Source organism: Streptomyces sp. NPDC001292 (assembly GCF_042896465.1).
In the GTDB taxonomy this organism is placed as follows: Bacteria; Actinomycetota; Actinomycetes; order Streptomycetales; family Streptomycetaceae; genus Streptomyces.
In genome coordinates this window covers 1-55,391 of sequence record NZ_JBIAXG010000052.1, presented here as the reverse complement: position 1 = coordinate 55,391, position 55,391 = coordinate 1, and the positions used below count along the sequence as shown (strand labels likewise).

Annotated in this window: 48 protein-coding genes; 26 read left to right on the top strand and 22 right to left on the bottom strand. The window is 71.7% G+C overall.

Going from position 1 to position 55,391, the window contains the following annotated elements:
* Window positions 1-172: 172 nt before the first annotated feature.
* Window positions 173-1,015, bottom strand: a complete 843-nt coding sequence (locus tag ACFY4A_RS36105; protein WP_390833541.1) for a L,D-transpeptidase family protein — start codon at window positions 1,013-1,015, stop codon at window positions 173-175.
* Between the two features lie 263 nt (window positions 1,016-1,278).
* On the opposite strand from ACFY4A_RS36105, the gene ACFY4A_RS36100 reads away from it, so the two are divergent.
* Together ACFY4A_RS36100 and leuE are read left to right on the top strand one after the other, a co-directional pair.
* Window positions 1,279-2,835, top strand: coding sequence for a methylmalonyl-CoA mutase (locus tag ACFY4A_RS36100; protein ID WP_390833545.1), 1,557 nt, complete (start codon window positions 1,279-1,281; stop codon window positions 2,833-2,835).
* 98 nt (window positions 2,836-2,933) lie between these two features.
* Complete coding sequence (leuE, locus tag ACFY4A_RS36095; RefSeq protein ID WP_390833540.1) at window positions 2,934-3,587, top strand: leucine efflux protein LeuE; 654 nt, start codon at window positions 2,934-2,936, stop codon at window positions 3,585-3,587.
* On the opposite strand, the gene ACFY4A_RS36090 is transcribed toward leuE, so the two are convergent.
* Window positions 3,588-4,757, bottom strand: coding sequence for an acyltransferase family protein (locus ACFY4A_RS36090; protein ID WP_390833539.1), 1,170 nt, complete (start codon window positions 4,755-4,757; stop codon window positions 3,588-3,590).
* Between the two features lie 254 nt (window positions 4,758-5,011).
* Between ACFY4A_RS36090 and ACFY4A_RS36085 the strand changes: the two genes are divergently transcribed.
* From ACFY4A_RS36085 to ACFY4A_RS36075, 3 genes are read left to right on the top strand one after another with little or no spacing between them, the layout of a single operon-like run.
* Window positions 5,012-6,511, top strand: a complete 1,500-nt coding sequence (locus ACFY4A_RS36085) for a glycosyltransferase family 29 protein (RefSeq protein ID WP_390833538.1) — start codon at window positions 5,012-5,014, stop codon at window positions 6,509-6,511.
* The gene (locus ACFY4A_RS36080) at window positions 6,508-8,868 is read left to right on the top strand and encodes a glycosyltransferase (protein WP_390833537.1); all 2,361 of its coding nucleotides are present in this window, start codon (window positions 6,508-6,510) and stop codon (window positions 8,866-8,868) included. Before ACFY4A_RS36085 ends, ACFY4A_RS36080 begins: the two co-directional genes overlap by 4 nt.
* Window positions 8,869-8,871: 3 nt before the next feature.
* A complete protein-coding gene (locus ACFY4A_RS36075) occupies window positions 8,872-10,635 on the top strand; it encodes a hypothetical protein (RefSeq protein ID WP_390833536.1) in 1,764 nt (587 codons plus the stop codon).
* A gap of 94 nt (window positions 10,636-10,729) precedes the next feature.
* Here ACFY4A_RS36075 and ACFY4A_RS36070 read toward each other — a convergent pair whose 3' ends face one another.
* The 5 genes from ACFY4A_RS36070 to ACFY4A_RS36050 all read right to left on the bottom strand — a co-directional run bounded on the left by ACFY4A_RS36070 (window position 10,730) and on the right by ACFY4A_RS36050 (window position 15,975).
* Window positions 10,730-11,998, bottom strand: a complete 1,269-nt coding sequence (locus ACFY4A_RS36070; protein WP_390833535.1) for an NAD(P)/FAD-dependent oxidoreductase — start codon at window positions 11,996-11,998, stop codon at window positions 10,730-10,732.
* A complete protein-coding gene (locus ACFY4A_RS36065) occupies window positions 11,995-12,441 on the bottom strand; it encodes a GtrA family protein (protein WP_390833534.1) in 447 nt (148 codons plus the stop codon). Before ACFY4A_RS36065 ends, ACFY4A_RS36070 begins: the two co-directional genes overlap by 4 nt.
* Window positions 12,431-13,474, bottom strand: coding sequence for a glycosyltransferase family 2 protein (locus tag ACFY4A_RS36060; RefSeq protein WP_390833533.1), 1,044 nt, complete (start codon window positions 13,472-13,474; stop codon window positions 12,431-12,433). The genes ACFY4A_RS36065 and ACFY4A_RS36060 overlap by 11 nt, the downstream gene beginning before the upstream one ends.
* A gap of 198 nt (window positions 13,475-13,672) precedes the next feature.
* Entirely contained in the window at window positions 13,673-14,998 is a 1,326-nt protein-coding gene (locus tag ACFY4A_RS36055; RefSeq protein WP_390833532.1) for an alpha-2,8-polysialyltransferase family protein, read from the bottom strand.
* The gene (locus ACFY4A_RS36050) at window positions 14,998-15,975 is read right to left on the bottom strand and encodes a glycosyltransferase family 2 protein (protein WP_390833531.1); all 978 of its coding nucleotides are present in this window, start codon (window positions 15,973-15,975) and stop codon (window positions 14,998-15,000) included. Before ACFY4A_RS36050 ends, ACFY4A_RS36055 begins: the two co-directional genes overlap by 1 nt.
* A gap of 199 nt (window positions 15,976-16,174) precedes the next feature.
* Between ACFY4A_RS36050 and ACFY4A_RS36045 the strand changes: the two genes are divergently transcribed.
* From ACFY4A_RS36045 to ACFY4A_RS35980, 14 genes are all read left to right on the top strand, one after another.
* Window positions 16,175-17,515 (top strand): DUF6716 putative glycosyltransferase, encoded by a 1,341-nt coding sequence (locus ACFY4A_RS36045; RefSeq protein ID WP_390833530.1) that lies wholly within the window; start codon window positions 16,175-16,177, stop codon window positions 17,513-17,515.
* A 32-nt stretch (window positions 17,516-17,547) separates the two neighbouring features.
* Complete coding sequence (locus ACFY4A_RS36040) at window positions 17,548-18,834, top strand: cytidylyltransferase domain-containing protein (protein ID WP_390833529.1); 1,287 nt, start codon at window positions 17,548-17,550, stop codon at window positions 18,832-18,834.
* A gap of 14 nt (window positions 18,835-18,848) precedes the next feature.
* Window positions 18,849-19,787 (top strand): N-acetylneuraminate synthase family protein, encoded by a 939-nt coding sequence (locus tag ACFY4A_RS36035; protein ID WP_390833528.1) that lies wholly within the window; start codon window positions 18,849-18,851, stop codon window positions 19,785-19,787.
* A gap of 34 nt (window positions 19,788-19,821) precedes the next feature.
* Window positions 19,822-20,919: a hypothetical protein gene (locus ACFY4A_RS36030; RefSeq protein ID WP_390833527.1), complete on the top strand. Its 1,098-nt coding sequence runs from the start codon at window positions 19,822-19,824 to the stop codon at window positions 20,917-20,919.
* A gap of 343 nt (window positions 20,920-21,262) precedes the next feature.
* Window positions 21,263-22,498, top strand: coding sequence for an amidohydrolase (locus tag ACFY4A_RS36025; protein WP_390833544.1), 1,236 nt, complete (start codon window positions 21,263-21,265; stop codon window positions 22,496-22,498).
* A gap of 427 nt (window positions 22,499-22,925) precedes the next feature.
* Window positions 22,926-23,957, top strand: a complete 1,032-nt coding sequence (locus ACFY4A_RS36020) for a BMP family protein (RefSeq protein ID WP_390833526.1) — start codon at window positions 22,926-22,928, stop codon at window positions 23,955-23,957.
* A gap of 352 nt (window positions 23,958-24,309) precedes the next feature.
* Window positions 24,310-25,359 (top strand): BMP family protein, encoded by a 1,050-nt coding sequence (locus tag ACFY4A_RS36015; protein WP_390833525.1) that lies wholly within the window; start codon window positions 24,310-24,312, stop codon window positions 25,357-25,359.
* Window positions 25,360-25,584: 225 nt separating this feature from the next.
* Window positions 25,585-27,180, top strand: coding sequence for an ABC transporter ATP-binding protein (locus ACFY4A_RS36010; RefSeq protein ID WP_390833543.1), 1,596 nt, complete (start codon window positions 25,585-25,587; stop codon window positions 27,178-27,180).
* Window positions 27,177-28,304, top strand: coding sequence for an ABC transporter permease (locus ACFY4A_RS36005; RefSeq protein ID WP_390833524.1), 1,128 nt, complete (start codon window positions 27,177-27,179; stop codon window positions 28,302-28,304). Before ACFY4A_RS36010 ends, ACFY4A_RS36005 begins: the two co-directional genes overlap by 4 nt.
* A complete protein-coding gene (locus tag ACFY4A_RS36000) occupies window positions 28,304-29,566 on the top strand; it encodes an ABC transporter permease (RefSeq protein WP_390833523.1) in 1,263 nt (420 codons plus the stop codon). Before ACFY4A_RS36005 ends, ACFY4A_RS36000 begins: the two co-directional genes overlap by 1 nt.
* A complete protein-coding gene (locus tag ACFY4A_RS35995) occupies window positions 29,563-29,964 on the top strand; it encodes a cytidine deaminase (RefSeq protein ID WP_390833522.1) in 402 nt (133 codons plus the stop codon). Before ACFY4A_RS36000 ends, ACFY4A_RS35995 begins: the two co-directional genes overlap by 4 nt.
* Window positions 29,965-30,040: 76 nt before the next feature.
* Window positions 30,041-31,324, top strand: a complete 1,284-nt coding sequence (locus ACFY4A_RS35990; protein ID WP_390833521.1) for a thymidine phosphorylase — start codon at window positions 30,041-30,043, stop codon at window positions 31,322-31,324.
* Between the two features lie 95 nt (window positions 31,325-31,419).
* On the top strand, window positions 31,420-32,004 hold the full coding sequence (locus ACFY4A_RS35985) for a Uma2 family endonuclease (RefSeq protein WP_390833520.1): 585 nt from the start codon (window positions 31,420-31,422) through the stop codon (window positions 32,002-32,004).
* 77 nt (window positions 32,005-32,081) lie between these two features.
* Window positions 32,082-32,468, top strand: coding sequence for an STAS domain-containing protein (locus tag ACFY4A_RS35980; protein ID WP_390833519.1), 387 nt, complete (start codon window positions 32,082-32,084; stop codon window positions 32,466-32,468).
* Here ACFY4A_RS35980 and ACFY4A_RS35975 read toward each other — a convergent pair.
* Both ACFY4A_RS35975 and ACFY4A_RS35970 read right to left on the bottom strand, forming a co-directional pair.
* Window positions 32,352-33,368 (bottom strand): sigma-70 family RNA polymerase sigma factor, encoded by a 1,017-nt coding sequence (locus ACFY4A_RS35975; protein ID WP_390833518.1) that lies wholly within the window; start codon window positions 33,366-33,368, stop codon window positions 32,352-32,354. The two genes, ACFY4A_RS35980 and ACFY4A_RS35975, sit on opposite strands and share 117 nt — an antisense overlap.
* A gap of 180 nt (window positions 33,369-33,548) precedes the next feature.
* Window positions 33,549-34,823 (bottom strand): MFS transporter, encoded by a 1,275-nt coding sequence (locus ACFY4A_RS35970; protein WP_390833517.1) that lies wholly within the window; start codon window positions 34,821-34,823, stop codon window positions 33,549-33,551.
* A 63-nt stretch (window positions 34,824-34,886) separates the two neighbouring features.
* Here ACFY4A_RS35970 and ACFY4A_RS35965 point away from each other — a divergent pair, with 63 nt between their 5' ends.
* Entirely contained in the window at window positions 34,887-35,840 is a 954-nt protein-coding gene (locus ACFY4A_RS35965; RefSeq protein ID WP_390833516.1) for a LysR substrate-binding domain-containing protein, read from the top strand.
* Between the two features lie 10 nt (window positions 35,841-35,850).
* On the opposite strand, the gene ACFY4A_RS35960 is transcribed toward ACFY4A_RS35965, so the two are convergent.
* A complete protein-coding gene (locus ACFY4A_RS35960; RefSeq protein ID WP_390833515.1) occupies window positions 35,851-36,612 on the bottom strand; it encodes an alpha/beta hydrolase family protein in 762 nt (253 codons plus the stop codon).
* Between the two features lie 113 nt (window positions 36,613-36,725).
* Here ACFY4A_RS35960 and ACFY4A_RS35955 point away from each other — a divergent pair, with 113 nt between their 5' ends.
* Together ACFY4A_RS35955 and ACFY4A_RS35950 are read left to right on the top strand one after the other, a co-directional pair.
* A complete protein-coding gene (locus ACFY4A_RS35955) occupies window positions 36,726-37,889 on the top strand; it encodes an adenosine deaminase (protein ID WP_390833514.1) in 1,164 nt (387 codons plus the stop codon).
* Window positions 37,890-38,017: 128 nt separating this feature from the next.
* On the top strand, window positions 38,018-38,386 hold the full coding sequence (locus ACFY4A_RS35950; protein ID WP_390833513.1) for an ATP-binding protein: 369 nt from the start codon (window positions 38,018-38,020) through the stop codon (window positions 38,384-38,386).
* A gap of 95 nt (window positions 38,387-38,481) precedes the next feature.
* On the opposite strand, the gene ACFY4A_RS35945 is transcribed toward ACFY4A_RS35950, so the two are convergent.
* The 5 genes from ACFY4A_RS35945 to afsQ1 all read right to left on the bottom strand — a co-directional run bounded on the left by ACFY4A_RS35945 (window position 38,482) and on the right by afsQ1 (window position 42,324).
* The gene (locus ACFY4A_RS35945; RefSeq protein ID WP_390833512.1) at window positions 38,482-38,682 is read right to left on the bottom strand and encodes a PspC domain-containing protein; all 201 of its coding nucleotides are present in this window, start codon (window positions 38,680-38,682) and stop codon (window positions 38,482-38,484) included.
* A 63-nt stretch (window positions 38,683-38,745) separates the two neighbouring features.
* A complete protein-coding gene (locus ACFY4A_RS35940; RefSeq protein WP_390833511.1) occupies window positions 38,746-39,327 on the bottom strand; it encodes a VanZ family protein in 582 nt (193 codons plus the stop codon).
* Between the two features lie 119 nt (window positions 39,328-39,446).
* Window positions 39,447-40,055: a hypothetical protein gene (locus ACFY4A_RS35935; protein WP_390833510.1), complete on the bottom strand. Its 609-nt coding sequence runs from the start codon at window positions 40,053-40,055 to the stop codon at window positions 39,447-39,449.
* Window positions 40,052-41,650, bottom strand: coding sequence for an ATP-binding protein (locus ACFY4A_RS35930; RefSeq protein ID WP_390833509.1), 1,599 nt, complete (start codon window positions 41,648-41,650; stop codon window positions 40,052-40,054). Before ACFY4A_RS35930 ends, ACFY4A_RS35935 begins: the two co-directional genes overlap by 4 nt.
* Entirely contained in the window at window positions 41,647-42,324 is a 678-nt protein-coding gene (afsQ1, locus tag ACFY4A_RS35925) for a two-component system response regulator AfsQ1 (RefSeq protein WP_037868090.1), read from the bottom strand. Before afsQ1 ends, ACFY4A_RS35930 begins: the two co-directional genes overlap by 4 nt.
* A 194-nt stretch (window positions 42,325-42,518) precedes the next feature.
* On the opposite strand from afsQ1, the gene ACFY4A_RS35920 reads away from it, so the two are divergent.
* On the top strand, window positions 42,519-43,280 hold the full coding sequence (locus tag ACFY4A_RS35920) for a SigE family RNA polymerase sigma factor (RefSeq protein WP_390833508.1): 762 nt from the start codon (window positions 42,519-42,521) through the stop codon (window positions 43,278-43,280).
* Between the two features lie 298 nt (window positions 43,281-43,578).
* Here ACFY4A_RS35920 and ACFY4A_RS35915 read toward each other — a convergent pair whose 3' ends face one another.
* From ACFY4A_RS35915 to deoC, 4 genes are all read right to left on the bottom strand, one after another.
* Complete coding sequence (locus ACFY4A_RS35915) at window positions 43,579-44,214, bottom strand: uridine kinase (RefSeq protein ID WP_390833507.1); 636 nt, start codon at window positions 44,212-44,214, stop codon at window positions 43,579-43,581.
* A gap of 609 nt (window positions 44,215-44,823) precedes the next feature.
* Window positions 44,824-45,741 (bottom strand): aldehyde dehydrogenase family protein, encoded by a 918-nt coding sequence (locus tag ACFY4A_RS35910; protein WP_390833506.1) that lies wholly within the window; start codon window positions 45,739-45,741, stop codon window positions 44,824-44,826.
* Window positions 45,734-47,185, bottom strand: a complete 1,452-nt coding sequence (locus ACFY4A_RS35905) for an aldehyde dehydrogenase family protein (RefSeq protein ID WP_390833505.1) — start codon at window positions 47,183-47,185, stop codon at window positions 45,734-45,736. The genes ACFY4A_RS35910 and ACFY4A_RS35905 overlap by 8 nt, the downstream gene beginning before the upstream one ends.
* 6 nt (window positions 47,186-47,191) lie before the next feature.
* Window positions 47,192-48,142 carry a deoxyribose-phosphate aldolase gene (deoC, locus tag ACFY4A_RS35900; protein WP_390833542.1) on the bottom strand — a complete coding sequence of 317 codons (951 nt, stop codon included), beginning with the start codon at window positions 48,140-48,142 and terminating at the stop codon, window positions 47,192-47,194.
* A gap of 145 nt (window positions 48,143-48,287) precedes the next feature.
* Between deoC and ACFY4A_RS35895 the strand changes: the two genes are divergently transcribed.
* Window positions 48,288-48,992, top strand: a complete 705-nt coding sequence (locus tag ACFY4A_RS35895; RefSeq protein WP_390833504.1) for a PH domain-containing protein — start codon at window positions 48,288-48,290, stop codon at window positions 48,990-48,992.
* A gap of 120 nt (window positions 48,993-49,112) precedes the next feature.
* Here the strand turns inward: ACFY4A_RS35895 and ACFY4A_RS35890 are convergent, their stop codons facing one another.
* From ACFY4A_RS35890 to ACFY4A_RS35880, 3 genes are all read right to left on the bottom strand, one after another.
* Window positions 49,113-50,759: a phospho-sugar mutase gene (locus ACFY4A_RS35890; protein WP_390833503.1), complete on the bottom strand. Its 1,647-nt coding sequence runs from the start codon at window positions 50,757-50,759 to the stop codon at window positions 49,113-49,115.
* Between the two features lie 291 nt (window positions 50,760-51,050).
* On the bottom strand, window positions 51,051-51,875 hold the full coding sequence (locus tag ACFY4A_RS35885) for a purine-nucleoside phosphorylase (protein WP_390833502.1): 825 nt from the start codon (window positions 51,873-51,875) through the stop codon (window positions 51,051-51,053).
* 138 nt (window positions 51,876-52,013) lie between these two features.
* A complete protein-coding gene (locus tag ACFY4A_RS35880; RefSeq protein ID WP_390833501.1) occupies window positions 52,014-52,451 on the bottom strand; it encodes a gamma-glutamylcyclotransferase in 438 nt (145 codons plus the stop codon).
* Window positions 52,452-52,556: 105 nt separating this feature from the next.
* Here ACFY4A_RS35880 and ACFY4A_RS35875 point away from each other — a divergent pair, with 105 nt between their 5' ends.
* Window positions 52,557-54,020: an NAD(P)H-quinone dehydrogenase gene (locus ACFY4A_RS35875; protein WP_390833500.1), complete on the top strand. Its 1,464-nt coding sequence runs from the start codon at window positions 52,557-52,559 to the stop codon at window positions 54,018-54,020.
* Window positions 54,021-54,197: 177 nt separating this feature from the next.
* Window positions 54,198-55,157, top strand: coding sequence for a DeoR/GlpR family DNA-binding transcription regulator (locus ACFY4A_RS35870; RefSeq protein WP_390833499.1), 960 nt, complete (start codon window positions 54,198-54,200; stop codon window positions 55,155-55,157).
* The last annotated feature ends 234 nt before the right edge of the window (window positions 55,158-55,391 follow it).

Sequence of the window (55,391 nt, the reverse complement as noted above, 5' to 3'; positions counted from 1 at the left end):
TTGCGGGGGGGGGGGGTTTTTTTTGTTTGCGCCCTGTGCTCCGGGCCCCCCCCGGGGGGGGGGCCCCCCCCCACCCCCCCGGGGGGGGGCGGGGGGGGGGGGGGGCCCCGGGCCCCCCGCCCCCCCCCCCGCCCCCGTACCTCCCCCTCTTCCCCTCTCCCCGCCTCGCGCGTCACCAGTGCACGACGACCTTGTCGCCGACCCGCACCTGTGCGAACAGCCGTGAGATCGCCGCCTCGTCCCGTACGTTGACGCACCCGTGCGAGCCGCCCGCGTAGCCGCGCGCCGCGAAGTCGTAGGAGTAGTGCACGGCCTGGCCACCGCTGAAGAACAGCGCGTAGGGCATGGGGGAGTCGTAGAGCGTCGACACATGGTGTCTCGACTTCCAGTAGACCTGGAACACACCCTCGCGGGTGGGTGTGTACTCCGTTCCGAACCGCACCGCCATCGTGGAGAGCGTCCGCCCGTCCACCATCCAGCGCAGCGTCCGGGTGGTCTTGTCGATGCACAGCACCCGGCCGGTCAGGCAGCGCCTGTCCGGCGGGCCGGCCGGCTGCCCGCCCATCAGGTACAGCTCCCACCGGCCCGGCTCGTGCGTCATCCGCAGCAGCCGCTGCCAGGTGACCGTGTCGGTCCGCCCCGTCCGCGGCAGTCCGCGCTTTCCCTGGAAGCCCTTGACGGCCTGTTCGGTCAGGTCGTCGTAGGAGCCGGTGGGCCCGTCGAACAGCCAGCCGATCTGCCGCAGCCGGGCCTGGAGCTCCCGCACGTCACGGCCGCTGTCGCCGCGGGACCACAGGACCTGGGCGGCGGTGCGGCCCGGGGTCCTGCCCGGTCTCGCGTCGCCGGGGGTGCCGGTGCGGCCGCCGGGCGGCCGGGTGTCCGGGATCTCGATGTGCACCGGTGAGCGCGGCCGGCCGTCCGCGTCCGGGGACTGCACCGTGCAGCCGCACAGAGCGGCCAGTGCCGTGGCCGCGGCGACGGCGGCGATCGCTCTCCTCGTGCCCCCGGTACGCATGGCGCCCCCCGCTGTCTCACCGACGTCCGTCGCCGGCGGTACACCGGAATGTCTCCCCACGCGTGACGGGCGGCGAACCAGGGGGCAAGGTGGGGAGACAGGACGAGCGGTCCGTCTGTGAGATAGCTCCCAGCGTGGGGCACTCCACCCGGCGCACGGCCGCCGCTACAGTCCGTGGCGGGAGTCGGTCGTACTGGCGAGTAACTGGCGAGTAACAAGGAAACGCGGAGGCACACACCATGGCGCGCGAGTCGGAGTCGGGGCTGCCCATCGAGCCGGTCTACGGGCCGGACGCCCTGGAGGGCTGGGACCCGGCCGAGAAGCTGGGCGAGCCGGGGGCCTACCCCTTCACCCGCGGTGTGTACCCCACCATGTACACGGGCCGCCCCTGGACCATGCGCCAGTACGCCGGCTTCGGCACGGCGGTGGAGTCCAACGCCCGCTACAAGCAGCTGATCGCCAACGGCACGATGGGCCTGTCCGTCGCCTTCGACCTGCCCACCCAGATGGGCCACGACTCCGACGCGCCGATCGCGCACGGCGAGGTCGGCAAGGTGGGCGTGGCCATCGACTCGATCGACGACATGCGGGTGCTGTTCGGCGGGATCCCGCTGGACAAGGTGTCGACGTCGATGACGATCAACGCCCCCGCGGCGCTCCTGCTCCTGCTGTACCAGCTGGTGGCGGAGGAGCAGGGGGTCGGCGCCGACCAGCTGACGGGCACGATCCAGAACGACGTGCTGAAGGAGTACATCGCGCGCGGGACGTACATTTTCCCGCCCAAGCCGTCCCTGCGGCTGATCGCGGACATCTTCAAGTACTGCAAGGCCGAGATCCCCAAGTGGAACACGATCTCGATCTCGGGCTACCACATGGCCGAGGCGGGCGCGTCCCCCGCGCAGGAGATCGCGTTCACCCTCGCCGACGGCATCGAGTACGTCCGCACGGCGGTCGCGGCCGGCATGGACGTCGACGACTTCGCCCCGCGCCTGTCGTTCTTCTTCGTCGCCCGTACGACGATCCTGGAGGAGGTCGCCAAGTTCCGCGCGGCCCGCCGGATCTGGGCGCGCGTGATGAAGGAGGAGTTCGGCGCGAAGAACCCCAAGTCGCTGATGCTGCGCTTCCACACCCAGACGGCGGGTGTCCAGCTGACGGCGCAGCAGCCCGAGGTGAACCTGGTCCGGGTCGCCGTCCAGGGCCTGGCGGCGGTTCTGGGCGGCACCCAGTCGCTGCACACCAACTCCTTCGACGAGGCGATCGCGCTGCCCACCGACAAGAGCGCGCGCCTGGCTCTGCGCACCCAGCAGGTGCTGGCGTACGAGACGGACGTGACCGCGACGGTGGACCCGTTCGCCGGCTCCTACGTCATCGAGAAGATGACGGATGACGTGGAGGCGGCCGCCGTCGCACTGATGCGGAAGGTGGAGGACCTCGGGGGCGCGGTCTCGGCGATCGAGCACGGCTTCCAGAAGCAGGAGATCGAGCGCAGCGCCTACCGCATCGCCCAGGAGACCGACTCCGGCGAGCGGGTCGTCGTCGGCGTCAACCGCTTCGAACTCGACGAGGAGGAGCCGTACGAGCCGCTCCGCGTCGACCCCGCCATCGAGGCCCAGCAGGCCGAACGCCTGGCCAAGCTGCGCGCCGCGCGTGACCAGACGGCGGTGGACACGGCCCTGTCCGCCCTGAAGAAGGCCGCGAAGGGCGAGGACAACGTCCTGTACCCGATGAAGGAGGCGCTGAGGGCCCGGGCGACGGTGGGCGAGGTGTGCAACGCGCTGCGGGAGGTGTGGGGGAACTACGTGCCGAGCGACGCTTTCTGAGCGACGGCCGCCCCGCGCCGAGGGGGCGGCCGGCCCGTCCGTCTCGCCCCCCGGAACCCGGAAAGTGAGTGTCGCACCGCCGTGCGACACTCCTTTCCATGTTCGGAGTCATCCATCTCGCCACCTACCTGGCAGGGCTCGTCCTCATCGTCCTGCTCCCCGGGCCCAACTCGCTGTACGTGCTCTCCGTCGCCGCCCGGCGCGGGGTACGCGCCGGGTACACCGCCGCGGCGGGCGTCTGGTGCGGGGACACCGTGCTCATGACGCTGGGTGCGGCCGGGGCCGCCTCCCTGCTGAAGGCGAACCCGGTGCTGTTCGGGATCGTGAGGTACGCCGGCGCCGGATATCTGACCTGGATCGCGATCGGCATGCTGCGGACCGGCTGGGGGATGTGGCGGACCCGGCGGGGGAAGGCGGCGCAGGAGGAGGACTCCGCGCCGGTGGCCGCGGGCGAGCGGCCGTTCCGCCGCGCTCTCGTCGTCAGCCTCGTCAACCCCAAGGCGATCCTTTTCGTCATCGCCTTCTTCGTGCAGTTCGTCGACCCGGCCTACGCCTATCCGGCGCTCTCCTTCGTCATCCTCGGCGCCTTCCTCCAGTTCGCCAGCGTCCTCTACCTCAGCGCGCTGATATTCGGCGGCACCAAGCTGGCCGCCGCCTTCCGCCGCCGCAAGCGCCTGTCGGCCTCGGCGACCTCCGCGGCGGGCGTGCTGTTCCTGGGCTTCGCGGTGAAGCTGTCGCTGGCGAGCGCCTAGTCACCGGCCCGGCTGCGTGCGCGGCCGCGACAGCGCCGTGCGCAGCTTGGGCGTCAGCCACTGCTCCACGTACCGGTGGAGCAGCCAGGCCAGCAGCAGCATCACGGCGACGGTGAGCAGGAAGGTGCCGTACGACGGGATGCCGAGGCCCTGGTGCAGCGCCTCGATGACGACCCAGCCCAGGTGCTCGTGGACCAGGTAGAACGGGTAGGTGAGGGCGCCCGCGACCGTCAGCCAGCGCCAGTCCACCCGGTTCAGGAGGCCGAGCGCGATCGCGGCGACGGCGAGGAAGCCGAAGGTGACGACCAGGACGATGCCGTAGGAGCTGCGGTACGAGAAGGCGTGCACGCCGGGGGAGTGCCACAGCTCCCGCACCGCGTAGTGCTGTCCGATCAGCCAGCTCACGGCCACGATGCCCCAGGCGTAGGCGTCCCGCCGGTCCCGGTGCACCAGGTAGAGGCCCACGCCGCCGATGAAGAACGGTGCGTACTGCGGCATCAGCACGATGTCGAGCAGGGGCTGCTTCGCGCCCTGCGCGACGGCCGCCGCCAGCGTCCAGCCCGCGCAGAACAGGATCACGCGCCGGCGGTTCGCGCCGGGCAGCACGACGCACAGCGCGAACAGGGCGTAGAAGCGTATCTCCGCCCACAGCGTCCAGCACACGCCCAGCACCCGGTCGACTCCCAGCGGCATCTGGAGCATCGTCAGGTTCACCAGGGTGTCGCTCGGTGAGAGTGCCTCGTAGGTGACCACCGGCAGCGCGAACACCGCTGTGACCAGGATGACCGCCGCCCAGTACGCGGGCAGCAGCCGGGAGGCGCGGGAGGCGAAGAACGAGCGCAGCGGCCGGCCCCAGCCGCTCATGCAGATGACGAAGCCGCTGATCACGAAGAACACCTGCACGCCGAGGCAGCCGTAGGCGAACCACGAGTGCAGCGTGGGGAACTGCCGCGCCGGTGACGCCCCCCAGGCCCGGGTGACCTCGCCGCCCCGGCCGCCGTAGTGGTAGGCCGCCACCATCAGCGCGGCCACCAGCCGCAGCCCGTCGAGGGCGCGCAGCCGGCCCCCCGACGCCTTGTTCCGCGGCGGATCGGCCGGAGCGTGCCGGTCCAGGACGGTGGCGGCCTCGGCAGGCTGCGGATTCGATGTGCCCACGACCGTTCCGGTCACGCTTTCACCCCTCATGGTGCGTCGAGGGCTCGTTCTGTGCGCTTCGGAACCGTATGCGCCGAGGCCGGAGAAGAGCCGCCTGTCGAGAACCCTAAGACGCCTTCGTGAGCGCTTTTGTTCGGCGAGGTCGGTGTTTGTCTGCTGGTCCCAATTGGTTCACCGGGACGTCGCATTGCTTTCTTAACGTTTTCCAACCTTCTCCCAGGCCCTTGGCAATTCCACGCCGTTTTCCCACCTTTCAGAGCAGGAGCACCATGACGAGGGTTCGCAGCAGATGGTCACGTTCCCGGCCCGGGGGACCGGCGTCCGCGGAACCCGGTCTGCCCGGCGCCGAGGTCACCCCGACCGAGCTGGAGGACTGCCTGCGCGCGTGTGCCGTCCACAGCGGCAAGGTCGTCGGGAGCCTTGACAACCGACGCACGGCGCTGGCCGAACAACTGCGTCAGCTGCTCGCCCTGTGGGCCGGACAGCAGCAGCCCGCACCGGCGGCCTCCGCGGCGGGCGGCCTGCTGCGGCGTGGCACCAAGGCCGCCGGCGGCGGCATCGGCAACGACCTGCTCGACGCCCTCCTCGCGGTCGGCAACAAGGCACTGGAGTGCGGCTACGACGACGAGCTGAACCTGGCCCTGCTCGTCAGCGACACCGTCCTGACCCAGCGCAAGAACTCCCGCGCCGGCTGGCGGCTGCGCGGCCGGCTGCTCGAGGCCATGGGGCTGCCGGTCGCCGCGGTCGAGGCCTACGAGCGCTATCTGGCCCTGACGAAGGAGGACGGGTTCGGCACCTCGGCCCGGATCGCGGGCATCCGCACCGCGCAGGACCGGCGTGCCGAGCTGCTCGCGCTGCTGGAGCGCGACGTCCCGGCCGCCGCCGGGTTCGCCGAGCGGCCCCCGACCGACGCGTGGGCCGAGGGACTTCAGGCGCATGCCGAGGGCGACTGGAACGGCGCACAGGCCCGCCTGGTGGGAGCCCTGCTCGCCATGGACCGCACCGGATCCCCGGAGCAGGACTTCCTGGAAGCGCTCAGCCAGTACCTCGACCTGGTCACCCGTCTCCACGTCCGGCCCACGGCCGAACTGATCGAGGTCATCGGCCTGTTCGCGGAGCAGCGCCGCAACCGCCTGCGCGGACCGGTGGGAGACCCCCTCTTCGGCGGGGTGGAGTGGATCACCCTCGGCGAGTTCCGCAACCGGATCGCCGGGAAGTCGGTCTGCCTGATCGCCAACTCCGGCAAGGTCGGCCAGAGCTCCCTGGGTTCCGAGATCGACGCCTACGACCTCGTCGTACGCTTCAACTCGTACCGGATCGACCCCGTCCACACCGGTCGGCGCACGGACATCCACGTCACCATCCACAAGCACGGCTTCAACTGGGACCAGTCCGTGACCACCCGTCTGGTCTTCGGCGGGAACTCCAGCGACTGGAAGTACTCCCTGCGCCACCGGCTGGTGCCGGGCGCCCAGCGGTACCTCGGTGACGAGTCGCTGCGCTGGCCCGCGCGCAACATCGGGAACCTCGGCACCGACGCGTTCCCCGGGATCCCCACCAGCGGCTTCAACATGCTCTGGCTGCTCGACTTCCTCGACGTCAGCCCCACCCTGGACCTGATCGGCTTCGACTTCTACGAGAGCGGCGCGTACCGCGTCGACGCCGCGATGAAGCTGCCCATCACGTCCGTCCACGAATACACCACTGAGAAGGCGTGGGTCATGGAACGGGCCCAGAGCGTCTCCGGCATGAGGATCTCCCTGCGATGACCGCGACCCCCACCTCCGCCTCCGGCCCCGTCGTCACCGCGGCCGGGACCCCGGCACCGGCCTCCGACGAGGGCTCCGCCCGTGCGCTGACCGGCAAGCGCCGCATCGCCTTCGCCAGCTTCGTGGACGAGAACTACCTGCCCGGTTTCCTCGCCCTGCTGCGCTCGCTCGCGCTGTCCAACCCGGACGTGTGCGAGGACTTCATCGTCCTCCACGACGACCTGCGCCCCTCCTCCATAGCCCGGATCCGCGCCCTGCACCCGCGGATCGTGCTGCGCCGCGTCGACGCCGACCACTACGACTCGTACGTCAAGGGCGACCAGGACAACTACCTGGTGCGCAAGGCGTACTTCATCCTCGACGTGTTCCGCATCCGCGACTACGACACCGTCATCACCCTCGACACGGACATGGTGGTCCTCGGCTCGCTGGGCGAACTGCTCACGCTGCGCGAGGGGTTCGCGGCCGTGCCGCAGTTCTTCTACGGGGAGTCCAAGCTCAACAGCGGCCTGCTGGTCATCCAGAAGGAGCAGCTGAGCGACGAGTTCTGCGCGAGGATCGACGAGATCGGCCGCGCCGGCACCTACGAGCTCGACAAGCACGACCAGGGCATCCTGAACGCCCTGCTCGACGGCGACTTCGTCCGCCTCGACCCCAAGTACAACTTCGTCAAGCGCCGTCTGTCCGGCGACCTTCCGGTGCCCGAGGACACGGCCGTCCTGCACTTCACCGGCCGGCACAAGCCGTGGCAGGGCGGCGAGGCCGGCTACGAACAGGCGCAGGAGCGCTGGCGCGAGTTCGACATGGACGACGCCGAGCTGCACGCCGCCTACCTCGCACTCCCCGAGCCCCACCGCGACCTGCTCGTGCACTACGGCACACCGCACGTGGAGCGCACCGGCGACGTCGGCACCGCCCGCCGGGTCGCCCTCGCGCACATCGGCGCGGGCGACTACCAGTCCGCCGTCGACATCATGGAGCGGGTGCACATCCCGGTCGACGAGGCCTGGCCGCACGAGGTCTACGGGCACGCCCTGATGAGCGTCTCCCGGTACGACGAGGCCAGGGCGCAGCTGCTGCTCGCCACGGCCGCGCCCAACCGCGCCGCCACCGCATTCGCCCGGCTCGCCCAGATCGCCTGGGTCCACGGCGACGACGCCACCGCGCAGCGGTACGCCCTGGCCGGGGTCGGCGTCGACCCCACCCACCGGGCCGCCCGGCTCTGGCAGCGCCGCACCCTCGGCGGCGTGCCCACCCAGCAGCAGGGCAGCCCCGAGGACCAGCTGGCGCACGTCGCCTTCTACATGGACCGCCAGGGCAACGCGGGCGACAAGCTCCTCCCGGAGAGCGTCCGCCTCGCCTTCGGACCCGACACCACCTCCCGCCGCTGGCACCCGGTGCACGCCCACCGGCTGTTCGACGAGGCGGCCCTGGAGCGGGTCAACGCCCGCCGCGGCCTGGTCATCGGCGGCGGCGGACTGTTCATCCCGGACACCATGCCCAACGGCAACAGCGCCTGGCAGTGGAACGTCCCCGACGCCCTGCTGAACCGCATCGACGTGCCCATCGCGGTCTACGCCGTCGGGTTCAACGCCTTCGACGGCCAGTCCTACCGCGCCGAGCGGTTCCGCACCTCGCTGCGCCTCCTCGTGGAGCGGGCGGCCTTCTTCGGGCTGCGCAACCACGGCTCGATCGAGAAGGTGCGGGCCATGCTCCCGTCCCACCTGCACGACAAGGTGCGCTTCCAGCCGTGCCCCACCACGGTCACCCGCCAGCTCGTCGCCGGCTGGCAGGACCCGGCCGAGCGGGACGACACCATCCTGATCAACGCCGCCTACGACCGGGCCGGGCTGCGCTTCGGCCACGACTACGCCTACTTCCTGGGGCAGATGGCCGAGGCGGTCAAGGGCCTGCGTGAGCTGGCCGAGGTCAAGTGCGTGGCGCACTCGCTGGACGACGAGAAGATCGTCTTCGATCTGCGCCGCGAGTACGGCATCTCGATGCCCGTCATCCCGATGTACGACTTCGACAACGACGCGATCCGCGACCTGTACGCCCGCACCAAGCTGGTGATCGGCATGCGTGGACACGCGGGCATGATCCCGTTCGGCTGCGGCACGCCTGTCATCAGCCTGATCTCGCACCCGAAGATGGCGTACTTCCTGAACGACATCGAACGGCCCGAGTGGGGCGTGTCCGTGCACGACCGCCACCTCGGCGCACGGCTCGTGGAACGCGCCCGGGACCTGCTCGCCGACCACGACGCGACGGTCGCCGACGTGCACGGCCGGCAGCAGGAGCTGTGGAAGGTCACCGAGGCCAACGCCGCGGACCTGCGCGTCCTCCTGGGCGGCTGACCCATGCCGACGGCACCGGCCGAGGGGGACGGCGGCACGGACGCCGCCCCCGGCCGACCCGAGGGCGGGCGCCGCTCACCGCTGTGGTGGGCGGCGTTCGCCCTGCCCGCCGTGGCGGCCGTGGTGTACACCGTGGCCACCCGGCGGCTGACCGGCGACATCCACTACGTCCTCGGCGCGCTGCGGACCGGCGGGGAAGCCGGCTACTCGCCGTCCGAGGTGTTCACGCACCGGCCGTTCTTCTACCGGTGGTTCATCGCCGGCCTCGACCGGATCGCCTTCGGTGGCACGGGCCTGCGCGAGACGCTGCTGGAGGCGGCCGGAGCGCTGCTCGCGGCCGCGGCCGCCGCGGCCCTGTACACGGCGCTGCTGCGCCGGGTCACCGCGCGGGAGGCGGCGCTCACGGCGGGTGCCACCGGCCTGGCCCTGGCGCTGGCCCCCCGCACCGACTTCCTCCAGCCGGAGTGGGCGGCGGTGGTGCTGACCGTGCTCGGTGTCGCCGCGGCGATCGGCCCGGCCCGGCCGTGGCCCGCGGCCCTGCTCGCAGGCCTGCCGCTGGGGCTCGCGGTGATGATGAAGTACTCCACCGCCGCCACGGCCGCCATCGGGGTGCTGCTCGTGTACGCCGTCGACCGGGGGCGGGCCGTGCGGCTCGCCCTGGTCGCGGTGCCCACCGCGGCGGCCCTGTTCGGGCTGAGCGTGCTCGCCGGGTCCCACGAGTGGCAGTGGACGCGGGACATGCCGCAGATCAACCAGTCGGCCCTGAGCCGCACCGGGATCCACCCGTCGTTCGTCCTCGCCCGCTCCGTGGACTACCTGGCCGACCGGGCCGTGCTCAGCCCCGTACTGCTGCTCCTGCCGGGAGCGCTGCTGCTGGTCCTGGGCCGGGTGCGCGGGCGGCTGCGACGGGCCGAACTGCTGGCGGTCGCCGCGGCCGTCGGCCTCGGCGCCCTGGCCGTCGTGGTCGTGCAGGGCAACTGGTTCCTCTACCACGCGGCGCAGCTGCCCGTGCTCGCCGCCGCCCTGTGGGGCCTGGCCGTGGGGGGCGTGCGCCGCACACCACCCCGGTTGTTCTGCGCCGTGTCACTGGGCTACGGGGCGCTGCCCGTGCTGTACGCACGGGCCCCCGAGGGGGTGCAGCGGCCCGCGGTCGTCTGGGCGGCCGGTGCCCTCGCGCTGCTCGCGGCCCTCGTGGACGCGCTGCTGGAGGCCCGGGGAACCCGGGGAAGCGGCGCCGGAGCCGGGAGCCGGAGACGGAGTCCGGCGCACGGGGTGTGGCACGCCTCGGCGGCCCTGGCCGCGGTGGTGTGCCTGGCCGGGAGCATCTGGCCCGGCTCCCCGCATCTGGTGATGAACGGCAGGGTCACGGTGACCAGTGCCGAATATCTGCGCGAGATGCGGTCCGTCGCCGACCAGGCCGGCCGGCTGCGGGCCGGGATGCCGGACGGCGCCCCGGTGCTCTACCTTGCCTTCGGCGACGCGGCGTACTACATCGGCCACCCGGCCCGGTGCCGCTATCCGATCGCCACGTTCCTCCAGCGGAGCCGCTTCCTCCCGGACGTCGCCGAGCTGACGTCGTTCCGGGAGAACGCCGACTGCGTCGACCACGACCCGGCCCCGTACGCGGTCCTGGAGCGGGGCTGGTTCCGGCCCGGCAAGGTCGACGCGGCCCTCGCGCGGCGCATCGCCGCCGTGTACGACTGCCCGCCCGCGAGCGCCGGGGGCAAGCTGGTCCTGTGCGTCCGCAGGGGCGGCGGCGCGGGGTAAGGGCCTCCGAGCGGAAGACGGCGGCGCGCGGTAGGGCCTCCGAGCGGCCACGGCACGACCGGTGCGCCGCCCGGGGTCCCGCCGCCCCGTCCGCTCAGCGCAGCCCGAGCGAGGCGGTGACCTCGCGGGCCAGGCCCACGGAGTAGCTCTGCCCCCGGTCCTGCGGGTAGATCTGCGCCATCGTCACCAGCTTGACCCGGCTCATCGGCGTGTCGTGGCCGGGGATCAGCGAGCGGTACTCCGGGGTCACCACCGGCTGGGCGAACCCGGCCTTCGAGAAGTGCCAGTCCTTGATCCAGGACTCGTCGAACTCCGGGTTGATCCGGCGCAGATACGGCAGGAAGGCGGTCAGCAGCTCTTCCGGCGCGGTGGTGAACCGCCAGTCGTCTCGCTCCACGTAGTTGCCCACATAGAGGATGTGCCGGCCGCCGTACACGGACGGGTCGATCATGCGGGTGTGCTCGACCACCGCGAGGAACGGGAAGTCGGGCTCGTTGATGTTGAGCCAGTAGTACGGGATCGCACTGCGGTCCAGCTCCAGCACGAAACAGGTCGCGCCCAGGTACTGGTTCTTCCACACGGCGTCGTCGGCCGGCAGCCCGGCCGCCTTGGCGAAGGCGGGCTGCGGGGTCGTGACGATCAGCTGGTCGAACTCGTAGCGGGAGCCGTCCGCGCAGCGCACCACGGCGGGCGCGTCCGTGCCGTCCTGCCGGATGGACTCGACCGCCTTGCCGAACTCCACCTTGCCGCCGCGCTCCTCGACGCCGTCCCGCAGCGCCGCGTAGACCCGCTCGAACCCGCCGTCCACATAGCCGAGTTCGAAGGTGCGGCAGTGGATGCGGGCCCACAGCCAGGCCATCGACACCTGCTCCGCCCGGTCGCCGAACTTGCCGCGCAGCAGCGGCTCCCAGACAGCCTCGGTCGCCCTGCGTCCCGCCCACCGGCGCAGCCAGGCCAGGGCGGTGCGGTCGTTGTACCGCTCACCGCGCCGGACCGCCTTCAAAAGGGCGGACGAGCCGGCGAAGCGCGCGGCGTCCAGCGGGGAGAACTCCGGGAAGCGCAGCATGTCGAACGGGGTGGTGAAGTCGATCAGCCGGCCCCCGCGGAAGATGCCCGTGGTGGGCCTGTGGAAGCGCAGCGCGTCGCCGAGCCCCAGCTCCTCGATCAGGGCGATCATGGCGTGGTCGCTGCGGAAGATGTGGTGGTAGTAGCGTTCCAGCGAAACACCGCCCACCTCCAACGACGCCGCCAGGCCGCCCAGTTCGCGGGCCGTCTCCAGGACGGTGACCTGGTGGCCGGCGCGTACGGCGTCCCAGGCGGCGGTCAGGCCGGTGGCACCCGCGCCGATGATGCCGAGGTTCATGCGAAGCTCCACTTTCTGTTGAGCACGAACTGGAGCGCCAGGACCAGGGGCAGCGAGCCCGCCTTGACGAGGTCGGCGCCGATCCCCAGCGCGTCGGTGAAGACGAGGAAGAGCAGGTTCGTCAGGACGATCCCGGCCAGCCCGACGGCGTAGAAGCGCAGGAAGCGCACCACGATCCGGTCGCGCCGGTCGAAGGTGAACAGCGCGTTGAGGACGAAGTTGTTGGCGATGCCCAGGGTGGTGCTGAGCACGTTGGCGAACTGCTCGTCCATTCCCGCGGTGTTGTGCAGGAGCAGGAAGGCCACGAGGTCGAGCACGACGCCGCTGCCGCCGATCAGGGTGTAGCTCAGCAGCTGGCGCAGGGTGCGGGCCCGGCCAGGGGCCGGGTCTCCGGGCGGCCGGCCGGGGGCCGCCTCGGCCGTGGCCGAGGTCTCAGACGCCACCGGGACCGTCCCGTTCGTCCGCGCGGGAGCCGATCACCTCGCGCACCAGGTACAGCGGGCGTGCCTGCACCTCGCCGTAGATGCGCCCTATGTAGCTGCCCAGCACCCCCAGGAACAGCATCTGGGTGCCGCCGAGGAAGAGCACCACCACCATCAGCATCGTCCAGCCGGAGACGGTGATGTCGGGCCGGAAGAACTTCATCGCCAGGGCGTAGACGATGCCGGCCAGCGACAGCAGCAGCACCAGGAAGCCCAGCCGGGTGATCATCCGCAGCGGCACCGTGGAGAAGCTGGTCACCCCGTCGATCGCCAGCCGGGCCATCTTGCGCAGCGGGTACTTGGTCTCGCCCGCGAAACGCTCGTCGCGGTCGAACGCCACCTCGGTCTGGCGGAAGCCCATCGAGGCCACGATGCCGCGCACGAAGCGGCTGCGCTCGCGGTAGCGGCGCAGTTCGTCGGCGACCCGCCGGTCCAGCAGCCGGAAGTCCCCGGTGTCCAGGGGGATGTCCACCTCGGCGCAGGACCGCAGGACGCGGTAGTACAGGTGGGCCGTGGCCCGCTTGAACGCGGTGTCCTGCCGACTGCGGCGGCGGGCGTGCACGATCTCGGCGCCCTCGCGCCAGGCGTCGACCAGATCCAGGCTCACCCGCGGAGGGTCCTGGAGGTCGGTGTCCATCACGATCACCGCGTCGCCCACGGCGATGTCGAGGCCCGCGGTGATGGCGATCTGGTGCCCGAAGTTCCGGGCGAAGTCGACCACCCGGACGTGTCCGTCGCCCGCCGCCAGATCCCTGAGGATGGCGAGCGAGCCGTCCGAGGAGCCGTCGTTGACGTAGACCAGCTCGTAGTCGAGGTCCGGGCGCTCGGCGAGGGCGGCCGTCAGCGCGGTGTGGAAGGCGGCGATGCCGTCCTGCTCGTCGTAGACCGGCAGGACGTACGAGATCAGCGGCCGCCGGCCCGGCCGCGGCTCGGGCCGCGCGGGCCGGACCGGAGCCGCGGCGCGTACGGGCGGGCGGATGTCCTGCTGGGTCATCCCGGTCTGCCCATTAGGCTGAACTCCGGGGAATCCATGCTTGATTGACGCATTGGGGGAAACTATGGAAGCTGCGTGAACCGCAGCCGAACGGTCCACGTCCGGCAGCCGTCTTCCCGTTTTCCCTTCGGAGCCGTCTCCTCGGGGCTTCCTGCTCGGGGCTTCCTGCTCGGGGGCTCTCTCCTCGGGGCTTTCTCTTCAGAGCTTTTTCTTCAGGGCGCGGGCCCGTCGTACGACCCGGCGCGCCGTGGCGCTGCGGGGGAGGAACGCCAGCCGCTTCGGGATGCCGCCCGGCAGCCCCAGCGAGGTGAGCCGGCGGCGCTTGAAGTAGCGCTGGGTGCGCGGTCCGAAGTGCTGGGAGAGGAAGCGCTCCGCTGCCGGGCGCAGAGCCGGGTGGATCTGCGGCTGCATGGTGAAGCCGACGGCGGTGACCAGCCCGGTCAGCATGTCGGCGGCGATGATGGCTTCCCCCTGCCCGTCCGCCAGGTCCGGCAGCAGCGCGTCGGCCAGGACGACGGGGACGCGGTTGCTGTTCTGGTAGGGCGTCAGCCGCTCCAGCACCAGAGGTGTCCCGACCCGGGCGACCGGCAGGCCATGGAACGCGGAGGCGGTGAACAGCGCGGTCGAGAAGCAGCCGACCACCAGCGCGGGCCGGGTCTTCTCGAACAGCACCTCGGCGAGGACGGGCAGGTCCAGCACGGTGAGGTCCACGCCGAGCCGGTCGGCCTCGGCCTCCAGCGCCCGGCTGTAGCGGGCCGGAGCGGTCGGGTGCGGCTTGAAGACGACCGAGCGGTGCCCGCGGGCGACCGCGCCCCGCAGCATCCGCACGTGCAGGTCTTCCTCCTCCTCGGCGGAGAGGATGTCCAGCGCGGACAGATACTGGCCGAGCAGGACGGCGGCACGCTCGGGCAGCGGCGGAAGCTGCGGCACGGCGTCGCCGATCCGGCTCAGCACCTTCATGAACGCGCCGGTCGGCAGGGCCTGCGCGGGCACGTCGAACTCGGTCAGCAGCAGCGGGGTCAGACCGGGGACCAGGTCCAGGTGGAGGAGCCGCCGCACGCGCGTGCCGACCAGTGGGTCGATCTTGTTGCGCGTGGGGCCGTAGCTCATCAGTCCGTCGGCGTAGACGTCGATGGGCGCCTCGGCGAACGACTGGGCGATGGCCAGGGCCGGGTTGACCTGGAGGGACTCCATCACCAGGGACACGCGGTCGTCGCCCAGGTCCCACAGCAGCCGCAGGTGGCGCTCGAACAGCGGGAAGTCGTCGGGGCGCGGGGACCACGCCCCCGGATGGAAGGGACGGATCGCCTCGTTCCAGGACAGCACGCCGTCGAAGTGGTCGCGCAGCGGTGCGAAGCCCGGCATCTCGTCGACGGCCGGGGCGATCTCCGGCGTCGCGGCGTTGTTGCACACCAGCAGCAGGCGCCGGTCCGCCTCGGGGAAGCAGTCGGACTCGATCGCGGCGGCCAGGGTGGCGGCGCCGTACAGCGTCGAGGCGCAGAAGATCTGGGTGGTGCGGGGCATCAGGAGGCCGCCTTCGCTGCGGGGACCCGGCGGCGCAGTCGGCGCAGCCTGGAGGAACGGTTCAGGTCCATGGTGTCGAGGACGTCGGTGAGCAGCTCCTGCGGCAGCCGCCTGATCGCCGCGGCGCTCATCGTCCGCAGCTGCCTGGCCACCGAGGGCTCGAACTTGTCGATCTCCGACAGGTGATGGGCGATGATCGCGCAGTAGGTGCGCACCGCCTTCGGCAGCAGCCGGTCGGCCTCGGGATCGGCCGCGGTCTCCTCGATCACCTGGTCGAAGGCGCGGATGAAGTCGAGCTGGCGCACATCGCCGATCTGCGTGAGGGAACCGGGCACTCCACGCCGGTAGAAGACGCCCAGCAGACTCACCACGGCGAACGACTCCGCCTCCCGGTGCAGCCTCCAGATCCACGGCCGGTCCTCGGCCGTGCGCAGACCGTCGGTGAAGTGCAGCAGGCCCCGGTCGACCAGCCGGCGGTGGTAGACACCCGCCCAGGCGTAGGGATAGTCGACCGAGGTGGTGCGGTCGGCGGGCAGGATCGCCTGCCGCGGGTCCATCACCTCGCCCCGTCGGCCGTGCGGGACACGCTGGATCGTGCGCGCCCGCGCGGTGCACTGCACATGGTCGGTGCGCAGGAAGTCGCAGCCCAGGTCCTCGATCGCGGCGAGCAGTTGCGGGTAGTAGCCGGGGGCCAGCCAGTCGTCGCCGTCCAGGAAGGTCAGATACTCGCCGCGCGCCGTGTCGATCCCGGTGTTGCGCGCGGTCGCCAGTCCGCCGTTTCTCTCGTGTCTGACGTACACCGCCCCGGGCAGCTCGCGCTCCGCGCGCGCGAGAATGTCAGGCGTCTCGTCGCGCGAGCAGTCGTCGACGAGAATGAATTCGAAGTCCTCGCGGGCGTTCGCGCGCAGGCTCTTCAAGGTGTCGGACGCGTATTGCCGGACGTTGTAGAACGGCACGATGACGGAGAGCTTGACCACGCAGGCGACGTTAGGACGCGGCCCCGTCCCCCGTCTTTACCTCCAGCTTGAGCTTCGGTGAACGACGTGTGGCGGCGCCGTGAATCGGCCCTTGTTCCGGGCCGCCGGCGGCTTGATTCGCCATTCGGCGATGTGCTGTTAACCGTTTGTTGTGTTCGGGTTGGGTGGAACCTAGAAATGCCTTCCTACGGTCTTCGGCGTGCCAGCCAGTGCGAAGAAGTCCCGGCGAGTCGCCGTTCTCGCGGATTCCGACACCCGGTGGAAATGGGGTGCGCTCACGGCGAACCGCTTGGTTTCCGCCGGTGTTTCCCCTGACCGGGGTGAACCGGACATCCGGCTTGACGGCTACCTGCTGCGGGGCCGTGCCACTCCCACCGCCCGCCAGCTCGAGGAGGTCGGCGTTCGCGCGGACCGTCTGAGTGAGGTCAGCGCCGCCGAGTTCCTGCACGAGATGGCGCAGGAGCCGTACGACGTCGTCGTGCTCGCCCTCGTCGGCGGCGGAGTCCAGGCCATGCTGCACGGACTGGCCCACGTCTGGCAGGGGCGCACCGAGCGGCCCGTGGTAGTCACCGGCTACGTCGGCGTCGTCTACGAAAAGCTCACCGACGGGCTGCTGCTGCGGCACGGCGCCGACCTCGTTCTCGCCAACTCCCGTCAGGACGCGGACCGCTTCCGGGCCGTGTACGAGGGAGTGGACGCCGACGCCTCGTCGGTGACCGAGGTGGCGCTGCCATTCCTCGGTGGCGCCGTGCACAACCCGGACCGGACGGAGGACGACCCCTACACGGTCGTCTTCGCCGCGCAGCCCTCCGTGCCGCAGAACCGCGGGGACCGTGCCTACCTGCTGGACCGGCTGATCCAGCACGCCCGCCGGCACCCCGGGCGCGAGGTGCTGCTCAAGCTCCGCTCCAAGCCGGGCGAGCACACCACGCACATCGAGGAACTGCCGTACCAGAAGCTGGCCCAGCGCAAGGACCTGCCCGCCAACCTCCGTCTGGTGTACGGGAACATGGGCGAGGTCCTGGACCGCACCGACCTGCTGGTCACGGTGAGTTCCACGGCCGCCCTGGAGTCCCTGCACCGGCGCATCCCCACCGTCGTCCTGACCGACCTCGGGGTGCGGGAGGTGCTCGGCAACCACCACTTCGTGGGCTCCGGCTGCCTGGCCTCCTGGGACCAGCTCGACGCCGGGCACGAGCCCGAACCGGACCCGTGGTGGGTGGCCCGCCAGGGCGTCGCCACCGGGGGCGCGTACGAGGCCGCCTTCGACCGGGCCCGCCGGCGCGTCGAGGAACTGCTGGCCGCCGGTGAACTCCCGCCGCTGAAGCCCTACTACACCCCCGTCACCGCCCCCGGCTATCTGCCCGGCGTCCTCGCGCGCCACCACCTCGCCCCCGACGGCAGCCCCCTGCCGGGCGCGCCCGCCGCCGACCGGGCGCCCGGCCCCGTACGCCGGATCTTCCGCCATGCCGCCCGCGGCGCCTACCGCCACGGCGTGCAGCGCGTGGCGCCCGTGATCCGGCGGATGGGGGAGCTGTGAGCGACCGCATCCCACCTCAAGGAGTGCAGCCCATGACCGACGCCCACCCGGACGCGGGATCCGGCGCCCCGGCGCGCCGCGTGCTCGCGGTGATACCCGCGCGCGGCGGCTCCAAGGGCGTACCCGCGAAGAACCTCGCCCCCGTCGGCGGTGTCCCGCTGGTCGCCCGTGCCGTTCGCGAGTGCCGGGCGGCCCGGCTGGTGACCGACGTGGTGGTCTCCACCGACGACCAGGCCATCGCGGCCGCCGCCCGCCAGGCCGGTGCCGAGGTGGTGCTGCGACCGGCCGCCATCGCCGGTGACACCGCCACCTCCGAGGCCGCCGTGCTGCACGCCCTGGACGCGCACGAGGCACTGCACGGCGCACCGGTGGACGTGGTGCTGCTCGTGCAGTGCACCAGCCCGTTCCTCAGGAGCGAGGACGTCGCCGGGGTCGCGGGCGCGGTCGTCGAGCACGGTGCCGACACCGCGGTGACCGTGGCGCCCTTCCACGGCTTCGTATGGCGGGACGCCGCGGACGACCCGGTGACCGCCGGCGCACCGTCGGACGTGGCGGCCGCCGAGTCCGCGGCCACCGAGGGCGGTTACGGCGTCAACCACGACAAGTCCGTCCGCCCGCGCCGCCAGGACCGCCCCCAGGACCTGCTGGAGACCGGCGCCGCCTACGCCATGACGGCGTCCGGGTTCCGCGCGCACCGGCACCGCTTCTTCGGCCGTACGGAGCTCGTCCGCACCGACCCCGCGCGGGTGCTGGAGATCGACGACCCGCACGACCTGGCGCGGGCGCGGGCGTTGGCACCGCTGTTCGACGCCAACCGGCCCGAGGCGCTGCCGACCGCCGACGACGTGGACGCGGTCGTACTCGACTTCGACGGCACCCAGACCGACGACAGGGTGCTGATCGACTCCGACGGACGGGAGTTCGTCTCCGTGCACCGCGGGGACGGCCTCGGCATCGCGGCGCTGCGCGAGAGCGGCCTGAAGATGCTGATCCTGTCCACGGAACAGAACCCGGTCGTCGCCGCCCGCGCCCGGAAGCTCAGGCTCCCGGTGCTGCACGGCATCGACCGCAAGGACCTCGCGCTGAAGCAGTGGTGCGAGGAGCAGGGCATCGCGCCCGAGCGCGTGCTCTACGTCGGCAACGACGTCAACGACCTCCCGTGCTTCTCCCTCGTGGGCTGGCCCGTGGCGGTCGCGAGCGCCCACGACGTCGTACGCGGCGCCGCACGCGCGGTCACCACCGTCCCCGGTGGCGACGGCGCGATCCGAGAGATCGCCAGCTGGATCCTCGGCCCCTCTCTCGATTCCCTCACCAAGTAAGGACAACTCCTGCCATGAGCACCAACTCCCGTATCCGCACGCTCGGTTCGCGCGAGGCCGGCCCCGGCCGCCCGGTCTACGTCACCGGTGAGATCGGCATCAACCACAACGGCGACATCGAGAACGCCTTCAAGCTGATCGACGCGGCCGCCGAGGCCGGCTGCGACGCCGTGAAGTTCCAGAAGCGCACGCCCGAGATCTGCACCCCGCGCGACCAGTGGGACATCGAGCGCGACACGCCCTGGGGCCGGATGACCTACATCGACTACCGCCACCGCGTGGAGTTCGGTGAGGACGAGTACCGCCAGATCGACGACTACTGCCGGGAGAAGGGCATCGCCTGGTTCGCCTCCCCGTGGGACACCGAGGCCGTCGCCTTCCTGGAGAAGTTCGACGTGCCGGCCCACAAGGTGGCCTCCGCGTCCCTGACGGACGACGAGCTGCTGCGCGCCCTGCGCGCGACGGGCCGCACGATCATCCTCTCCACCGGCATGTCCACGCCCAAGCAGATACGCCACGCGGTGGAGGTGCTGGGCTCGGAGAACATCCTGCTGTGCCACGCCACGTCGACGTACCCGGCGAAGGCCGAGGAGCTGAACCTGCGCGTGATCAACACCCTGGAGAAGGAGTTCCCGAACGTCCCGATCGGCTACTCCGGCCACGAGACGGGCCTGCAGACCACGCTGGCCGCGGTAGCCCTGGGCGCCGTCTTCGTCGAGCGTCACATCACGCTGGACCGCGCGATGTGGGGCTCCGACCAGGCCGCCTCGGTGGAGCCGCAGGGCCTGCAGCGCCTGGTCCGCGACATCCGCACGATCGAGGCCTCCCTCGGCGACGGGGTGAAGAAGGTCTACGACTCCGAGCTCGGCCCGATGAAGAAGCTGCGCCGCGTCAGCGGCGTCGTCGCCGAGGCGGAGATCGCCGCGGCGGCGGGCGAGCCGGTCGCGGTCTGAGCCCCAGCCCCTTGACACGGACGGTCCCGCGCCGATGAGCCCCCACACCCTCGCCTTCGTCGAGAGCCCGGTACAACTGCTGAACGTGCTGGAATGGGCTCACGCCCGCGGCCACACCACCCACCGCGCCCCCGATCCGGGCGGGACCGCTCCCGGCGCCCGCCCGGAGTCCGGGATCACCCTCGTCGTGCTGTCGCCGACCGACCCGATGAGCCGCGGTCAGCTGCGGCGGATGGCCCAGCTGGCCCGGGACGAGGGGCACGAGGTGCGGTGGGAGGAGGCGCGGGGCGGGGCCGGGGCGCCGCTGAGGACGATCGGCGGCCTGGCCGGGCTGCTCCGGCGGGCCGAGCGGGTCGTGATGGGCGACCCGTTCTCGCGGTATGTGCAGCTGCTGCTGACGATCACCCGGGCGCGGGACCTCGTGGTCGTGGACGACGGTACGGCGACGATGGAGTTCCTCGTCCAGCTCGCCCGCGGGGAGCGGCTGGTGCGCTGGCACCGCAAGGGCGGCCGCCGCGGCCCGCGGGACCTCGTCCTCGGCCCGGTGTCGGCCGTCGCCCGGCGCCGGCTCACCCCGCGCGGGGAGCGCCGGGTGGAGGTGTTCTCGTCCATGCCGATCGACGAGACCCCGCGGGGTGTGACCGTCACCGCGAACCGCTTCGACTGGACCCGCGCCCGCTTCGGCCCGCCCGGCGTCACCGCGGGCGCCGACCTGGTGGGCACCTCACTGGTGGAGACGGGCGTCGTCGACGGCGACCGGTACCTGGACGCCGTACGGGCACTGGCCAAGGCGCACGGGGCGACCCGCTACTTCGCCCACCGGCGCGAGAGCGCCGAGAAGCTGCACCGGCTGGCCGTGGAGACCGGTCTGCAGATCGTCCGCCCCGAGCTTCCCCTGGAGCTGATCGCCCGCCGGGGCCCGATCGGCCGTACGGTCCTCAGCTTCCCCTCCACCGTCGTCCACACCCTGCCGCTCGCCCTGGCCGGCACGGAGGTGCGCGTCACCGTCTGCGACATCGACCCGAGCTGGCTGACGGCGCACGCCTCCCCGCGCGCCCAGGGCTTCCTGTCCGGGGTGACCGGCACCGCCCGGGACGTGCACCGCCTCGCCCGTACGGCCCAGGCCGGCTGAGCGGCCCTCCGGGACTCCTGCGGGCGGCCCCGAGGAGTCCCGGAGAGGGCGGAGGCGGTATACGGATGACGTCCGACAGGTGAACATCCCGGGCGTGGTTCCGGTGCGGCGTGGTATGCGTGGAGAAAGAACAAATGGGGCGGGGTGCCAGGGGTGTGACGCAAACCACTCTCCCGGTGACTCCGTGATCCGCTCGGCCGGCGAAGGCGGGCGAGTTTACCCATCCCAGCCGATACGTATGCGCCGGGCGGCCACTTTTTCTGCCCCCAACGGGTTGAAGTTTTGTTGATCGAGGGTCAGTTGACCACCCCGGCGTCCTACCCTTCAGAGGGTGAAGCAACTGATGTCCCCAGAGTCCGAGGCCGATCTCCCCGCTGATGCCACGGCGGACGCCCTTCCCGGCATGCTGCCGGAGGCGCTGTACGCCGAGCTCGTCGCCTTCCGGCGCGACCTGCACATGCACCCCGAGCTCGGCAACCAGGAGTTCCGTACCACCGCCGCGATCAAGGAGCGGCTGGAGAAGGCCGGGCTCGCGCCGCGGGTGCTCCCGGCCGGGACCGGTCTCGTCTGCGACATCGGTGGCGACCCCGGAGACGGGGGGCCGGCCGTGCTCGCCCTGCGCGCCGACATCGACGCCCTGCCCATCCCCGACACCAAGAGCGAGAGCCCGTACCGCTCCACCGTGCCCGACCGCGCCCACGCCTGCGGGCACGACGTGCACACCACCGTCGTCCTCGGCGCCGGACTGGTCCTCGCGGACCTGCACCGGCAGGGGCTGCTGCCGCGGCCCGTGCGGCTGATCTTCCAGCCCGCCGAGGAGGTGCTGCCCGGCGGCGCCGCCGAGGTCATCAAGAGCGGCGCGCTGGAGGGAGTGGGCCGGATCGTCGCCGTGCACTGCGACCCCCGGGTCGACGCCGGCCGGATCGGACTGCGCCAGGGACCCATCACCTCCGCCTGCGACCGGCTGGAGGTCCTGCTGGACGGCCCCGGCGGGCACACCGCACGACCGCACCTGACGACGGACCTCGTCACCGCCGTCGCCCGGGTCGTCACCGACGTGCCCGCGCTCGTCGGCCGGCGGGTCGACACCCGCGCCGGGCTCGCCGTGACCTGGGGACGGATCGAGTCCGGGCACGCCCCGAACGTGGTCCCGCAGCACGCGGAACTCGCCGGGACGGTCCGCTGCCTGGACATCAACGCCTGGCGGCAGGCGCCCGACATCGTGGTCGCCGCGATCGACGAGGTCGCCAACCTGCACAAGGCCAAGTCCGAGATCAACTACGTGCGCGGGGTGCCGCCCGTGGTCAACGAACCGGTGGTGACCGAACTGCTGCGCGAGGCCATGATCGCCCGGCGCGGCGCCGCCCACGTGGAGGACACCGAGCAGAGCCTCGGCGGCGAGGACTTCTCCTGGTACCTGGAGCAGGTGCCCGGCGCGATGGCCCGGCTCGGGGTGCGCACCCCGGGTGAGCGGACCGTGCGCGACCTGCACCAGGGGGACTTCGACGCCGACGAGTCCGCCATCAGGGTGGGTGTGGAGCTCTTCACCGCCGCCGCCCTGCTGCACCCGACGCGCTGATCCCGGCGAAGGGGCGCCCGGCCGGCGCCCCTTCGCCGGCCGGTGTCACCCGCCCGCCCTTCGGGCGCGACGCGGTCGAGCTGGCGTCGGTGATCCGGGTCCGTGCCCTCGCGCTGCACGGGGTGGACTGCGTGATCGGCGCCGGGCCGGGCCCGATGCTGGCCCGCATGCCCCTGCGCGACGCCCGGCCGGACTCACGTGCGCGGTGCCCGAGGCCGGAGGCACGCGAAGGTCACCCGCTGTCGGCACGGTTCGGTAACGGCCAGGAGAAACCCCGTTTCCCTCCGTCTCTACGCGCGTTACTGTGCGCCGGAATCGCCACCAGAGGCGGCACATGGGGAAAGCGGGCCGGCGACGGTGCCGTGGGCAAGAAGGGGTGCTTGCTGTGCGTCTGAACTCATCGAGGACCAGGTTCTCCCGAGCCGCGGTGACCGTAGCGGTCATCGCGCTCGCGGCCGCCGGGTGCGGCAAGTCCAGCAGCGACTCGGCCGGTGGCGGCTCCGAGTCGTCCGGCGCGTACTCCGGCAAGGGCATAGGCCTGGCGTACGACATCGGCGGCAAGGGCGACCAGTCCTTCAACGACGCCGCTTTCTCCGGTTTCGAGAAGGCCGAGAGCGAATTCAAGATCGGCGGCCGGGACGTCGAGCCGAACGACAGCGAGTCCAACGCGGACAAGGTGCAGCGCCTCGAACAGCTCGCCAAGGCCGGCTACAACCCGATCATCGGGGTCGGCTTCGTGTACGGCCCGGCGGTCAAGGAGGTCGCGGCCAAGTTCCCGAAGACGACCTTCGGCATCGTCGACGACGACTCCGTCAAGGCGGACAACGTGGCCGACCTGGTCTTCCACGAGGAGCAGGCCTCGTACCTGGCCGGTGTCGCCGCGGCCAAGGCGACCAAGAAGAAGCACATCGGCTTCATCGGCGGCGTGGACATCCCGCTGATCCACAAGTTCGAGGCGGGCTTCGTCCAGGGCGCCCGGTCGGTCGACCCGAAGATCAAGATCGAGAAGCAGTACCTGACGCAGACCCCGCAGGAGGGCGGCTTCTCCAGCCCCGACAAGGGCAAGGACGCGGCCAACGGCCAGATCGAGGCGGGCGCGGACGTCATCTACCACGCGGCCGGCCTGTCCGGTCAGGGCGTGATCCAGACCGCGGCCGAGCACAAGGTGTGGGCCATCGGCGTCGACTCCGACCAGTACCAGCAGAGCTCCCTGGCCAAGTACAAGGACTGGATCCTCGGTTCCGCCCTGAAGAACGTCGGCGGCGCGGTGTACGAGCTGACCAAGTCCGTCGTCGACGGCAAGCCGCTGTCCGGTGAGGTGCGCGGCGACCTGAAGTCGGGCGGGGTGGGCTTCGCCGACTCCAACCCGAAGTACCAGGCCATGAAGGACGTCGTCGCCGCCGTCGACAAGGCCAAGCAGGACATCATCGACGGCACGGTCACCGTCAACACCCAGTGACCGCGCCGTCGGGCAGGAAGCGCTGACGGGAAGGCCCCGGACGTGCCGGTGGATTCGAGGGGTCGTTGGTGTTGCAAGGACCTCTGGAACCCAGGGCCGGTCCGGGGCCTTTCGCCGTCACGGTGTCCGCGAGCGCCGGACGCCCCCGCCGTGGCGGTGGGACCACGACCCGTCCGGCCGCGGGCCGGTGTGCCTCCCCGGCGGACGCCCACGCTCGGCCAGAGCGGCACCGAAGGATCAAAACGGTCGGATAACACTCTGGCAAGGAGGGGTTCTCCGCCATGTCTACGCGCGTTACGCTGCGGCGGAACCAGCGCCTGGTATGGGCGCTTGCACGAAGGAGTCTCGTTCCATGCGCCGGGTGTCCCGTATAGCGGTTGCGAGTGTCGCAACCGCAGCCCTCGCCGTCACTGTTTCCGCATGTGGCAGCAGCTCGTCCAGCCAGTCTGCCGGTGGTGGCGACAAGAACCTTGGCCTCGCCCTCGCCTACGACGTCGGCGGCAAGGGCGACCAGTCCTTCAACGACGCCGCCACGGCCGGCATGGACAAGGCCGACCAGGAGTTCGGCTACAAGAGCACGGCCGTCGAGCCGCAGGACGGTGAGTCGGACGCGGACAAGGTACAGCGCCTGGAGACCCTCGCCAAGCAGGGCTACAACCCGGTGATCGGCGTCGGCTTCGCCTACGCGCCGGCCGTCAAGGCGGCCGCCGCCAAGTTCCCGAAGACCACCTTCGGCATCGTCGACGACAACCAGATCCAGGCGAGCAACGTCACCGACCTGGTCTTCCACGAGGAGCAGGCCTCCTACCTGGCCGGTGTCGCCGCCGCCAAGACGACCAAGACGAACACCGTCGGCTTCGTCGGCGGCGTGGACGTTCCGCTGATCCACAAGTTCGAGGCGGGCTTCAAGCAGGGCGTCGCGGACACCAAGAAGGGCGTCACGGTCAAGTCGCAGTACCTGACCCAGACGGCGGCGGAGGGTGGCTTCTCCAGCCCGGACAAGGGTGAGAACGCCGCCAACGGCCAGATCGACGCCGGCGCCGACGTCGTCTACGCCGCCGCGGGGCTGTCGGGCCAAGGCGTGATCAAGGCCGCCTCCGAGCACAAGATCTGGGCCATCGGCGTCGACTCCGACCAGTACAAGCAGGACGCGCTGGCCAAGTACAAGGACTCGATCCTCACCTCGGCCATGAAGGACGTGGCCGGTGCGGTCTACAACCTGGCCAAGTCGGTCAAGGACGGCAAGCCCCAGACCGGTGAGGTGCGCGCCAGCCTGGCCACCGGCGGTGTGAGCCTTTCCGACTCCAACCCCGTCTTCAAGAACAACGCCGACCTCCAGGCCGCGATCAAGAAGGCCGAGGAAGGCATCAAGAACGGCTCGATCAAGGTCAAGGACTCCTGACCGGACGGTCGCGGGCCTGTCGCAGGGGTGGCCTGAACGACGCTGCGACGGCAGCGTTACGACCGCGGAACGGGGTGTGGAAGCGCACAGCGACTCGCACCCCGTTCGCGCGGCAGAATGCTCGGAACGGATCGAGGACAAATCAAGGTCGATCGGGTCCGGGCACTATTTAAAGCAGGGGCGCTACGCGCGTAGAGCGGCCCCTTTCCCCAAGGAGAGTGCGCCATCGACGCGTCCAGCAGCCCTCCGCTCACCGCCCAGCAGACAGTCGCGGTAGAGCTCGCGGGCATCACCAAACGGTTCCCCGGAGTGGTGGCCAACCACGACATCCACCTGACCGTCCGCAAGGGAACCGTACACGCCCTCGTCGGCGAGAACGGCGCCGGCAAGTCCACCCTGATGAAGATCCTCTACGGCATGCAGAAGCCGGACGAGGGCACCATCGCGGTCGACGGCGAGCAGGTGAGCTTCGGCAGCCCCGCCGACGCCATCGCCCGCGGCATCGGCATGGTCCACCAGCACTTCATGCTGGCCGACAACCTGACCGTGCTCGAGAACGTCGTCCTCGGCAGCGAGAAGCTGTACGGCATCGGCGGCGGCGCCCGCAGGAAGATCAAGGGGATCTCCGACCGCTACGGCCTCGGCGTCCGCCCGGACGTCCTGGTCGAGAACCTCGGCGTCGCCGACCGCCAGCGCGTGGAGATCCTCAAGGTCCTCTACCGCGGCGCCCGCACCCTCATCCTCGACGAGCCGACCGCCGTGCTCGTCCCGCAGGAGGTCGACGCGCTCTTCGACAACCTGCGCGAGCTGAAGGCCGAGGGCCTGTCCGTCATCTTCATCTCCCACAAGCTGGGCGAGGTCCTGTCGGTCGCGGACGACATCACCGTCATACGCCGCGGCACCACCGTGGGCACGGCCGTCCCCGCCGAGACCACCTCGCGCCAGCTCGCCGAGATGATGGTCGGCAGCGAACTGCCCACCCCGGAGACCGCCGAGTCCACGGTCACCGACCGCGCGGTCCTCACCGTCGACAAGCTGCGGCTGGAGGCCGAGGGCGGCCGGGCCGTCCTCGACGACATCAGCTTCACCATCCACGCCGGCGAGGTCCTCGGCCTCGCGGGCGTCGAGGGCAACGGCCAGACCGAGCTGATCGAGGCGCTCATCGGCCTGAAGTCCGCCGACTCCGGCACGATCACCCTCGGCGGCGAGGACGTCACCTCCTGGCCCACCCGCAGGCGCCGCGAGTCCGGCGTCGGCTACATCCCCGAGGACCGCCACCGGCACGGGCTCCTGCTGGAGGCCCCGCTGTGGGAGAACCGCATCCTCGGACACGTCACCGAGCGCCCCAACGCCAAGGGCTTCTGGCTCGACCCCAAGGGCGCCCAGGAGGACACCCGCCGGATCGTCGAGGAGTACGACGTCCGCACCCCCGGCATCGACGTCACCGCCGCCTCCCTGTCCGGCGGCAACCAGCAGAAGCTGATCGTCGGCCGTGAGATGAGCCACCAGCCGAAGTTCCTGATCGCCGCCCATCCCACCCGCGGCGTGGACGTCGGCGCGCAGGCCGCGATCTGGGACCACATCCGTGAGGCCCGTCGCGAGGGCCTGGCCGTGCTGCTGATCTCCGCCGACCTGGACGAGCTGATCGGTCTGTCCGACACCCTGCGGGTGATCTACAACGGCCGGCTGGTCGCCGACGCCGACCCGGCCACCATCACCCCCGAGGAACTGGGCTCGGCCATGACGGGTGCCGCGTCCGGCCACCTGGAACACACCGAAACCACCGAGGAAGACGCCGGTCCGGAGGACGAGGCCCGATGAAGAAGTTCGACAAGGAGCGGGTGCTCCTCGCGGTGGCCGGCCCGGTCATCGCGCTCGTCGCGGCGATCCTGCTGACCTCGGTCGTGCTGATCGCCTCGGGCAAGAGCCCGATCGAGCCGTACACGCTGATGCTCGAGCAGGCGTCGTTCTCCGACGTCCAGGTGCTGATCATCAACCAGGCGTCGATGTACTACCTGGCGGCGCTCGCGGTGGCGGTCGGCTTCCGCATGAACCTGTTCAACATCGGCGTCGACGGCCAGTACCGGCTCGCCGCGATGATGACCGCCGTGGTCGGCGCCCATCTGGCCCTGCCGTCCTTCCTGCAGATACCGATGCTGCTGCTCGTCGGCATGTTCACCGGCGCCTTCTGGGCCAGCATCGCCGGCCTGCTGAAGGTCACCCGGGGCGTGAGCGAGGTCGTCGCCACGATCATGCTCAACGCCATCGCCACCAGCCTCATCGGCTACCTCACCCTGAAGGACGTCTGGGGTGTGCAGGTCGGCAACAACATGACGACCGGCATCATGAAGGAGTCCGGCTGGGTCTCGGGCATCGACCTCGGCTCGGACGTCGGCCAGATCTACGGCCTGGTCTTCCTCGCCGTCGCCATGGGCGTCGTCTACTGGATCGTCCTGAACCGCACCCGCTTCGGCTTCGACCTGCGCGCCACCGGCGAGTCGGAGAGCGCCGCCGCGGCCTCCGGCGTGGACGCCAAGAAGATGGTGCTCACCGCCATGCTGATCTCCGGCGGGGTCGCGGGCCTGTCCGGTCTGCCGCTGCTGCTCGGCGACGCCCACACCTACAGCCTGAGCTTCCCGACCGGCCTCGGCTTCACCGGCATCACCATCGCCCTGCTCGGCCGCAACAACCCGGTCGGCATCGCCTTCGCCGCCCTCCTGATCGCGTTCCTCGACAAGGCCTCTCCCGCCCTCGACTACGCCATCCCCGTGGCGTACGAGAAGGAGATCGCCACCATCATGCAGGGCCTGATCGTCTTCGCGGTCGTCATCTCCTACGAGGCCGTACGCCAGTGGGGCCTGCGCCGCCAGCAGAAGCAGGTCGGCGCCGAGCTCGCCGCGGCCGCCGCCCAGAACAACGTCCAGAAGAAGGAGGTGGCGGCCTGATGTCCACCGCGACCATCGCCAAGCCGCAGGCCAAGCAGCCCGGCAAGGGCAGCCGCCGGGTCTCCCTCCCGGCGCTCCTGCTGATCATCGCGGGTGTGCTGGTCCTGACCTCGGTCGTCCGCCTCGTCACCGGCGCGCACGGCATCACCTCGACCGGCCAGATGTCCACCGCGCTGCGCCTGGCCGTCCCGATCGGCCTCGCCGGCCTCGGCGGTCTGTGGGCCGAGCGGTCCGGCGTCGTCAACATCGGCCTCGAGGGCATGATGATCCTCGGCACCTGGTTCGGTGCCTGGGCCGGCTATCAGTGGGGCCCGTGGGCCGGTGTCGTCTTCGGCATCATCGGCGGCGCGCTCGGCGCCGTCCTGCACGCCATCGCCACGGTGACCTTCAACGTCAACCACATCGTCTCCGGTGTGGCGATCAACATCCTGGCCCTCGGCACCACCCGCTACCTGTCGAAGTTCACCTTCGAGCACGCCCCCCAGGGCTCCTCCAAGCAGTCCCCGCCGATCGACTCGCTCGGCACCTTCGACATCCCGGGCCTGTCCGGCTGGCTGGACACCCTCAACGCCAAGCACTGGTTCCTGGTCTCCGACGTCGCCGGCCTGCTCGGCGGTCTGATCACCAACCTGTCGCCGCTGACCGTCGTCGCGATCGCTCTCGTGCCGCTGTCCTGGTGGGTGCTGTGGCGCACCGCCTTCGGGCTGCGCCTGCGCTCCTGCGGCGAGAACCCGGTGGCCGCCGAGTCGCTCGGCGTGAACGTCTACAAGTACAAGTACATCGCCGTGATCATCTCCGGCGGCTTCGCGGGCCTGGGCGGCGCGTTCCTGTCCATCGTGGCCTCGAACGTCTACCTCGACGGCCAGACCGCCGGCCGCGGTTACATCGGTCTCGCCGCGATGATCTTCGGCAACTGGATGCCGGGCGGCCTCGCCCTCGGCGCCGGCCTGTTCGGCTACACCGACAGCCTGAACCTGCGCGGCGGCACGACCAACGTGCACGCGCTGATCCTGCTGCTTGCGATCCTGCTGGTGCTGGGCGCGGCCTACCTGGTGTGGAAGAAGAAGCTGGTGCCCGCCGTCATCACCGCCGTGGTCTCGGCGGGGATGTTCGCCTGGTACCTCGGCACCCACGAGGTGCCCAAGCAGGTCGTGACCGCCACGCCGTACATCGTCACCCTGCTGGTGCTGTCGCTGTCGGCACAGCACCTGCGGATGCCGAAGGCGGACGGTCAGCCGTATCGGAAGGGACAGGGCAAGTGAGCTCGGACGCGACGGTCGACTGGGAGGCGCTGCGGCGGGAGGCGCGCGCGGCGATGACCCGTGCGTACGTCCCCTACTCGAACTACCCGGTCGGTGCCGCCGCCCTGGCCGACGACGGCCGGGTCGTCACGGGCTGCAACGTCGAGAACGCCTCCTACGGACTCGGCCTGTGCGCCGAGTGCGGTCTGGTCTCGCAGCTCGCGAACACCGGGGGCGGCCGGCTGACGCACTTCACGTGCGTGGACGGCAAGGGCGAGATCCTCGTCCCGTGCGGGCGCTGCCGCCAGCTGCTGTACGAGTTCGGCGGGCCGGACCTGATCCTGGAGACCCCGGCGGGGATCCTGCCGCTGTCCGAGATGCTGCCGCAGGCCTTCGGGCCGGACCACCTCACCAAGTAACGCCCGGGCGGCTCTCCTGAACCCTGGGGCCAGGAGAGCCGCCCGCCCCCTTCGCACCCGGGAGGAACCGAACCCCATGGCCATGGACGCCATCTCCGTCATCCGCACCAAGCGGGACCGCGGCGAACTCAGCGGCGAGCAGATCGACTGGGTGATCGACGCGTACACCCGCGGGGAGGTCGCCGACGAGCAGATGTCCGCGCTCGCGATGGCCATCCTCCTCAACGGCATGAACCGGGGTGAGATCGCCCGCTGGACCGCGGCGATGATCGCCTCCGGCGAGCGCATGGACTTCTCCTCCCTGTCCCGCCCCACCGCCGACAAGCACTCGACGGGCGGCGTCGGTGACAAGATCACGCTGCCGCTGGCCCCGCTGGTCGCGGCCTGCGGCGCGGCCGTCCCGCAGCTGTCGGGTCGCGGCCTCGGCCACACCGGCGGCACGCTGGACAAGCTGGAGTCGATCCCCGGCTGGCGGGCGCTGCTGTCCAACGAGGAGATGCTGTCCGTACTGGACGGAGTCGGCGCGGTGGTCTGCGCGGCGGGCGACGGTCTGGCGCCCGCGGACAAGAAGCTGTACGCCCTGCGCGATGTGACCGGCACGGTCGAGGCGATCCCGCTGATCGCCTCCTCCATCATGTCCAAGAAGATCGCCGAGGGCACGGGCTCGCTGGTCCTCGACGTGAAGGTGGGCACCGGCGCCTTCATGAAGACGCTCGACGACGCCCGTGAGCTGGCGTCCACGATGGTCGGCCTGGGCACCGACCACGGCGTGCGGACCGTCGCGCTCCTGACCGATATGTCGACCCCGCTCGGCCTGACGGCGGGCAACGCGCTGGAGGTCCGCGAGTCGGTCGAGGTCCTGGCCGGCGGCGGCCCCGCGGACGTGGTCGAACTGACCCTGGCCCTGGCGCGCGAGATGCTGGACGCGGCCGGCCTGAAGGACGCGGACCCGGCGAAGGCCCTCGCCGACGGCTCCGCGATGGACGTCTGGCGCCGCATGATCGCGGCCCAGGGCGGCGACCCCGACGCCCCCCTGCCCACCTCCAGGGAACAACACGTGATCACGGCCCCGTCCTCCGGCGTCCTGACCCGCCTCGACGCCTACGACATCGGTGTCGCCGCCTGGCGCCTGGGCGCCGGCCGCGCCCGCAAGGAGGACCCGGTCCAGGCGGCCGCGGGCGTCGAGCTGCACGCCAAGCCCGGCGACCGGGTGACGGAGGGCCAGCCCCTGCTGACCCTCCACACGGACACCCCCGAGCGCTTCGAGTACGCGCTCCAGTCGGTCGAGGGCTCGTACGACATCGCGGCGCCAGGCACGGACTTCACCGCCTCGCCGGTGGTGCTGGAACGTATCGCCTGACCTGCGGTTTCCTCTTTCGGGCGAACGGGATCGGTGGACCTCCACCGGTCCCGTTCGGCATGCTGGGATCGGTGACGCACCGATAGGAGACCGCCATGAGCGCACTCACCGTCAGCCATGATCCCGAGCAGGGCTGGGACGACCTCGTCCGGTTCTGGGAGGAGATGGAATGGCCCGAGGGCAGCAAGGTGGAGATCATCGAGGGGATCGTCACCGTGTCACCTGCTCCCGCGTACCGCCACAACCTGATCGCGGAACGCATTCAGCGTCGCCTCTACTCAGTGGTCCCCGACGACCGGGGGATCTTCCAGACACTGGCCATTGCCGTGCCGTCGCGGCTGGGCATGCTCATTCCGGACCTTGTGGTGGCCCCGGTGCGGGAGGAAACGGAGGCGGACACCCACATCCCGGCCGCCTTGGCCGAACTCGTGGTCGAAGTGACCTCCAAGTCCAACGCCCGCCACGACCGCATCAGCAAGCCCGCCGCCTACGCCACCGCAGGCGTCCCGCTCTACCTCCTGGTCGACCGCTGGGCCCCCGACGGCCCCACCGCGACGCTCTACGGAGAGCCCAAGGGCGACGTGTACCGCCCGCTGAGCAGCGTGAAGTTCGGCGAGGCCCTCAAGCTCCCCGCCCCCTTCGATCTCGTCATCGACACCGCCGAATTCCCGGTCGACTGACGGGCCGTCACCCCGGCAGTGCCGCGACCACCACCAGCACCGGAACCGACCGGCGGGCCTCCGGCCCCCGGCCCGCGATGAGTTGTGCCCGGCCGCACGGTCTACAGACCGTGGATGCCAGGACACCTGCCGTGCTCGTGCTCGCCGGCCCCGTCACCCGGGACGAGGTGGTGGAGCTGTGCGCGGATGTGCGGGCCCTGCTGGAGGACACCCGGGCCGCAGTCGTGGTGTGCGACGTCGGGGGGCTGGGGCCGCCGGGACTCGGCGTGGTCGACCTGCTGGCGCGGCTCCAGCTCACCGCCCGGCGGGCCGGCGGCCGTATCCGGCTGCGCGACCCCGACCCGGCGCTAGACGCCCTCCTCGGCCTGGTCGGCCTCTGCTTCGAGATGGAGCGGCAGCCCGAACAGCGGGAACCACCGCGGGGTGTCGAGGAAGCAGTGGAACCCGGTGATCCGGCCCTCTGAGGTCTCCAGGACCTGGATCGCCCACGGGGTGAAGCCGCCCTCCTCCGGGTCCGGCTTGTACTGGGCGAAGCCCGGCAGCCCGTTGGCCCGCACCGGCAGCAGCCGGGAGCCCGCGCAGGCCGCGCCCAGCGTCGTCATGAAGCCCGTGATGTCCGAGGGGCCCGTCAACCACAGATCGAACGGCGGCATCGTCATCACCGCGTCCTCGTGCAGCAGCGCGGTCAGCTCCGCCATGTCGTACCCCTCGAACGCCTTCACATAGCGCTCCAGGAGCCTTTGCTGGGCCTCGTCCAGCGGGTCCGACACAGCAGCATCGGCGGCCTCGTCGCCCCGCTCGGCGAGCGTGGCGCGCGCCCGCTGCAGGGCGCTGTTGACCGAGGCGACCGTCGTGCCCAGCAGCTCGGCGACCTCGCTCGCCCGCCAGGCCAGCACCTCGCGCAGGATCAGCACGGCCCGCTGCTTGGGCGGCAGCTGCTGCAACGCGGCCATGAAGGCGAGCCGCACCGACTCCTTGGTGACGGCCGCCTCCGCCGGATCCTCGACCGGGGGCAGCACGCGGGCGTCCGGCATCGGCTCCAGCCATGTGTGGTCCGCGCGCGGGGACAGCGCCGCGCGGGACAGCGGCATGGACTCGGTCAGGTCCATCGGCCGGGCGCGCTTGCTGCCCGCCGCCAGCATGTCCAGGCAGACGTTCGTCGCGATGCGGTAGAGCCACGAGCGCAGGCTGGAGCGCCCCTCGAACTTGTCGTAGCTCCGCCAGGCGCGCACGAGGGTGTCCTGGACCGCGTCCTCCGCCTCGAAGGACGAGCCGAGCATGCGGTAGCAGTAACCGGTCAGCTCGACCCGGTACTCCTCCAGCCGCTCGTCGAGCTCCGCCGTCGCCGCCGTGCCGTTTCCCATCGTCCACCCCTGTGGCCGTCCCGTCCGTGGGCGTCATCACGCCCAGCACTCCGGAAGCTACCGCAGCCCACTGACAACGGCCGCTGGAGCGGAAGAACCACCAGGTCGGAGTGTGTCCACGGGCCCGCGGCCCGCGCATCGGCGTGCCGGACGGGCCCTTCGGCGCGGGGACCGGCGCGGCTACGCGGGCACCGGCTCCCGCCGCGCCGCGACCCTGGCCGCCCGCGACCCGAGCACCGTGATCGCCACGACACCCAGGACGGCCAGCAGGCCGACCCCGACCGTTCCCGCCCAGCCCTGTGCGTGGAAGGCCATGGCGCCCACCGTGCTGCCCGCGCTGGAGCCGACGTAGTAGGCGGACTGGTAGAGCGCCGAGGCCTGTGCGCGGCCGTGCGTCGCCGTCCGGCTGACCGCCGAGGAGGCGACCGCGTGACCGGCGAAGAAGCCCGCGGTGATCAGGACCAGGCCCAGCAGGACCAGCGCGACCGAGTCCAGCAGGGACACCAGCAGACCCGCCGCCGTCGTGGCGCCCGCCAGGTACAGGGCGCCCCTGCGGCCCAGGCGGCCCACCAGCCGCCCCGCCGTCGACGCCGACACCGTGCCCACCAGGTACACCAGGAAGATCGAGCCGACGACGCCCTGCGGCAGGGAGAAGGGCGCCTCGGTCAGGCGGTAGCCGATCACCGTGTAGACGCCGCCGAACACCGTCATGAACAGCGCGCCGATCGCGTACAGGCGGCGCAGCAGCGGATCGGCGAGGTGGTCGCGGACCGAGCGCGCCAGCACCCGGGGGCGCAGGGAGCCCGCCCTGAAGTGCCGCGGTGCCGGAAGCAGCAGGCGGAAGGCCACCGCGCAGCCCACCGCGATCACCCCGATCACCCCGACGGCCACCCGCCAGCCCCACTCCTGGGCGACCCAGCCGGTGATGACCCGGCCGCTCATGCCGCCCACGCTGTTGCCGGCCACGAACAGGCCGATCGCCGTGACCAGGGCCCGGGGCCGGACCTCCTCCGCCAGATACGCCTGCGCCGAGGCCGGGAGCCCCGCGAGAGCCGCGCCCTGGAGCGCCCGCAGTACCACCAGCGCGCCCAGCGACGGCGCGAACGGCACCAGCAGACCGACGACCACCGCGACCGCCAGTGAGGCCGTCATGACCGTACGCCGTCCGAAACGCTCCGACAGCGCGCTCGCCGGGAGCACGAACAGCGCCAGGCCGCCCGTCGCGGCGGCCACCGTCCAGCTCGCCTCGCTCGCCGCCACGTGGAAGTCGCCGGAGACCAGCGGCAGCAGGGCCTGCGTGGAGTACAGCAGCGCGAAGGTGGCGACACCCGCGAGGAAGAGGGCGAGGCTCATCCGGCGGTAGCCGGGTCCGCCCGGGGCCATGCGGGAGTCGGAGTCGGGGACTGAGGCGACGGCGCCCACGGTGGTGGGCGCCCCGGTATCGACGGGAGTCATACGGCGACCGTAGGGAGCCCCGTACTCATCCGTCCAATGCATGGACTCGGCATAATCGTTCCCATGGTGCATCAGCCAAGGTCGCGGGCCCGTCTGTCACAGACCGGTGACACAGAAGACATCGTCGCGTCGCTGGCGCCCCGCCTCGCGCACTTCGCCGGGGTGGCCCGCACCGAGCACGTCACCCGGGCCGCGCAGGAGATGCAGGTCCCGCAGTCGACGCTCTCGCGGGCCATGGTCCGGCTGGAGCAGGACCTCGGCGTCGACCTCTTCGCCCGCCGCGGCCGCACGGTCTCCCTGACCCCCGCCGGCCGCACCTTCCTCGCCTCCGTGGAACGCGCACTCGCCGAGATCGAGCGTGCCGCCGACGAGGTGCGCGCCGACGCCGACCCGGCCACCGGCAAGGTCGCCTTCGGCTTCCTGCACACCATGGGCGCCGAGACCGTGCCCGGCCTCATCCACGCCTTCCGCGCCGACCACCCCCGCGTCCGCTTCAGCCTCGTGCAGAACTACGGCGAGGCCATGCTGGAGGGGCTGCGGGCGGGCGAGCTCGACCTCTGCCTGACGTCCCCCGTGCCGGACGCCCCCGACCTGGTCGCCCGCCGCCTCGACGAGCAGAAGCTGCGCCTGGTCGTCCCCGCCGACCACCGGCTCGCCGCCCGCCGCCGCATCCGCCTGGCTGAGGCCGTCGAGGAGCCCTTCGTCATCCTGGAACCCGGCTACGGCCTGCGCCGTATCACCGACGCCCTGTGCCGGGAAGCCGGATTCAGACCGCGCATCGCCTTCGAGGGCGAGGAGGCCGAGACCCTGCGCGGCCTGGTCGCGGCGGGCCTCGGGGTCGCCCTGCTGCCCCCGCCGGCCTTCCCCCGCCCAGGGGTCGTCGAGCTGACGGTGACGGCCCCGCGCGCGGTACGGGAGATCGGCGTGGCATGGCTGGAGGGCCACCCGGACACCCCGCCGGTGGCGGCCTTCAAGAAGTTCCTGCTCGCCAAGCGCGGCAAGCTGCTCCCCACCTGAGGGCGAGCACCTACCGTCGCAGCGTCCTGCCGAACCCGGCCGCCAGCGGCATCCGCAAGCCCAGCGGCGGCGGAGCCATCAGCGCGTCCTGCACCGGCCGCGAGAACACCCGCCCGAACAGTGAGCCCATGACGAAGTCGGTGGTGAGCGCGAGGACTTCGTCCCGGTACTGGCGCAACCCGTGCCCGTCGGCGTGGACTTCGAACCGGCACACGTCCCGGTTCGCCTTCTTCGCCCGTTCCGCGAACCGGAAGGACAGCTCGGGATCGGTCCGTTCGTCGTTCGTGCCGTGCACGATCAGCACCCGGCGCCCGGCGAGCTGCCTGACCGGTTCGGGCGAGGCCGCCATGTCGGCCTCGGGCAGCCGGGGGGCGATGGCCACCACGGAGTTGACGGTCTCGTGCCCGGCGGCGTGCAGCGCGGCCCGGCCGCCCATGTCGAGACCGGCCAGGCAGACCGGCACGTCCCCGTAGCGCCGGACGACCTCCTCGACCGCCCACGCGGCGTCGCGGGCCGGATGCGCCTCGTCGCCGTTCCAGCCGCGGTAGCGGTAGTGCACCACGTGCACGGCCAGGCCCTCCTCGCGCCCCGCGCGGGCCAGTTGGCGCCCCAGGGCGCGCACCGAGGCGGTCGCCAGCACCGGCGAGGGTCTGCGGGTGGAGACCTCCTGGCCGCCCGGGAGCAGCAGCACCGCTCCGCCCACCGCCGCCGGCTCCGGGCCGAGCGTCCTCCCCAGCCGGGCCGTGCGAACCGGCGTCGCTTGGTGTGCCATGGCAGAACAGTGTCAGAAGCACCCGTGTACGCCACCCGTCCGGGCGGTCACCGTTACATATCGACGGATGTGTACACGCGATGATCTACGCGCGTAGGCGTTAGAGTGCGGAAATGACGAGCCAGACTGCCCACCAGGGGAACACCCCGAGCTCGGACCAGATCCGCCGGGCGCCCAAGGTTCTGCTGCACGACCACCTCGACGGCGGGCTCCGCCCGGGAACCGTCGTCGACCTGGCCCGCGCGTCGGGCTATTCCCAACTCCCCGAGACCGACCCGGACAAGCTCGGCCTGTGGTTCCGGGAGGCCGCCGACTCCGGCTCGCTGGAACGGTACCTGGAGACGTTCTCGCACACCGTCGGCGTGATGCAGACCCGCGACGCCCTCGTCCGGGTCGCCCGTGAGTGCGCCGAGGACCTCGCCGAGGACGGCGTCGTCTACGCCGAGGTGCGCTACGCCCCCGAGCAGCACCTGGAGGGCGGACTGAGCCTGGAGGAGGTCGTCGAGGCCGTCAACGAGGGCTTTTGCGAGGGGGAGCGGACCGCCCTGGAGAACGGTCACCGGATCCGGGTCGGGGTCCTGCTGACCGCGATGCGGCACGCGGCCCGCGCCCTGGAGATCGCCGAACTCGCCAACCGCTACCGGGACTCGGGCGTGGTGGGCTTCGACATCGCCGGCGCCGAGGCCGGCTACCCGCCCACCCGGCACCTGGACGCCTTCGAGTACCTGAAACGGGAGAACAACCACTTCACGATCCACGCCGGCGAGGCCTTCGGGCTGCCGTCCATCTGGCAGGCGCTGCAGTGGTGCGGTGCGGACCGGCTGGGCCACGGGGTGCGCATCATCGACGACATCCAGGTCCACGAGGACGGGACGGTCGAACTGGGGCGGCTGGCCTCCTACGTCCGCGACAAGCGCATCCCGCTGGAGCTGTGCCCGAGTTCCAACCTCCAGACCGGGGCGGCGCCCTCGTACGCGGAGCATCCGATCGGGCTGCTGCGCCGGCTCCACTTCCGGGCCACGGTCAACACGGACAACCGTCTCATGTCCCACACCAGCATGAGCCGGGAGTTCGAGCAGCTGGTCGAGGCGTTCGGATACACGCTCGACGACATCCAGTGGTTCTCCGTCAATGCGATGAAATCAGCATTCATTCCTTTCGATGAACGACTGGCGATGATCAACGACGTGATCAAGCCCGGATATGCGGTACTGAAATCCGAATGGCTGTTTCAGCAGGCCGCGTCCACCAGCGGTTTCTTGTCCTCGGAAGGCTGATCGGCGGATACGGGAACACGGCCGGGCCGCATATTCCGTCCGTATTTCGATGTTTGCGGCGGGTGGCTCGGCATGTTTACGGTCGTGGACCGCTCAGTTCCCTGTCTTCCACCCAAGGACGCGTTTTCATGAAGCAGTCTGCCGCCAAGTCCCTCGGTGTCGCCGCCCTCGGGGCCGCCTTCGCCGCCGCCGGCGCGGGCGCGGCGAACGCCGCACCGGCCGTTCCGGACGCCGGCCAGGCACTCGGCACCGTCAGCAAGGCGCTCCCGACGGAGAACGTCACCCAGGCGCTGCCCGGGGCCGGCCAGGCGCTGAACCAGGCCAAGCCCGCGGTGCAGTCGGGTCTCGCGGCCGTGCAGCCGACCGCCCAGGTGCTGCTCCCGAACGGCCCGACCAAGCCGGTCGCCGGTCTGCTCGGCGGGCTGCCGGTACAGGGCCTGCCCACCCACGGCCTGCCCACCCACGGCCTGCCGGTGAACGGGCTGCCGCTGGGCTGAGCCGACCCCCCACCGCGGACACCGGCACGGCTGGGGCGCACCTCCTGGTTCCAGGGTGTGCCCCAGCCGTGCCGCCGTCTCCGCGTGCGCGGCGTTCACCACGCGCTGCCGGCCGACTCCTCGGAGGGCAGCAGGATCCACAGCGCGACGTAGACCAGGAACTGCGGGCCCGGCAGCAGGCAGGACAGCAGGAAGAGCACGCGCATCGTCGTCGCGGAGGTGCCGAAGCGCCGAGCCAGCGCAGCACACACTCCGCCGATCATGCGGTCGTGGGTCGGGCGGGCGAGGGCGGTCATCTCGACTCCTTCGTGGCTGTCGGTGCGGGGCCTCCCCGTCGGCTGCCCCGTCCGTCTTCCACGTTACGGAGACGAAGGGGGCAGGGCGTCGCTCCACGGGGCGAGGCCGACCCTCGGAATCGTCGGGGTGCGACCCTGAGGCGGATCCTCCTGGCGCGGGGCCGACCGGTCCCGGCGTTCCGCCCCGCGGCGGAGGCGGGAGCGGCCCGCGGGGACGATCGCGAGGTGGACGAGGGCCACACCCACGGTGTTCAGCAGGAGTGTGTCGACGTCCACCACCCGGCCCGGTACGCCCGTCTGGAGCAGGGCGATGCCCAGCGAGACCAGGGTGCCCGCGGCGACCGTGCGGATCAGGGATCCGACCGGAGAGACGTGGAGGCAGCCGTGCGTCATCGGCAGCAGTACGCCCAGCGGCGCGAGCAACGCCAGTCCCTCGCCGATGCGCCGGGCCGCCTCGGGCCAGCCCAGCGCCAGGTCGGCCCGGACGGTGGCGAGCGGACGCAGATTGGGCGGCGTCACCCAGGGGACGTCCAGCGGACGCAGCGTGAGCCAGGCGACGAGCGCGAGGTGGGCGACGAGGAGGACACCCCCTGTCACGCGGACGTGGATCGCGGCGCTGCCGCAGATGGAGCCTTGACGCTGCACGCAACCCAAGACGCGGCCCCCGGCACGATCGGTTCCGGCCGGACGGCACACTCCCTGGTGAGTGCTGCGCCACACCCGTGCGCCACACCCGTGCGCCACACCGGTGTGCCGCCTCCGTGTCAGCCGTCGGTCACCTGGGTCGACGGCGGCAGGGTGGTGCCCGGCCGGGCGCGGAGCTCCCCGGTGCACTCGTAGCGGCGCAGCCGCGTGTCGTCCGGCCCGCCGAGAACGACGGAGCCGTCCCCCTCGGCGGCGGCCGAGTCGGACAGCGTGCACACGATCTGCGCGAGGGCGTACGGGGCGAGGCCGGCCGGCACGCTGCTCAGCCGGAGCGTATCGGCGGGGTCACGGGGACGTGGCCCCTCGACCCTCAGACCGCCCGGGACGTGCGTGGTGTACCCGGCCGCCTTCTCACCGGCGGACGGCGGCGCGGCGAGCTGGTCGAGCAGCCCCTGGGCCACGATCACCCGCCGCCGCGCGTCCGCGGTGCCCTCCGGCACCCGCACCGTCCGGTCGACGGTCACCAGCGACGAGCCGCACAACAGGAACACCTGGACGGGCACGCCGCGCGAGGACTGGGTGGCCAGGTCGGGCTGGGACAGCGAGCAGGGCACGCGGGAGGGCGCGCCGCCGAAGTCCGTGGGCACCTCGGTGGGCCGGATCCCGCACCCGGCGAGCAGCAGGCCCAGGGCGGTCAGCCCCGCCGTCCGAAGTCGGCGTGCGTTCATCGGGCGGTCCCCTTCGAGCCGTTGTCCCCGTCCTGCTCGCGCTCGGTCCGCTCCGCGGCGAGCGCGGAGGCGTCCCGCGGCAGCCGCAGCGTGAACACCGCTCCGCCCTCGGGCGAGTTGGCCGCGGTGATGCCACCGCCATGGATGTGCGCGTTGTTCAGGGCGATGGACAGTCCCAGGCCGCTGCCCTCGGAGCGCGGCCGGGACGCGCTCGCCTTGTAGAAGCGGTCGAAGACGTGCGGCAGGACCTCCTCGGGGATGCCCGGCCCGTGGTCGCGCACCTCGATGACGATCTCGGCGGGCCGCTCCGCCTCATCGGCCGACTCGCGCACCGACACCCGCACCGGCGAGCCGCCGTGCTTGAGCGCGTTGCCGACGAGGTTGGCGAGGATGACGTCCAGGCGGCGCGGGTCGAGCCGGGCGTGGATGCCGCGCTCGGCGTCCAGCTCGACGGCGTCCAGCCAGGCGCGGGCGTCGATGCAGGCGGTGATCTGATCGGCGATGTCGACGTCGTCCAGCACCAGCCGGGCCGTGCCCGCGTCGAAGCGGGTGACCTCCATCAGGTTCTCGACCAGGTCGTTCAGCCGCCGGGTCTCGCTGACGACGAGCCGGACCGCCGGCTCGATCATCGGGTCGATGCCGCCACCCTCGGAGTCCAGCTCCTCCTCCAGCACCTCCGTCACGGCGGTGATGGCGGTCAGCGGCGTACGCAGCTCATGGCTCATGTCCGCGACGAAGCGGCGGGAGGCCTCGTCGCGGGCGGCCATGTCGGCGACCCGCTTCTCCAGCGCCTCGGCCGCCTTGTTGAACGTGCGGGACAGGTCGGCGAGTTCGTCGGTGCCGGACACCCGCAGACGGGTGTCGAGCCTGCCCTCGCCGAGCCGTCGCGCGGCGACTCCCAGCCGGTGCACCGGCTTCAGCACCGTCGTGGCGGCGGCCTGGGCGAGGAGAGCGGCACCGACGAGTGCCAGGCCGGTGGCGATGCCCAGGGACCAGGCCAGCGAGTTGAGGTCCTTGGCCTCCGGCTCCAGCGACTTGAGCATGTAGCCGGTCGGGCCGCCGCCGATCACCCGCGTGCCGGCCACCAGGTACGGCGTGCCGTGCATGACGATCCGCTGCCAGTACAGGTGGTAGGGCGCCTTGTTGGCGGAGGAGAGCGGCTGCTGCCTGTTCACCGCGGTGCGCAGCGAGGTGGGCACGTCCTCCAGCGAGAAGCCGTTCAGCCCGCCGGAGTTGCCGTACAGCGTCCTGCCGTTCGCGTCCTGGCCGACCAGCAGCACGCTGAAGCGCTGGCTGCTGCCGGCCATCTGCCCGGCGGTGTGCTGGAGCTGGTCCTGCGTGGTGTGCACCGGCAGCGCGCCCGCGCGGTTCTGCACCTCCTGCTGGAAGTCGCGCAGCGCCGCGTCCTGGGCACGGGTGAGCACCGCCTCGCGGTTGAGCCAGTACGCGATCCCGGACGCCGACACGGCCGCGGTCAGCGCCACCAGCGCGAAGACGACGACCAGCCGCAGGCGCAGACTGGTGAACCGCAGCCGGGACAACGTTCCCCTGCGCCCCGAGGCCCAGCCCCGGAGCCTGCCTTGCTCATCGGTCACTGCGGCGCGTCCAGGCGGTAACCGACCCCGCGCACGGTACGGATCAGCGTCGGGGACGAGGGGACGTCCTCCACCTTGGCGCGCAGCCGCTGCACACAAGCGTCCACCAGTCGCGAGTCACCGAGGTAGTCGTGCTCCCACACCAGCCGCAGCAGCTGCTGCCGGGACAGTGCCTGACCGGGCCGGCGGCTCAGCTCCAGCAGCAGTCTCAGCTCGGTCGGGGTCAGCTGGAGGTCCTCGCCGTTCTTCGTCACGGTCATCGCCGCCCGGTCGATGACGAGGCTGCCGAAGGTCGCGGAGTCGTTCGCCTCCCGCTCGCCGCGCCGCAGCACGGCCCGGATCCGGGCGTCCAGCACTCGCCCCTGCACGGGTTTGACCACGTAGTCGTCGGCTCCGGACTCCAGCCCGACCACCACGTCGATGTCGTCGCTGCGCGCGGTGAGCAGAATGATCGGCAGCTGGTCCGTGCGCCGGATGCGCCGGCACACCTCGAACCCGTCGATGCCGGGCAGCATCACGTCCAGCACGATCAGGTCCGGCCGCTGCTCGCGCAGCAGCTTCAGACCGTCCTCGCCGCTGGCAGCGGTGGCCACCCGGTGTCCCTGGCGCGTCAGTGAGAGCTCCAGGGCCGTTCGGATGGCGTCGTCGTCCTCGATCAGCAACAGGGAAGGCACGAGTCTCATTCTGGCCCATGCGGGGTCGGTGTTTCGACACCCGTACGGCTACCTGCGCCCGGTACCCGGCTCCATACCTCTGTGACAGGTCTGTGACAGTCGGCGGACACGGCCATGAAGTGACCACGGCAAGCTTTTCGGCACGAGGCAGGGAAGCAGGACGGAACACCGGAACTCCACGACGGGGGGCGCGAATGAACACGCTGCACAGCACCAGCCACAGCGCAGTGGTCACGCGTCTGCACGACGTGGCCCGGTCTCCGGAGAAGTCCGGTGCCGTGAGCGGGCGGGGGTGCGCTCGCGGCACCGGGCGTCAGCACACCGCGCATGCGCAGCAGGGGCTTCAGCCGCGCATCACGGTGGTTGACGCGCACACGGGGGAAACACACGGGGGAACCGCGTACGGGGAGGGCCCGGGGGAGCGCCGCGCGCTGTCGGAGGCGGAGTTCACCGCCTACGTCCAGGAGCGCCGCGCCTCCCTGTACGCAACCGCCTACCACCTCACCGGCGATCGCTTCGAGGCCGAGGACCTGCTGCAGAGCGCGCTGTTCTCGACCTACCGGGCGTGGGACCGGATCAGTGACAAGGCGGCCGTCGGCGGATACCTCCGCCGCACCATGACCAACCTGCACATCAGCGCCTGGCGGCGCCGCAAGCTCAACGAGTACCCGACCGAGGAACTGCCGGAGACGCCCGGCGACACGGACGCCATGCGCGGCACCGAGCTGCGCACCGTCCTGTGGCAGGCGCTGGCCCGGCTGCCCGAGCTCCAGCGCACCATGCTGGTCCTGCGCTACTACGAGGGCCGTACGGACCCGGAGATCGCGGACATCCTCGGCATCAGCGTCGGCACGGTGAAGTCCAGCATCTGGCGGTCCCTGCGCCGGCTGCGCGAGGACGAGGTCCTCAGCTTCGGCCGTGACCATGAGGAGTCCTTCGGCGAGCTCGTCGCCTGACCGACCGAAGGGCAGGGGGGATCGGGGGACGGGGAAGAAAGACGGGGGAGTCCCGGGGGAAATCACGGGGGACGGGGGACACGGGGGATACCGGGGAATCACGGGGGACGGGGGACTCCGGGGATACGGGGGAATCAGGGGGACCGGGGGACACGGGGGAATGTGGGGGAGCACCAAGGGAGCGGGACTGGAGGACCGGGGGGTCTGTCCAGTCCCGCTTTCGTGTGCGCGCGCACGAAAGCGCGTTGACGCACAAGGGGGCGTACGGCGCGCGTACCCCCGTGTGTCGTACGCCGGTTTACGCGGCCGTCCGTGTCTGCGCCTGCCGTCCCGCCGTCGCGGCGGTCAGTCGGCCCAGGGCCTCGTCCCGGTCGCAGGCGTGGGCGCCCAGCGCGACCTGACGGGCCACGATCGACCGCTCGGCGCGCATCAGCCGCCAGCCGCGGCGCAGCAGGAACGGCACCGACTTGCGGCCCTCCTTCAGGTCCCGCAGGAAACGCCGCCGGAAGGTCGTGACCGGCCCGCGGTTCAGGCACAGCGCGTCGGCCAGGACGCCGAGTTCCCGGCAGCGCGCCACGATCTCGGCGGCGAAGACGCCCTCCGCGATGAACAGCGGGGTGCGGCCGATGTGCAGCGTGCTCTCGCCGGTGCGGGCGCTCAGCGAGATGTCGTACACCGGCACGCTCGTGGTGCCCGTCGCGCACAGCCGGCTGATCGCCGCGACCGCGACGTCCGCGTCCCAGGAGCCGGGGTGGTCCCAGTCGATGTCCGAACTCCCCGTCACCAGCGGCAGGGTCGGGTCGCCGGCCTCCTTGTAGAAGTCGTCGAGGCGCAGCACGGGCAGTCCGGAGCGGGCGGCGACCAGGGACTTGCCCGAGCCCGAGGGGCCGCACAGCAGCACGACACGGGCGGGTGACGGGGGATGAAGGCTCACGGAACACCAGTTTGACGCATGGTGGCCCGCCTGCCGACCCCGCGGGTCGGCTTTGGAACGTGGGTTACGTCTCAACTACGGCTCCTGAAGACCGAGCGGTAAGCGGGTCCTGTTCCCAGGCCTCGTGCTCAGCCGAACTCCCGGAATGGTGTTGGGTGTTCTGGTCTCCCGCGTCCGCTCCGCGGTCCGGCGGCACGGATCGTGTCCGTGGTCCGGGGATGCGGGGGCGGGTTTCCTCACGCCCCAGGGCATGCCGTCGGCCTGACAGTCCGATGCGCGTGCACATCGCTCTGGTGTGCACGGGGCGATGCCGTCCGTCGCCGGATCGGATGCCCTTGGGCGCGCCTGCCGATCGCCACGGCGACAGCGCCGTGGCGTGTGGTCGTGCGGTTTGTACTGGTCAACGGCCCCCGCCAGTGCGGGGCGCCCCATTTGGCAGATGCTCACAGGCCCGGTGGCCCAGGCCACGTCGGTGGGTGCCGTGCCGGTCGCCGGCCAGGTGCTCGGATCGGTGCGCTGACACGCGAGCACGCGGAGAGCCGCGCCTCCCCCGGACGGAGGGGAGGCGCGGCTCTCGTCCGTGCGGGGCGCCGCGGCGCCCCGGGCGGCTCAGTATGACGAGCCGGAGGCGCCCAGGGAGCCCGTCGGGTGCCAGACCGTCTTGGTCTCCAGGAAGGCCGTCATGCGGTCGATGCCCGGCGTCGCGGCGTAGTCCACAGGCTGTGGACGAAGGACGCGCTTGAGGTTGTCCGCCGCCGCGACCTCCAGCTCCTTCGCCAGCTCCGCGTCGGCGCCCGTGAGGTCGATCGCGTTGACGTCCTGGTGCGCGGCGAGCGGCGCGGCGATCTCCGCCGTACGGCCGGACAGGACGTTCACGACACCGCCGGGCAGGTCGGAGGTGGCCAGCACCTCGCCGAGGGAGAGCGCCGGGAGCGGGTGCTTCTCGCTCGCGACCACCACCGCCGTGTTGCCGGTCGCGATCACCGGGGCGATCACCGAGACCAGGCCCAGGAACGACGACTCCTGCGGGGCCAGGACCGTCACCACGCCGGTCGGCTCGGGGGAGGAGAGGTTGAAGTACGGGCCCGCGACCGGGTTGCCGCCGCCCACCACCTGGGCGATCTTGTCGGTCCAGCCCGCGTACCAGACCCAGCGGTCGATCGCCGCGTCGACCTGCGCGGCCGCCTTGGCCTTGGACAGGCCCTCCGCCTCGGCGACCTCGCGGACGAACTGCTCGCGGCGGCCCTCCAGCATCTCCGCGATGCGGTAGAGGATCTGGCCCCGGTTGTACGCGGTCGCGCCGGACCACGCCCCGAACGCCTTGCGCGCGGCCACGACCGCGTCACGGGCGTCCTTGCGGGACGACCGCGGTACGTTCGCCAGCCAGTTGCCCTTGGAGTCGCTCACCTCGTACACCCGGCCGCTCTCGGAACGCGGGAACTTGCCGCCCACGTACAGCTTGTAGGTCTTGAGGACCGAAAGCCGCGGTTCGGTCGTCGCCCCAGACTTCTCGGACTTCTCAGACATCGAGGTACGCCTCCAGGCCGTGCCGGCCGCCTTCGCGGCCGAAGCCCGACTCCTTGTAGCCGCCGAACGGCGAGGTCGGATCGAACTTGTTGAACGTGTTGGACCAGACGACACCGGCGCGCAGCCTGCTCGCCACCGCCAGGATCCGGGAGCCCTTCTCCGTCCAGATGCCCGCCGAGAGCCCGTACGGGGTGTTGTTGGCCTTGGCGACGGCCTCGTCCGGGGTGCGGAAGGTGAGGACGGAGAGCACCGGGCCGAAGATCTCGTCACGGGCGACGGTGTGCGCCTGGGTGACACCGGTGAACAGCGTCGGGGCGAACCAGTAGCCGTTCTCGGGCAGTTCGCAGGCGGGTGACCAGCGCTCGGCGCCCTCCGCCTCGCCCTGCTCGGCGAGCGCGGTGATCCGGGCCAGCTGCTCGGCGGAGTTGATCGCGCCGATGTCGGTGTTCTTGTCGAGCGGATCGCCCAGGCGCAGGGTGGAGAGCCTGCGCTTGAGGGAGTCCAGCAGCTCGTCGTGGATCGACTCCTGCACCAGCAGGCGCGAGCCCGCGCAGCAGACTTGGCCCTGGTTGAAGAAGATGCCGTTCACGATGCCCTCGACGGCCTGGTCGATCGGCGCGTCGTCGAAGACGATGTTGGCGCCCTTGCCGCCCAGTTCGAGGGTGAGCTTCTTGTCCGTGCCCGCGACCGTGCGCGCGATCGCCTTGCCGACGGCCGTGGAGCCGGTGAAGGCGACCTTGTTCACGTCCGGGTGGGCCACCAGCGCGGCGCCCGCGTCGCCGTAGCCGGGAAGGATGTTGACGACACCCTTCGGCAGGCCCGCCTGGCGGCAGACGTCCGCGAAGAACAGCGCGGAGAGCGGGGTGGTCTCGGCGGGCTTGAGCACGACCGTGTTGCCGGTCGCCAGCGCCGGGGCGATCTTCCACGCCAGCATCAGCAGCGGGAAGTTCCACGGGATGACCTGGCCTGCCACGCCCAGCGGCTTCGGGGACGGCCCGAAGCCCGCGTGGTCGAGCTTGTCCGCCCAGCCGGCGTAGTAGAAGAAGTGCGCGGCCACCAGGGGCAGGTCCGCGTCCCTCGTCTCCCTGATCGGCTTGCCGTTGTCCAGCGTCTCCAGGGCCGCCAGCTCACGGCTGCGCTCCTGGACGATGCGGGCGATGCGGAACAGGTACTTGGCGCGCTCGGAGCCGGGCAGCGCCGACCACGTGGCGAAGGCCTTGCGGGCCGCGCGCACCGCGCGGTCCACGTCCGCCTCGCCGGCCTGGGCGACCTCGGACAGCACCTCCTCCGTGCTGGGGGAGACCGTCTTGAAGACCTTGCCGTCGGCGGCCTCGGTGAACTCGCCGTCGACGAACAGGCCGTAGGACGGCGCGATGTCGACGATCGACCGGGACTCGGGCGCCGGCGCGTACTCGAAGGGGGAAAGCGGGTTTTGCGTGTTCATGGGGTCTCAGTCCACCGTCACGTAGTCGGGGCCGGAGTAGCGGCCGGTGGCCAGCTTCTGGCGCTGCATCAGCAGGTCGTTCAGGAGCGAGGAGGCGCCGAAGCGGAACCAGTGGTTGTCCAGCCAGTCCCCGCCGGCGGTCTCGTTGACCAGGACCAGGAACTTGATCGCGTCCTTGGAGGTGCGGATGCCGCCGGCCGGCTTCACGCCCACCTGCACGCCGGTCTGCGCCCGGAAGTCACGGACGGCCTCCAGCATGAGCAGCGTGTTGGCCGGGGTGGCGTTGACGGCGACCTTGCCGGTGGAGGTCTTGATGAAGTCGGCGCCCGCCAGCATGCCGAGCCAGCTCGCACGGCGGATGTTGTCGTACGTCGACAGCTCGCCGGTCTCGAAGATGACCTTCAGGCGTGCGGAGGTCCCGCAGGCCTCCTTCACGGCGACGATCTCGTCGTACACCTTCAGGTACTTGCCCGCGAGGAACGCCCCGCGGTCGATGACCATGTCGATCTCGTCCGCGCCGGCGGCGACCGCCTCGCGCACGTCGGCCAGCTTGACGCCCAGCGGCGCCCGGCCGGCCGGGAAGGCGGTGGCGACCGAGGCGACCTTCACCGCCGAGCCGGCCACGGCCTCCTTCGCGGTGGCCACCATGTCGGGGTACACGCAGACCGCGGCCGTGGCGGGGGCCGTGCGGTCCGTCGGGTCGGGGCGGACCGCCTTGGCGCCGAGCGCCCGGACCTTGCCCGGGGTGTCCGCGCCTTCCAGCGTCGTCAGGTCGACCATCGAGATGGCGAGGTCGATCGCGTACGCCTTCGCGGTGGTCTTGATGGAACGGGTGCCGAGCGAGGCGGCGCGCGCCTCCAGGCCGACCGCGTCGACGCCGGGCAGCCCGTGCAGGAAGCGGCGCAGTGTGCTGTCGGACGCGGTGACGTCAGCGAGCGGGGGTGCAGTGGTGGGCATGGTCACCAGGCGAGCATATCTACGCGCGTAGCGGCTGTACACCCCCGGGCTCATCTTGTGGCCCAGCCGGTATCCGCACGATACCCGTCCCGTGCTCCGGCACCGCGGATGAGGGCGCCCGCGGGCGTCGGGCAGAATCGGGGCCATGACGACGCCCGAGCACGAGCCCCCCGCGCCGCAGCCCGCCGACCCCGAGTTCGAGGACCGGGTCCACCGGTCGTCCGCGGGCATCGCGGGCGGTGTCCTGCTGCTCGCCATCATCTTGTGGCTGGGCATCGACGCGCTGGTCGCCGGCGAGGGCCGCACCCCGTGGCTGGCACTCGCCGGGATCATCCTCGCGGTGCCGCTCGTGGTCGCCTTCACCCTGCGGCCCGCCGTGTACGTCAACGCCGACCGGCTGCGCGTGCGCAACCCCTTCCGCGTGATCGTGCTGCCCTGGGGCCAGGTCTCCGGGCTGCGCTCCGGCTACTCGAACGAGGTGCTGGACCGGTCCGGCACCAAGTACCAGCTGTGGGCGGTGCCCGTCTCGCTGCGGGGGCGCAAGCGGGCCGCCCGCCAGGAGGCGCGTGCCGCGGCCGTGGACGAGCGTGGCGCGGGGACGGGCCGGGCCGGCGGGCGCACCGGCGGCGCCTTGGGGTTCGGCGGGCCGGGCCGCGGGCAGGAGGCGCGCGGCGACGGGCCCATCCGTGCGGCGGGCGACCGGTTCATGGACGACCTGCGCGAACTGCGGGAGGCCCGGGAGAACGCCGCAACGGCCCAGGGCGGGGTGACGGTCCGCTGGGCGTACGAGATCGTGGGCCCGGCGCTGGCCGGCGCGGTGGTGCTGGCGATCCTGATCGCACTGGGCTGACAGGCGCGGGCGGCACGCCGGTACGTCTCCCGGCGGCGCGCCCGCACGTCCGCAGGCCGAGGCCTGGCCCGGAACGGGTGTCCCTCCGCCGGAGGGGCGCCCGTTCCGTTTCGCCGCGGGTCAGATGCCCGCCGCGGCCGACAGGTCCCGCTTGATGGACGCCAGGAGGCCGTCGGCCTCGGCGCGGGCCGCCGGGAGGTCGGCGTGGCTGCCGACCGGGATCACGACCTCCAGGTAGCACTTCAGCTTGGGCTCCGTGCCGCTGGGGCGGACGATGACGCGGGCGCCTTCGAGGGTGTAGCGCAGGCCGTCCGTGGGCGGCAGCCGGTGCGTGCCCCGGGTGAGGTCCTCGGAGCGGGTGACGGGCAGGCCCGCGAGCGCGGTCGGGGGCTGTTCGCGCAGGCGGCGCATCGCGTCGGCGATCAGCGAGAGGTCCTTGACGCGGACCGAGAGCTGGTCGGTGGCGTGCAGGCCGTGCTCGACGGCGAGGTCGTCCAGGAGGTCCGGCAGGGTGCGGCCCTCCTCCTTGAGCCGGGAGGCCAGCTCGGTGATCAGGAGGGCTGCGGTGATGCCGTCCTTGTCGCGGACGCCGTCGGGGTCGACGCAGTAGCCGAGGGCCTCCTCGTAGCCGTAGCGCAGACCCTCGACGCGGGCGATCCACTTGAAGCCGGTGAGCGTCTCCTCGTGGGGCAGGCCCGCCTTCCGGGCGATGCGGCCGAGGAGGGAGGAGGAGACGATCGACTCCGCGAAGGTGCCGGTTACGCCGCGGGAGACCAGGTGGGCGGCGAGCAGGGCACCCACCTCGTCGCCGCGCAGCATGCGCCAGTCGCCGCCGTGCCTGACGGCCACCGCGCAGCGGTCGGCGTCCGGGTCGTTGGCGATGATCAGGTCCGGATCGCTCGCGCGGGCCCTGGCGAACGCCAGGTCCATGGCACCCGGCTCCTCCGGGTTGGGGAAGGCGACGGTCGGGAAGTCCGGGTCCGGCTCGGCCTGCTCGGCGACCAGGTCCGGGGCCGGGAAGCCGGCCCGGGCGAACGCGGCGAGGAGGGTGTCCTTGCCGACGCCGTGCATCGCCGTGTACACGGTGCGGGCCGTGCGGGGCGAGCCGGGGGCGAGGACCGCGTCCGTACGGGCCAGGTAGGCCTCCAGGACGGAGTCGTCGAGGGTGTCCCAGCCGGAGTCCGGGCGGGGGACCGCGGCGAGGGTGGTGATCGCGTCGATCCCGGCGGCGATCCCGGCGTCCGCCGGCGGCACGATCTGGGAGCCGTCGCCCAGGTAGACCTTGTAGCCGTTGTCGCGGGGCGGGTTGTGGCTGGCGGTGACCTCCACACCGGCGACCGCGCCGAGGTGCCGGATGGCGAAGGCGAGGACCGGGGTGGGGAGGGGGCGGGGGAGCACGGCGGCGCGCAGCCCGGCGCCGGTCATGACGGCGGCGGTGTCGCGGGCGAAGTCGGCGGACTTGTGCCGGGCGTCGTAGCCGATGACGACGAGGCCGGCGTTCCCGTCCCCGTGGGCGGCCCCGTTCTTCTTCAGGTACGCGGCGAGGCCGGCGGCGGCGCGGATGACGACGGAGCGGTTCATGCGCATGGGCCCGGCGCCGAGTTCGCCGCGCAGGCCGGCGGTGCCGAACTGGAGCGTGCCGGAGAAGCGGGCGGTCAGCTCCTCGACGTCCCCGGCTTCGAGGAGCCGGGCGAGTTCGTCACGGGTCTCGGCGTCGGGGTCCTCGGCCAGCCACGCCTTGGCCCGTGCGATGAGGTCGTCGTGCACGTTGGGGTCAGCCTCTCGTGAGTTTGTCGGCCTGGGCCGTCTGCCTCCGGCGGGTGGGTGCCGGGGCACCTGGGATGCGTTGGGGGGGCGGGCGGGGCCGTGGGGCGCGTCCGGCCGCCGCGCGCGAGCGTACTGCCCGGAGTCTCGAGGTCGCGCCGCGGAGACCGCCGGGCGGAGACGAAGTGTGCGGCAGGCCGCCGGCGCACCCCACGGCCCCTTCCGCCGTCCGGCGGCTCTCCCTTCGTGGGTGCCGCCGGCCGTTCGGCGTGCCGTGTGGGCGCGGGGGGGGGGCTACAGGCGGCCCAGCACCTGGGTCAGCAGGGAGCCCATGCGGGTGGCGCTGTCGCGGCCCGCCTGGAGGACCTCCTCGTGGTTGAGGGGCTCGCCGGTCATGCCCGCGGCGAGGTTGGTCACCAGGGAGATGCCGAGGACCTCCGCTCCCGCCTCGCGGGCGGCGATGGCCTCCAGGACGGTGGACATGCCGACCAGGTCCGCGCCGATGGTGCGGGCCATGCGGATCTCCGCCGGCGTCTCGTAGTGAGGGCCGGGGAACTGGGCGTAGACGCCTTCCTCGAGGGTGGGGTCGACCTCCTTGCACAGGGCGCGCAGGCGCGGGGAGTACAGGTCGGTGAGGTCGACGAAGTTGGCGCCGACGATCGGCGAGGTGGCCGTCAGGTTGAGGTGGTCGCTGATCAGCACCGGCTGGCCTGGGCGCATGCCCTCGCGCAGGCCGCCGCAGCCGTTGGTGAGCACGATCGTCTTGCAGCCGGCCGCGACGGCGGTGCGTACGCCGTGGGCCACGGCGGCCACGCCCCGGCCCTCGTAGTAGTGGGTGCGGCCCAGGAAGACCAGCGCGCGGCTGTCCCCGATGGCGTACGAGCGGATCTTGCCGCCGTGGCCCTCGACCGCCGGCGGCGGGAATCCGGGCAGCTCGGTGACCTGGAACTCGGCGTCGGGGGTTCCCAGGGCGTCGACGGCCGGTGCCCAGCCGGACCCCATCACGAGGGCGACGTCGTGGGACTCGGCACCCGTGAGTTCGCGCAGGCGCGCGGCGGCGGCGTCGGCGGCGGCGTAGGGGTCGCCCTGGATGTCGTCCGGAAGAAGAGATGCGTTCACGCGCATGAGCGTAGCCGGTATTCGCCTACGCGCGTAGATGTCAGTGGTCACGGCAATGCGATCGTTGTCTTGTCGTTTCCGGTCGTTTCCGGCGAGGGGCGGCTCCGCAGGGGACCCGAGGTCAGGCTTCCCAGCCGCTCAGCACGGCCGCTTCCGCAACTCCATCACGTAGTCGTGGGGCGCCCCCGCCGACTCCGCCGCGTCCGCGATCTCGCCGAGGTAGCGGGCGGAGGGGAGGCCGCCCTCGTAGGCGTTGAGGACGTAGACCCAGGCCGGTTCCTCGCCGTCCAGGGTGTGGACGCGCACGCGCGCGCGCCGGTAGACGTCCATGCCCACGCCCACCCAGCGGTCGAGGGGGTCCTCGTCCATCGGGGCGATGTCGTACAGGGCGACGAAGACCTGGGAGATCGGATCCTCCACGAGGGTCGCCAGCGCGCCCTCCCACCCCATCTGCTCCCCGCCGAAGGTCAGCCGCCAGCCGTTCAGCCAGCCCGTGGCACGCAGCGGCGAGTGCGGGGCGCGGCGGGACATCAGCCGCGCGTCGAGATTGCTGGCGTATGCGGCATAGAGCGACATGCGTCGAGCGTACGGCAGCCGCGCACCAGTCTCACGTGTCCCAGGGGCAACGTGAGACCGTCGCGCCGCGCCCCCGGGCCGTAGCACCTTGAACGGTGCGGGACAATGGAGTACGTGACTCGGATCGTGATCATCGGTGGTGGACCCGGCGGCTACGAAGCGGCGCTGGTGGCGGCGCAGCTCGGCGCGGAGGTGACCGTCGTCGACTGCGACGGTCTGGGCGGAGCGTCGGTGCTGACCGACTGCGTGCCGTCGAAGACCCTTATCGCTACGGCCGAGGTGATGACCACCTTCGACTCGTCGTACGAGGAACTGGGGATCATCGTCGCCGACACTCCCTCCGACGGCGGCCCCGCCCAGGATCCGCCGGCGGAGCAGGCCGTGGGCGTCGACCTGGGGAAGGTCAACCGACGGGTGAAGCGGCTGGCGCTCGCCCAGTCCCACGACATCACCGCGTCCGTGACGCGGGCCGGCGCCCGGGTCATGCGCGGGCGCGGCCGGCTGGAGGGCATGCAGGCGCTCGACGGGTCGCGCACGGTCGTCGTCAGGGCGGCCGACGGGAGCGAGGAGACGCTCACCGCGGACGCCGTGCTGATCGCGACCGGCGGCCACCCGCGCGAGCTGCCCGACGCCCAGCCGGACGGCGAGCGCATCCTCAACTGGACCCAGGTCTACGACCTCACCGAGCTGCCCGAGGAGCTCATCGTGGTCGGCTCGGGTGTCACCGGTGCCGAGTTCGCCGGCGCCTACCAGGCACTCGGCTCGAAGGTCACGCTGGTGTCCTCCCGCGACCGCGTGCTGCCGGGTGAGGACCCGGACGCGGCCGCCGTCCTGGAAGACGTCTTCCGCCGCCGCGGCATGAACGTCATGGCGCGCTCGCGGGCCGCCGCGGCCAAGCGGGTCGGGGACCGCGTGGAGGTGACGCTGGCGGACGGCCGGGTCATCACGGGCAGCCACTGCCTGATGGCCGTCGGCGCGATCCCCAACAGCGCCGGGCTCGGCCTGGAGGAGGCCGGCGTCAAACTGCGCGAGTCCGGTCACATCTGGACCGACAAGGTGTCGCGGACGACGGCTCCGGGCGTGTACGCGGCCGGCGACGTGACCGGGGTCTTCGCGCTGGCGTCGGTGGCGGCGATGCAGGGGCGTATCGCGATGTACCACTTCCTGGGCGACGCGGTGGCCCCGCTGAACCTGAAGACGGTCTCCTCCAACGTCTTCACCGACCCCGAGATCGCCACCGTCGGCTACACCCAGGCCGACGTGGACGCCGGGAAGATCGACGCCTGCTGCGTGAAGCTGCCGCTGCTGCGCAACCCGCGCGCCAAGATGCAGGGCATCCGGGACGGCTTCGTCAAGATCTTCTGCCGTCCGGGCACGGGGATCGTGGTCGGCGGCGTGGTCGTGGCCCCGCGCGCCTCGGAACTGATCCACCCCATCTCGATCGCCGTCGACAACAACCTGACGGTCGAACAGATCGCGAACGCCTTCACCGTGTACCCCTCGCTGTCGGGATCGATCGCCGAGGTGGCACGGCAGTTGCACACCCGTAAGACGACGGGCGGGGCGTAGGGCGGGCCCCGGCGCCCGGATCGACTCCCCGCCGGTCACGGGGAGTTGTGGACCATGCCGCGGGCACGAGCGAGGGGAACAGGCTCTATACCACTTCCCGCTCTGCCCTGCGAACAACTTCTGCTATTCGGCGCAAACTGCTGAAAGCAGACGGTCGCTGGGGTTACTGTCAGTTTCGTGTTCGCTGCTGAACGTCGCCAATTGATCCTCGAAATGGTGCGAGCGAACGGTGCCGTGTCGCTCCGTGAACTCGCCCGCGTCGTCCAGACCTCCGAAGTGACCGTACGGCGGGACGTGCGGGCACTGGAGGCCGAAGGACTCCTCGATCGCCGCCACGGCGGTGCGGTACTCCCGGGTGGGTTCACCCGGGAGTCCGGCTTCCCGCAGAAGTCGCATCTCGCGACCGCGGAGAAGACGGCCATCGCCGACCTCGCCGCGGGCCTCGTCGAAGAGGGCGAGGCGATCGTCGTGGGCGCGGGTACGACCACTCAGGAGCTGGCCCGCCGGCTCGCCAGGGTGCCCGGCCTGACCGTCGTCACCAACTCCCTGCTGGTCGCCCAGGCGTTGGCCCACGCCAACCGCGTGGAGGTCGTGATGACCGGCGGCACGCTGCGCGGCTCCAACTACGCGCTCGTCGGATCGGGGGCGGAGCAGTCGCTGCACGGGCTGCGGGTGTCCAAGGCCTTCCTGTCGGGGAGCGGACTGACGGCCGAGCGGGGCCTGTCCACCTCCAACATGCTGTCGGCGTCCGTCGACCGGGCCCTGGTGCAGGCCGCCGCGGAGGTGGTGGTCCTCGCCGACCACTCCAAGCTCGGTACGGACACGATGTTCCAGACCGTCCCCACCGATCTCATCACCCGCCTGGTGACGGACGAGCCCCCGGCCCACGACGACCGCGCGGCCACCGAGCTCCAGGCCCTCGCCGACCAGGGCGTCCAGATCGCCGTGGCCGGCGCGACGGGAAACCCGGCGACGGACCAGCCCCCTCCCCGCGACCGTCGCCGTGACGTCCCGCTCCCGGGCCCCCGCCGCACCCAGCCGCCGAGCGCGAACCTCCGCCCGGCGTCCCTGGGCGGGGAACAGTCGAACGGCACGGAACGCCCGGCCGCGCGGGTGGCGGACCTCCGGAGGCGATGAGGGCTTCGGACCGTCCCCGGGAAGGCCTTCGGACCGCCTTTGGGAACGCCTTCGGGCCGTCCTCGGCAAAAAGCATGGAGCCCGGCGGGCCGTTCTCGCGGCTCGCCGGGCTCCTGCGGGTGCTCCGGGGATCAGTCCTTGATCTCGCAGATGACGGCGCCGGAGGTGACGGAGGCGCCGACGTCGGCCGACAGGCCCTTGACGGTGCCGCTCCGGTGGGCGTTGAGGGGCTGC

Bases quoted from the DNA above. Each gene is read 5' to 3' on its own strand.
- ACFY4A_RS35970 (WP_390833517.1), bottom strand. From the start codon at position 34,823: ATGACTCCCGTCGATACCGGGGCGCCCACCACCGTGGGCGCCGTCGCC.
- ACFY4A_RS36055 (WP_390833532.1), bottom strand. From the start codon at position 14,998: ATGCCCCGCACCACCCAGATCTTCTGCGCCTCGACGCTGTACGGCGCC.
- ACFY4A_RS35935 (WP_390833510.1), bottom strand. From the start codon at position 40,055: ATGAACGCACGCCGACTTCGGACGGCGGGGCTGACCGCCCTGGGCCTG.
- ACFY4A_RS36060 (WP_390833533.1), bottom strand. From the start codon at position 13,474: ATGACCCAGCAGGACATCCGCCCGCCCGTACGCGCCGCGGCTCCGGTC.
- ACFY4A_RS36080 (WP_390833537.1), top strand. From the start codon at position 6,508: ATGACCGCGACCCCCACCTCCGCCTCCGGCCCCGTCGTCACCGCGGCC.
- ACFY4A_RS35980 (WP_390833519.1), top strand. From the start codon at position 32,082: ATGAGTTGTGCCCGGCCGCACGGTCTACAGACCGTGGATGCCAGGACA.
- ACFY4A_RS36035 (WP_390833528.1), top strand. From the start codon at position 18,849: ATGAGCACCAACTCCCGTATCCGCACGCTCGGTTCGCGCGAGGCCGGC.
- leuE (WP_390833540.1), top strand. From the start codon at position 2,934: ATGTTCGGAGTCATCCATCTCGCCACCTACCTGGCAGGGCTCGTCCTC.
- ACFY4A_RS35945 (WP_390833512.1), bottom strand. From the start codon at position 38,682: ATGACCGCCCTCGCCCGCCCGACCCACGACCGCATGATCGGCGGAGTG.
- ACFY4A_RS36015 (WP_390833525.1), top strand. From the start codon at position 24,310: ATGCGCCGGGTGTCCCGTATAGCGGTTGCGAGTGTCGCAACCGCAGCC.
- ACFY4A_RS36070 (WP_390833535.1), bottom strand. From the start codon at position 11,998: ATGAACCTCGGCATCATCGGCGCGGGTGCCACCGGCCTGACCGCCGCC.
- ACFY4A_RS36030 (WP_390833527.1), top strand. From the start codon at position 19,822: ATGAGCCCCCACACCCTCGCCTTCGTCGAGAGCCCGGTACAACTGCTG.
- ACFY4A_RS36105 (WP_390833541.1), bottom strand. From the start codon at position 1,015: ATGCGTACCGGGGGCACGAGGAGAGCGATCGCCGCCGTCGCCGCGGCC.
- ACFY4A_RS35965 (WP_390833516.1), top strand. From the start codon at position 34,887: ATGGTGCATCAGCCAAGGTCGCGGGCCCGTCTGTCACAGACCGGTGAC.
- ACFY4A_RS36040 (WP_390833529.1), top strand. From the start codon at position 17,548: ATGACCGACGCCCACCCGGACGCGGGATCCGGCGCCCCGGCGCGCCGC.
- ACFY4A_RS36005 (WP_390833524.1), top strand. From the start codon at position 27,177: ATGAAGAAGTTCGACAAGGAGCGGGTGCTCCTCGCGGTGGCCGGCCCG.
- ACFY4A_RS35955 (WP_390833514.1), top strand. From the start codon at position 36,726: ATGACGAGCCAGACTGCCCACCAGGGGAACACCCCGAGCTCGGACCAG.
- ACFY4A_RS36000 (WP_390833523.1), top strand. From the start codon at position 28,304: ATGTCCACCGCGACCATCGCCAAGCCGCAGGCCAAGCAGCCCGGCAAG.
- ACFY4A_RS35985 (WP_390833520.1), top strand. From the start codon at position 31,420: ATGAGCGCACTCACCGTCAGCCATGATCCCGAGCAGGGCTGGGACGAC.
- ACFY4A_RS35875 (WP_390833500.1), top strand. From the start codon at position 52,557: ATGGAGTACGTGACTCGGATCGTGATCATCGGTGGTGGACCCGGCGGC.
- ACFY4A_RS35905 (WP_390833505.1), bottom strand. From the start codon at position 47,185: ATGAACACGCAAAACCCGCTTTCCCCCTTCGAGTACGCGCCGGCGCCC.
- ACFY4A_RS35990 (WP_390833521.1), top strand. From the start codon at position 30,041: ATGGCCATGGACGCCATCTCCGTCATCCGCACCAAGCGGGACCGCGGC.
- ACFY4A_RS35920 (WP_390833508.1), top strand. From the start codon at position 42,519: ATGAACACGCTGCACAGCACCAGCCACAGCGCAGTGGTCACGCGTCTG.
- ACFY4A_RS35950 (WP_390833513.1), top strand. From the start codon at position 38,018: ATGAAGCAGTCTGCCGCCAAGTCCCTCGGTGTCGCCGCCCTCGGGGCC.
- ACFY4A_RS36075 (WP_390833536.1), top strand. From the start codon at position 8,872: ATGCCGACGGCACCGGCCGAGGGGGACGGCGGCACGGACGCCGCCCCC.
- ACFY4A_RS35960 (WP_390833515.1), bottom strand. From the start codon at position 36,612: ATGGCACACCAAGCGACGCCGGTTCGCACGGCCCGGCTGGGGAGGACG.
- ACFY4A_RS35895 (WP_390833504.1), top strand. From the start codon at position 48,288: ATGACGACGCCCGAGCACGAGCCCCCCGCGCCGCAGCCCGCCGACCCC.
- ACFY4A_RS35910 (WP_390833506.1), bottom strand. From the start codon at position 45,741: ATGTCTGAGAAGTCCGAGAAGTCTGGGGCGACGACCGAACCGCGGCTT.
- ACFY4A_RS35975 (WP_390833518.1), bottom strand. From the start codon at position 33,368: ATGGGAAACGGCACGGCGGCGACGGCGGAGCTCGACGAGCGGCTGGAG.
- ACFY4A_RS36025 (WP_390833544.1), top strand. From the start codon at position 21,263: ATGTCCCCAGAGTCCGAGGCCGATCTCCCCGCTGATGCCACGGCGGAC.
- deoC (WP_390833542.1), bottom strand. From the start codon at position 48,142: ATGCCCACCACTGCACCCCCGCTCGCTGACGTCACCGCGTCCGACAGC.
- ACFY4A_RS36085 (WP_390833538.1), top strand. From the start codon at position 5,012: ATGACGAGGGTTCGCAGCAGATGGTCACGTTCCCGGCCCGGGGGACCG.
- ACFY4A_RS35880 (WP_390833501.1), bottom strand. From the start codon at position 52,451: ATGTCGCTCTATGCCGCATACGCCAGCAATCTCGACGCGCGGCTGATG.